Here is a 55,325-nt window from a genome sequence, read left to right as displayed (position 1 = left end):
AGAGCTGAAGGACAAGTACCCCGGGCAGAAGCTGATCGTCATCGACTCCCTGTGTTCCTCCAGCGGCTACGGCCTGCTGGTGGACTACGCCGCCGATATGCGGGACGCGGGTGAGGACATCGACACCGTGGCCCAGTGGGTGCTGGACAACCGGAACAAGGTGCATCACCAGTTCTTTTCCAGCGATATGACCCAGTTCCGGCGGACAGGCCGGGTATCCGGCGCGGCGGCCACGGTAGCCACGGTGCTGAACATCTGCCCCATCATGCGGCTGGACGACAAGGGCGCCATCAAGGCATACAGCAAGGTGCGGGGCAAGAAAAAAGCCGTGGAGACTACGGTAGACACCATGGAGCAGCACGCCCAGGGCGGCCGGGACTATGACGGCAAGTGCTTTATCTGCCACAGCCAGTGCCCGGAGGACGCCCGGCTGGTCATGGACGCCGTGGAGGACCGTTTCCCGAAGCTGAAGGGAAAGGTACGCCTGTGCGACATCGGCACCATCATCGGCAGCCATGCCGGACAGGGCACCGTGGCGGTGTTCTTCATGGGCGACGAACGGCCGGAGATGGAATAAGGGAAGAGGCAGGAATGGTCCTGCCTCTTTTCGTTCTCTTGGGCTTTAATCCGCATAGCCAATAATATCTCTTTCCACCGTATGTATCACCTCTTCGGGTACATCTTTCACGAATAATCTATAAACCCGGTTCAAACGCGGATTATATATCCCAAGGTATTCAATTTTTTCAAACTCCGGATGTACAGAGCGAAGCCCCATCCTCCAGTACATAAGCAACTGCAAGGTGTGTCTCGTCGTTATTGATGCAGAAGTAACCTTAAAGTCCCACAAAGTATCCTCCGTAATGAAATCTCCATCGCCTGCCTGCACTATATCGGTATATCCGCCCTCGAATGTGAATCCCTCCAAAATTATCGGACCATACTCCTCGACAAACTTCAAAGACCGTTCGACCATAATCCGAACATTTCCTATTGTTGACTTATCAACCAATATCCAGTCAACGCTGAGTAAACAGAAAGAGACGCGCTGCGGCGCGTCTCTTTTTTGCTCTTTTCCTTATCTTCCGGTCATGACGGTCATGACCTCGAACTCCTCGTGGTTCAGGGTCTTGGTCATGGCCAGGCCCTCATCAATGTCCACGTTGCTGATCCGGTCGCCCTTGGCGCAGACGATGCGGTTGGTCTTGCCCTCCGCCAGCAGCTGCACCGCCTCGTAGCCCATGCGGGTGGCGGTGACGCGGTCCTTGGCGGTGGGGCTGCCGCCCCGCTGGATGTGGCCCAGAATGGTGACGCGGGGGTCCAGCCCCAGCTCCTTTTTGATCTGCTCGCCCACGGCCATGCCGCTGGCGGCGCCCTCAGCCACCACGATCATAAAGTTGGTTTTGCCGCTGATGCGGGCGCGGCGGATCTTCTCAGCCACGTGCTTTTCAAAGTCGTAGGGGCGCTCGGGCACCAGCACGGCGGTGGCGCCGATGGCCACGCCCACATACAGCGCCAGATAACCGGCGCGGTGGCCCATGACCTCCACCACGGAGCAGCGCTCGTGGGACTGCATGGTGTCGCGGAGCTTGTCCATACACTCCACGGCGGTGTTGGCCGCGGTGTCGAAGCCGATGGTGTAGTCGGTGCAGACGATGTCGTTGTCGATGGTGCCGGGGATACCCACCACGGAAACGCCGAACTTGGACAGGTCCTGCGCGCCGCGGAACGTGCCATCGCCGCCGATGGCCACCAGGCCGTCCAGACCGATGAGCTTGCAGGTGGCGTAGGCCTTCTCCTGCCCCTCCTTGGTGCGGAACTCGTCACAGCGGGCGGAGTACAGGATGGTGCCGCCGCGGTTGATGATGCGGCTGACGCTGGCGTTGTCCATCTCGACGATGTCGCCGGAGATCAGGCCCTGATAGCCGCGGCGGATGCCCACGCACTCGATGCCCCGGGCGTTGGCGCTGCGGACCACGGCGCGGATGCAGGCGTTCATGCCGGGGGCGTCGCCGCCGCTGGTCAGCACGCCGATACGTTTGACTGCGTTTTTCATACGCTATTCCCTCACTTTGTCAAGGGGCGGTGCCCCTGAATATGCAGGCATATTGTACCATACGTTTGGTCTGTTTTCAAGTCCTTCGGCGAGCCGCGGCAAATTTTTGCCTGTACAGTCCGTCGGTTTTGTGGTATCATCCCTATGATAAACGAAAGGAGCGACCGTCATGCACCCACAATTCGCAGAATTGACGCCCAACTGGTTCAATCGGGCGTTCATATACACCGGCTCCATCGGGGAGTTCCGCTACCGCTTCGATGGGGATAAGGACGCGGGAATCCTGCACACCGCTGTATACAGCAATGTGTGCTACGAGCTGGCGCAGGACAAGGAGGAACGGGATTTCACCTGGGACGAGGCGGGCGTGGAGGCGCTGAAGGCCTGGCTCCAGGAAAAATATGAGGCATACTGCACGGCACAGAAATGACAAAAGCACCCCGCGGGGTGCTTTTTTTGCGTCAGTCACGCCAGGTGCTGCCCAGGAACAGCGCCAGCAGGGGCATCAGCTCCAGACGGCCCATGAGCATCTCCAGCGACAGCACCAGCTTGCTCAGGGGCGAGAGGATGGAGAAATTCTCCATGGGGCCGAGGATGCCCAGGCCGGGGCCCACATTGCTGATACAGGTCAGTGACGCGGCGAAGGACTCCTGGAAGCCGTAGTTGTCCCAGCTGACCACCAGTGCGCCCGCCAGCAACACCAGCAGGTATGCCGCGATAAACGCGCCGGCGGAGGAGACGACCCGCTCCTCCACGGCCTGTCCGTCCACCTTCAGCACGCTGACATGGTGGGGGTGCGCCAGCCGCTTCAGCTCCCGCTTCAGGCTCTTGCAGAGAATGGCGACGCGGGATATCTTAATGCCTCCGGAGGTGGAGCCGGCGCAGGCGCCGATGAACATCAGCATCACCAGCGCCATGCGGCAGAAGGTAGGCCACAGGGAGAAATCCACGGTGGCAAAGCCCGTGGTGGTGATGATGGTAACAGTCTGGAAGGCGGCGTCGGTGATGGAATCCCCGAAGGGGATTCCCGCCTGCACCCGCAGATTGATGCACAGTAGCAGCGTGGCCGCCGCCACGATACCGACGTAGATCCGCAGCTCCTCGCTGCGGAGCACCTCCTTCAGCTTGCCGCGAACGGCCAAAAACATCAGGGAGAAATTCACGCCCGCCAGGAAGGAGAACACCGTGACGATCCACATGACCGCCTTGGACGCGCCCGCTAGGGAGGTATCATAAATCGAGAAGCCGCCGGTGGCCATGGTGGTAAAGCTGTGGCAGACGGCGGAGAACCAGCTCTCGCCCGCCAGACGCAGGGCCAGCACCTCGCAGAGGGTCAGCACCACATAGATCAGATAGAGTATCTTGGCGGTGCCGCCCACCTTGGGCACCAGCTTGGACTTGATGGGGCCGGGGCTTTCGGCGCGCATGAGGAACACTGCGCCCTCGCCCATGCGGGGCGTCAGCGCCAGGAACAGCACCAGCACACCCATGCCGCCCATCCACTGGGTCAGCGAGCGCCACAGCAGCACGCTGCGGGGCAGATGGGACACAGCGGTGAAGGTGGACGAGCCGGTGGTGGTCAGGCCGGAGACCGTCTCGAACAGGGCGTCGATATAGCTGTCCAGAACGCCGGTGAACACATAGGGCAGCGCCCCGAACAGGGACAGCAGCACCCAGCTGAGCGCCACGGCCACGAACCCGTCGCGGCTGTGCATCTGTGCCTTTTTCACCGGGATCAGATGCAGCACCGTGCCCGCCGCGGCACAGAGCAGCGCCGTCAGCAGAAACTGCTGCCAGCAGGTCTCGGCATAAATACAGGCCGTCAGTGCCGGCAGCAGCAGGAAGCCTGCCTCGACCCACAGGATGTAGCCCATTGTGTGTGAGAGCAATCGAAAGTTCATAGAAAATACCTCAAAGAAAAGGTGAAAAGCCTTCGGGTATTATATAACCGCGCGGGACGGGTGTCAACCTCAGTCCAGCTTGCCCTCCAGTGCCGAGAACAAGGCGGGCATATCCACGTCCTTGCCGGTGAACATCTTGAAGGCACGGGCCGCCTGGTAGAGCAGCAGGTCGATGCCGGACACGGTGGGCAGGCCGCGCTTTTCGGCCTCGCGCAGCAGCATGGTCTGCCGGGGATTATAGACCAGATCGTAGACGGTGACGCCCGCCGGGGCGTCACGCAGGAAGCCCAGGTCGGAAAACTCCTTCATGCCGGCCATGCCCAGAGAGGTGGCGTTGATGAACAGGTCGCTCTCGGCCATGGCGCGGCGGACGGGGAAAATGCCGAAGTAGATGAACTGCGCCTTATCCGGGTAACGCGCGGCCAGATCCTGGGCCGGATAGACGCTGCGGTTGGTGACAAATATCTTTTTAACACCGGCGCCGACCAGCGCATCACAGATGGCGTCTCCGGCGCCGCCGGTACCCAGCAGCAGCACGGTCTTGCCCTCCGGCTCCAGGCCGCGGGCGCGCAGGCTGTCCACAAATCCCCGGCCGTCAGTGTTATAGCCGATGGCACGGCCGTTTTTGATGCAGACGGTGTTCACCGCACCGCAGGCGGCCGCCGCAGGGCTCAGCTCGTCCAGCAGGGGCAGGATAGCCTCCTTGTGGGGCATGGTGACGTTGAACCCGGCACAGCCGCCGGCCTTGGCCTCGGCCACGAAGTCGGCCAGATCGCGGGGCTGAACGCGGCGGACTTCATAGGTGTAGTGTGCGCCGGTCTGGGCGATCATGGCGCCGTGGAGCAGCGGCGAAAGGCTATGATCCACGGGGTCGCCGATAAGATAGAGCTTTTTGTTGGTCATACAAATGCCTCCCCAGTGCAGCCGCAGGTGGGCGCAGCCGCAGTGTTATTGGTGTGTTGGAGCAGATAGTCCATGGCTTCGAGATAGCCGGCAAGTCCGTGGCCGGTGATGACTCTAACGCAGGCCGGCGCGGTGACGGACACGGCCCGGAAGGGCTCGCGGGCGTTGATATCGGAAATATGCACCTCCACCGCCGGGACGGGGGCGCAGCGCAGAGCATCATAGATGGCGTAGCTGTAATGCGCGTAGGCCCCAGGGTTGATGACGATGCCGCCGAAGCCGGCCCGGGAGGCCTGGATAGCGTCGATAAGCGTGCCCTCATGGTTAGACTGGAACAGCTCCACCTGGCAGCCCACGGCGGCGGCGTGCTCGTAAATCAGTTTACATAAATCGTCATAGCTCTGTCTGCCGTAGATGTCCGGCTCCCGCTGGCCCAACAGGTTCAGGTTGGGGCCGTTGAGGATGAGCAGCTTCATGGCGTATCCCTCCATAGTCGCAGAATAAAGTCCTTCATTTGGTCAACAGTGCCGTCAGGCACCCGATAATGGGCGCAGGCCGCGTACAGCGGGCAGCGGACGGCATACAGGGCCCGCAGGGCCGCCTCTCCCCCGGCGAGCAGCGGACGTCCGGCGGCGTAATCAGTCGACATAATATTATCCACCGTCCGGTCCAGCCAGAACACCGTGCCGCTTCGACGCAGGAGCTCACGGTTCTGCTCCGTCAACACCGCACCACCGCCGGTGGCGATGACGCAGGGTATTTCCGTCTCTGTGCAGAGCGCTTCCAGCGTCCGGCGCTCCAGGGCACGGAAGGCAGCCTCGCCCTCCGCGGCGAAGATCTCAGGGATGGAACGGCCCACCGTCTGCTCCGTCAGTGCGTCCGCGTCGTAAAGGGGCACGGACAGCGCCCGGGACAGGGCGGCGCCGATGGTGGTCTTGCCGCCGGCGGGCATACCGATAAGGATGATCCGCCCCGTCATGCCTGCTCCTCCCGGGAGAGCGCCATCAGCAGGGTCATCAGGCGCTCCGCCTGATCGCGGCGCTCCGGCAGCATATCGCCCCGGGTACGGAGGACTTCCGCCTCCCGGGCCTTATCCCGGACCGGCAGACCGTGGGCGCTCTTATACGCGCCGATGGCGGCAGACAGCCGCTGACGGCGGTCAAACAGTTCCAGGATCGCCGCGTCCGTCTCGTCCAGCCGTTGACGCAGGCCGTTCAGGTCGGAGGGAACGTCCGGCAGCAGCTGGCACACCGCCAGGGCGGCGGCGGACTCTACCGCCGGGGCGGCGCGGAGCGCGATGCAGGCGTCATGGCGACCGGGGACGGAGATAGTCGTCTCCGTCATGGTAGTCAGGTCCACGGTCCGCTGTTCCTTAGCGATAGACGGCGTGGGGCGGAACGTCACATCGAACACCACGTCCATACCGTTGGTAATGCCGGCGTTGACGCCGCCGGAATGATTGCTCACTGTGCGAACAGCGCCATGGACCACCGTAAACGGGTCGTTGGCCGCACTGCCGCGCATCTGGGCGAAGGTCTCCCCCGCGCCGAAGCCGATGGCCTTGACAGCGGGAATGGCAAACACATGGCGGGCGATGGTGCCCTCCACGGTATCCCGCCAGTCAGGGCCGCCCAAACCGGCAGGCAGACCGCTGACGGTGCAGCGGATCACGCCGCCCACACTGTCGCCGTCCGCTTTGGCAGCGGCAGCGCGTGCCCGCAGAGCCTCCTCATCCAGGACCTCCGCGTGAACGGCGATATGGACCGTCTTCAGGTACGTGATCGCCAGCGCGCCGGCCACGGTCAGCGGCGCGGTAAGCCGCCCGGAGGTATGGCCGCCGCCCCGGGGATCGTTGCAGCCCAGGGCGCGGACCGCAGCGGTGTAGTCACCGTGGGAGGGCCGGGGCTTGTGTTTCAGGCTGTCGTAGTCAGTGGAACGGACATCACCGTTGTAAATGACCGCCGCCAGCGGATCGCCGGTGGTGCGGCCCCGATAGACGCCGGATAGGAAGTGCACTTCCTCTTTTTCCTGCCGGGCGGTGGTCAGCCCGCCCTGCCCCATGCGGCGGAGCAGCTGTTCACGGATAAAGGCCTCGTCCACCGGCAGACCCGGCGGCACATCCGTCAGCAGGACACCCACCGCCGGACCGTGGGACTCGCCGAAAAGCGTGTAGTGCATCACGATTCCAGCACCTCCCAGTTTCCGCCCAGGGCGGCAAGCTCACGCCAGAAGGCGGGGTAGGACTTCGCCACAGTCTCGGCGCCGGACAGTGTCACGGGACCGTCGGCCACCATAGCGGCGCAGCCCGCCAGCAGAGCAATACGGTGGTCGCCACAGGCAGAGACCTCCCCGCCGTGCAGCGCGCTCACGCCATGGATGATCAGCCCGTCTGGCTGTTCTTTCACCGAAGCGCCCAGCGCGTTCAGCACAGCGGAGACGGCGGTCAGGCGATCACTCTCCTTCTGCCGCAGGAACGCGGCGTGGGTAAAGCGGGTATCGCGGCCCGGGCGCAGCGCGGCGTACAGGGCCAGCGGCGGCAGGAGGTCCGGGGTGTCGGAGATATCGATCTGCTCCGGCAGCTTGTCCAGATAGCGCAAGATGGCCGCGTCGCCCTGGAGATAGGGCGGCGGCGCCAACGGGATACGAAGAGCCTCTCTTCTCTGTCTGGGAAGCAGGGCACGCAGCACCAGCCAATAGGCCGCAGCGGACCAGTCCGGCTCATCCAACAGCGGCGCGGGGCGACAGAACTGCCCGCCGGGGATATGCCAGCCATCGGTGATTTTCTCCACGGTGACGCCGTGGAGAGCCAGGACCGCCAGAGTCATCTGCACATAGGGCCGGGAGACGGCCTCTCCGGTGACGGTAATGTCCGAGTCCCCCGGCAGCAGCGGCAGCGCCAGCAGCATACCGGAGATCAGCTGGGACGTCTCATCTCCCGGCAGCGACCAGTGGCCCGCTGTCAGCGGGCGGGTCAGGGCAAGGCCCTGCTCCGTGCGCCGCAGGCCCAGATCCCCGGGGATAGGACGGGAGAGCAGCCGGTCGGAGCCGGTGAACACCGCGTCGGTGCGGCCAAGGGCCATGAACAGCGGCAGCAAAAAGCGCAGGGTGCTGCCGCTGTCGCCGCAGTCCACCAGCGGCGCCGGGGCGGTCAGGCAGGCCAGTCCCCGGTAGGTCGCCAGCACATCCTGTGCCGCGTGGGGCGGCAGCTCCGTGACCTGGCCCGCCAGAAACCGGCAGATCAGCTCGCGGTGCAGCAGGCTTTTGGAGGGCGGCACCGTGACGGTGCCCTGCAGAGACGAAGGCGTCAATAACAGCTTCATGCTTTATCCTCCCATAAATCGGACAGGGGCACCGTCACCAGTTCACCCTGTCCCATGCGGCGGACGATGACCAGCTGCACCGTACCGCCGGCGGTTTTTTTATCGTGGCCCACGCAGCGGCGCAGGGCCGCCTCGTCACAGTCGATGGCCGTGGGCAGGCCGTACCGCGTCAGCAGCGGCTCCAGCCGTGCCAGCACATCGGTGCCGCCATAGCCATTGGCTATCTGCCAGCGAAGGGTACGGCACATCCCGGCGGCCACAGCCTCGCCATGGGTCCAGGTGTCATACCCGCCGACAGCCTCATAGCCGTGGCCGAAGGTATGGCCAAAGTTCAGCAGGCGGCGCGCGCCGTGGTCCTCCGCATCACCGGATACCAAGTGCAGCTTGGCCCGTCCGCAGGCGGCGACAAGGGCCGTCAGGGCCTCGCCGCTGTCGCTCCGCAGGCCCTGCTCGGCGGCGGCCAGCAGGGCGGAATCGGCCACCAGCCCGGTCTTGATGACCTCCGCCATGCCGGAGGCAAACTGCCGCTGCGGCAGCGTCGCCAGGCAGGCAGGGTCCGACAGCACCAGAGACGGCTGGTGGAACGCGCCCAGCAGGTTTTTGCCTTCCGGCAAGTCCAGAGCCGTCTTGCCGCCCAGGGCGCTGTCCACCTGGGCAAGCAGCGTGGTGGGGATATGGGCCAACGGCACGCCCCGCAGCAGCGACGCGGCGGCAAAGCCCGCCGCGTCGCCGCAGGCGCCGCCGCCCAGCGTCACCACGCCGCAGGAACGGTCAAAACCGCTGTCCAGTATCCGGCGGCATAGGGACAACCATGCCTCCGGCGTTTTGGCACTCTCGCCCTGGGGCAGCGGGAACAGCCTCGATTCCAGTCCGGCGGCACGGAGGCTGCCCTGCACCCATTCGCCGTAGAAGGCGGAGACGGCCTCATCCGCCGCCAGCGCCCAGCGGCGCACCTGCGGCACATGCTGCCGCAGCAGCGCGCCGGCGCGCCCCAGCACACCGGCGCCGATACACACCGTGCAGGTCGCGTTGTTCAGTTGGACGGTAAACTGTTCCATAGACTTCCTCCGCAGCCGGCCGGCCATTGTATTCAGCAAAGCGACTCCCGCTTGCAATCAAATCCTTGTCAATCGATGGTAATATCAACACCTAATATAATGCAAATTCATCAACAAATCTATCGTATATATTGTATCGCAGCATGGCAGTGTTTGCAATAAAAAAGCGAAAAAAGCCGCCGCACAGCGGCGGCGGAAAAAACAGGCCCGCCGCCGGAGAGCGGTGGGCCGTATGTGTCAGTCGTCCAGATTATTCAGCTTGGAGCAGCGTTCGTATTCCACCTGCATGACGGAGGCCACAGTGTGGCGGCCGTAGTCATCCAGCTTGGCGTACTGGGTCAGCAGCTGCTCGGTATCATCGGTCAGATAGAAGGCGGCGTCATCGGCCATCGCCTTGATGCCCAGCGTCTTGCAGATCTGCATGACGGTATCGAACGAAGAACCGCCGACGCCGTTGTGGAGGGCGCTGTTGATGGTGGACAGGGGCACGCCCACCGCAAAGGCAAACTGCCGCACGCTCCGGTACTGCCGCGAGATCTCGTCACGAACGATGGTAGTCAGATTATCCATAATACGTCCTCCACTCATGTATAATAATGATAAAGTGATTTCCTATAATTTCCATTTATGCTTACAGTATTATAGCATGCTTTTCACGTTTCGACAACCTGAAATGCTTTTTTTAATAAAAATTTCATTTTTCCGGTTTTTTACGAAAAATTGAGCCCGGTCGGGCAGAAACAGCCGTGCCGATAAATTATGCTTTGATTTTACCAACAATCATGGTATACTAAACATCCGAGGTATGTTGATATGAGTGGTAACAAAAAATTCCCCCGCACCCACGCCGGTCGGCTGGCCGCCGACATGGTGCTGCGGTACTATACCCACGACGTAGCCCGGGACAGCGCGGCGCTGACGTATTATCTGCTGTTCGCCATCTTTCCCCTGCTGATCTTCATCAGCACCCTGCTGGGTCTGCTGGAGCTGGACGTGGCGTATATCACCTCCGTACTGGAGCCGCTGCTGCCGGCAGACGTGGTGGATGTGGTGCGCTCATATCTGGAGTACGTCTCCGCTAACCAGAGCCGTCAGCTGCTGTGGTTCAGTCTCATCTTCTCCATCTGGTTCCCCATGCGGGCCTCCGGGTGCCTGATGCACTCGCTCCGCAAGGCCTTTGGCCGCAGCGCGCCGGAGAGCTTGTGGCGCAGCCAGCTGCGGATCCTGCTGTTCACTGTATGGCTGATCGTCGTTATCGCCGTGACGCTGGTGCTGGTGGTGGTGGGACGGTCCGTGCTGGAGTTTGTCGGACGGTTCATCACCATCACCGACTCGTTCATCACCGCGTGGAGTTCCCTGCGCTTCGTGCTGCTGGCGGTGGTCATGGCTATCACGCTGGTAATCTTGTATATGCTCTCCCAGGGCCAGCGCCGGCCGCTGCGGGAGGTGCTGCCCGGCGTGGGCGGTTCACTGGTGGCGTGGATGGTGCTGAGCATGGCGTTTTCGTACTACGTAGAGCACCTGGGGCGCTACTCGGTGCTGTACGGCTCCATCGCCACGGTGATCGTGGTGCTGCTGTGGCTGTATATGTCGGGACAGATACTGATACTGGGCGCGGAGTTTTCCGCCGCCCTGCTGGAAAAGAGACAGACCGCCGCCCCCTCGGGCGGAGAGGAGGACGCATGAAGATCATCATCGTAGGCTGCGGCAAGGTGGGCTATGCCATTGCCCAGCAGCTGACCCAGGAAAAGCACGACATCACGGTGGTGGACGATGAGGCCGCCCACCTGAACCGTGCGGACAGCACGCTGGATGTGCTGTGCATCCACGGCAACGGCGCCTCCATCAGCGTTCTGATGGAGGCCGGAGCGCGGGACGCCGACCTGGTCATCGCCGTCACCGGCGTGGACGAGACGAACCTGGTGTGCGCGCTGATCGCCAAAAGCGTGGGCGCGCAGCACACCATTGCCCGGGTGCGGAACCCGGAATACCGGCGGGACGCGGATATGCTCAAGCGGGAGATCGGCCTGGATATGGTCATCAACCCTGACCTGGCCGCGGCGCAGGAGATCGCGCGGATCCTCAGCTTCCCGGCAGCCATCTCCGTGGAGCCCTTTGCCGGCGGGCGCATCGACATGATCGGCTTTCAGCTGCACCCGGAGGATACCATCCTCGGCCGCAGCCTCAGCGACTTTCACCGGGAGCGCGTGGCAGAGGTACTGATCTGCGCCGCCCAGCGGGGCGATGAGTTCATCATCCCCAACGGCGCCTTCGTGCCCCAGCTGGAGGACCGGCTGTACATGGTGGGCAGCAAGGCCGAGCTGCACAAAATGCTCAAGAGCATGGGCCGCAGCCTCCAGCGGGTAAAGGATGTATCTATCCTGGGAGGCAGCCGAATCAGTATGTACCTGAGCTGGGAGCTGGCACGGGCCGGCACGCGGGTCCATGTGGTGGAGCAGGACCATGATAAGTGCCTGCGGCTGTCTCAGGACCTGCCGGGCGCCATGATCATCGAGGGCGACGGCACGGACATCGACCTCATCAAATCGGAAAACCTGTTCGGTGCGGACGGCTTCGTGGCACTGACGGGCCGTGACGAGGAAAATCTGCTGATGGCCCTGGCCGCCCGCCGTGCCGGTGTGCGGAAGGTGCTGGCGAAAATGACCCGTCCCAACTACATGGAGCTGGTACAGGAGACGGGACTGGGCAGCATCATCAGTCCCAAGGATATCATCGCCAACCAGATCACCCGCTACGTCCGCGCACTGGCCAACTCGCAAGGCATGGCGGTGGAGTCACTGTACAAGCTGCTGGGCGGCAAGGTGGAGGCTCTGGAATTCACTGCCAGCAACGACGGCAACGGCATACTGCACACGCCGCTGATGAAGCTGCCCCTGCGCCACGGCGTCCTGCTGGCCGCCATCGTACGAGAGGGCCGGACGATCATCCCCGGCGGCATGACCACCATTGAGCCGGGAGACCATGTGCTGGTGGTGACCAATGTACCCGGTCTGACGGACCTGAAGAACATTCTGGCATAATGAAAAGCCCCCATGCGGACGCATGGGGGCTTTTCGGATACAAGAGAAGAGGGCGGCCGACGCCGCCCTCTTTCCGCACGCTATTTTTTCTACGCACCCAGCAGCTTGTGCCAGGTATCACGGCCCACCAAGCCGTCAGCGGCAATGCCCCGGGATGCCTGGAAACGCTTGACCGCCGCGGCGGTGTTGGTCCCATAGATACCGTCCGCCCCGCCGGCGTCGTAGCCCAGTCCGGTCAGCGCCGCCTGCACACAGCGCACGGTATCGCCGCGGCTGGCGGTGGTCAGCAATGGCAGCGTCAGCGTCGTGCCGGAGACCACCGGCGCCGGCACCGCAGGCTTTGCAGTCTGCGCGCCCGCCAGGGCATCAAAGGGGAAATTGTCCCCGGGACAGCCGGTGGCGTTCACATCGCTGTGGCGCTGAATGGTGGAAATGCCGTACTTCTGCTTCAGGTATGCCACCAGCTCCTGCCCAGCGCGCAGCTGGGCGTCAGGCATGGTCTCGCGGTCAAAGCTGCCCTCGAAGCAGATGCCCAGGCTGTCGTAGTTATTGTTCCCGGCGTGGGCGCCCACGGTGTCCTCCGGACGGCCGCGATAGACGGTGCCGTCCTTGCGGATGAAAAAGTGATAGCCGATCCCCGTCCACCCGTTGGCCAGGTGCCACTGATGGACCTGCTGCGGCGTACACGTTACCGCCGCGGCGTGGTGCAGGATGATGCGGCGGGTGGCCGTCCGTCGGGCCAACTGACCCGCCCACTTATAGGCAACTTCATTGATCTGCATTTTGGTCCCCCTCCCCTGCTTTTGTTTCTACGGCGACTTTCAGCCGCGTCAGCAGCTTGCGTAAAAAGCCCGGCACCGGGCCGCCCAGCGCCGCCACGTTTTCCAGGATGGAGATCAATTCGTTGATGATGAGCCAGACGATGACCATCGCCGCCATCAGGAACTGAAAGCTGACCTCCACCCCCACCTGGGTCAGGCCGTAACGCACCAACCAGTCCACCACACCGGCTACACCCACCAGCACCAGATAGCCCAACTTTTTCAGGATACCGCGCAGGCCGGTTTTGGAGCAGAGCTTGCCCGCGCTCCAGGCCTTTGCCATACCGCTGGCATAGTCCGCCAGCATTACGGCGATCAGCACCGCCAGCGGCACCACCAGCGCCGAAGCGTAGCTGCACAGCGCACCCAGCGCCGCCGCCAGAATTGCCATAACAGAAGTTTCGTTTTTCATCCTTTGTGTCCTCCCCACACATTATTCAGCGGCACCGTTACAGTGTATGCCGTCCTATTATGCGGGGTGTTTTTCTCCGGTGTTGCACAAAAGTGGACAACAGAAAGGCAGGCATCTTACGATGCCTGCCTTTTGTCCGTGCGTCCCCGGGGTGTGGGCCGCGCGGCCCGGTATCCATTCAAGATATGGCTCAATAGCTGCCCAGGTCGGCGCTGGCGTCGCCCTCGACGCTCTTGCCGAACTCGTAGTCGTTGCCGGGCAGGACGGCGTTCAGGATCACGCCCGCCAGGGCGGCGATGGCCAGGCCGGTCAGTGTGATGTCGGCACTGCCCACGGTGAAGGTGATGCCGCCGGTGGAGGCGAAGCCCAGGCCGCAGACGAAGATGACGGCGGCGATGATCAGGTTGCGGGACTTGGTCAGATCAACGCGGTTCTCCACCACATTGCGCACACCAACGGCGGAGATCATACCGTAGAGGACGAAGCTGACACCGCCCACGATGGCAGTGGGGATGGAATTCACCAGTGCGTCGAACTTGGGGGAGAAGCTCAGGATGATGGCGTACAGGGCGGCCAGACGGATGACCCGGGGGTCGTAGACGCGGCTCAGGGCCAGAACACCGGTGTTCTCGCCGTAGGTGGTATTAGCGGGGCCGCCGAACATACCGGCGAAGGCGGTGGCCAGACCGTCGCCCAGCAGGGTGCGGTGCAGACCGGGATCCTCGATGAAGTTCTTGCCGGTGGTGGAGGAGATGGCGGACATGTCACCGATGTGCTCCATCATGGCGGCGATGGCGATGGGCGCCATGACCAGGATAGAGGTCACATCGAACTTGGCCAGGACGAACTTCTGCAGACCCACGAAGTCAGCGCCGGCCACCTCGGTGAAGTCCACCTTGCCGGCGATCAGCGCCACGATGTACGCGCCCACCACGCCCAGCAGAATGGGGATGATCTTGACCATACCCTTACCCCAGATGTTGGCGACGATGATGATGGCGATAGCCACCAGAGCCAGCCACCAGCAGGTGGAGGCGTTGGCCACGGCGGTGCCGGACAGGTTCAGACCGATGAGGATGATGATGGGACCGGTGACGATGGGGGGGAAGAAGCGCATGACCTTCTTGGCACCCACCAGCTTGAACAGCAGGGCCAGCACCAGATACAGCAGACCCGCGACCACCACGCCGCCCAGCGCGTAGGGCAGCTTCTCCTCGCCGGTCATGGCGGCGAACTTGCCGGTGTTCAGACCAGCCACCGCCTGGAAGCCGCCCAGGAAGGCGAAGGAGGAGCCCAGGAAGGCGGGTACCTTAAACTTGGTGCAGACGTGGAACAGCAGCGTGCCGATACCGGCGAACAGCAGGGTGGTCTGGATGGACAGGGGCAGGCCGTAGCCCGTCACCAGGATGGGCACCAGCACCGTAGCGCCGAACATGGCGAACAGGTGCTGCAGGCCCAACAGGAGCATCCGGGGCACGCCCAGCTCCCGGGCGTCGTAGATGGCATCGTGTCCTAATTTCTTGTTCATGTGACTTGTCCTCTCTTTCTCGTTCATCCGTATATGTTTACTTACTTACAAACTGCCTGAAAAAATGACCGGTGAAAAATCACCGGTCAAATGGAAACAATATCAGAAACAAAAACAGAGGGAGCGCCAGTCCGCTTTTTCACGATCGTCTTGCAGGTCATGGCGTGTCCCTCCTCTCATTTTCTTGCCTATTATACGGGGCACAGCCGCAAAATGCAATACACTTCTGTGCCAATATCCTGTCAAAATTTCAGAAGATGATTTGGCTGTATTGCACAAGGTCATTCGCCACGCTTATCGCTGCCATCCGCCATTCTTAACCGCCGCCGCAAAATGGGGCATACGCCCGCCGCCACGACGATCTTCACGGCGTCTCCCGGCAGATAGGGCAGCATCCCCGCCCACAGCAGCGCGGAAAACGTCATACCCTTGCCCATGTAGGCGTTGAGTATCAAGGCCATGTAGGGCATTCCCACGGCGTACAGAGCGGCCAGTCCCGCCAGCGACGCCAGTGCCATGCGTTTGGGGTCCAGACTCTCCCCTGCCACGGCACCCACCACCCATGCGGCCGGGATCAGCCCCAGCAGGAACCCGAACGTGGGCTGGAACACATAGCCAAAGCCGCCGCCCATGGTGAAGATGGGCAGGCCCACCAGCCCCAGCAGGACGTACACCGCCTGGCTCAAAGCGCCCCACCTCCGACCCAGCAGCAGCCCCGCCATGGCAGTGAACAGGTATTGCAGCGTCACGGAGCTGTACACCATCGGAATACGCAGAAACGCACCCACCGCCGTCAGCGCGGCGAACAGGGCGGTATAGACCAGCTTGCGGGTACGGGTGTTCATAGGCGTCCCTCCTCCAAAAACTGTCCTGATGATACTAAATTCCTTAACACCTGTCAACTATTTACAAACGCGGAATACAGTGCTACAATGTGTTTTCGACCGAAAGGAGATGATGGCCGTGACTTGGGATGTTCTGCGCTATGACACCGTGGACTCCACCAACAACGTATGCAAGGCCCTTGCCGCGCAGGGGCTGGACAGCACCGCCGTCATCGCCCGGGCGCAGACCGCTGGTAAGGGCCGGCTGGGCCGTTCGTTCCAATCACCGGAGGGCGGCCTGTATCTTTCCGCCCTGTGGCAGGACTGCCCGGCCGGGCAGCTGCTCACCGTGACACCGCTGGCCGCGGTGGCTGTGTGCCGCGCTGTTGAGAGCCTCTGCGACACGGACTGCGGCATCAAGTGGTGCAATGATGTGGTGCTGCACGGCAAAAAGCTCTGCGGCATTCTGACCGAGTCCTCCCTGCTCCCTGACGGCAGTGCGGCGTGGCTGGTGGTAGGTATCGGTGTCAATGTGGGACAGGCCTCTTTTCCGCCGGACATCGCGGACATGGCCACATCCCTTGCCCTACAAGAGCTTGACGTGTCGCCGGACGCGCTGGCAGACGCCATACTGGCCCAGCTGACAGCCATGCGGACTGTGCTGACCGACCCAGTGGAATGGCTGGCGGAATACCGGCGGCGGTGCGTGAATTTGGGCAGACCCGTGCGCGTCCTGCGAGGCAATACCGTCCGGCAGGCCACGGCGCTGGCCATAGACGAACAGTTCGGCCTGACGGTGCAGTATGAAAACGGCGAAACGGAGACAGTCCGCAGCGGCGAGGTCTCAGTGCGGGGACTGTACGGATATATAGAATGAGGTGATACGAGCATGAACACAAAACTTCTCGCTCAGTTGTTCCTCACCTTTGCCAAGGTGGGCGTCATGACCTTCGGCGGCGGTATGGCCATGCTGCCCATCCTCCAGCGCGAGGTCGTGGAGGACAAGGGCTGGGCTACAGACGAGGAGCTGGTGGACTATTTTGCCATCGGCCAGTGCACCCCCGGCATCATCGCTGTAAACACCGCCACCTTCATAGGGCAGAAGCAGGCCGGTATTATCGGCGGCATCGTGGCCACGCTGGGCATTGTGTTCCCATCGCTGATCATCATCACTGCACTGGCAGGCGTCATCAACAGCTTCTCCCATCTGGCTTGGGTGCAGCACGCCTTTGCGGGTATCCGCGTATGCGTGTGCGTGCTGATCTTCAACGCGGTGGTCAAGCTGTTCAAGGGCTCTGTGAAGGACTGGGCCGCCGGGCTGATCTTCCTTGCTGTGCTGGCGGCGGCGCTGCTCACCGACCTGTCCCCCGTCATCTTCGTGGCTGCGGCCGCGGCGCTGGGCATCGTCATTCAGAACGTGATAAGGAGGGCGAAATAATGCTGTACCTCCAACTATTCTGGGAATTCTTCAAGACCGGCCTGTTCGCCGTAGGCGGCGGGCTGGCCACTCTGCCCTTCCTGCAGGATATGGCGGAACGCACTGGATGGTTTACCCATGCCCAGTTGGCGGATATGCTGGCGGTGTCGGAGTCCACTCCCGGCCCCATCGGCGTGAACATGGCCACCTACGTGGGCTTCACCACCGGTGGCATCGGCGGCGCGCTGGTGGCCACCATCGGGCTGGTAACCCCCTCTGTTATCGTCATTCTCATCGTGGCGGCGTTCCTGAAGGCCTTTCGCGACAGCAAGTGGGTCAGCGCCGCGTTCTGCGGCCTGCGCCCCGCCTCCACCGCGCTGGTGGCTGCGGCGGGCATCTCCGTAGTACCTATCGCCCTGCTGCACAGTGGTATGACCGGTCTGGCCGTGCTGAACTGGCCGGCTATCGCCCTGGCTGCGGTGCTGCTGGTGTGTACCAACTGGGTGCCAGTGGTAAAGAAGTGGCACCCTATCGTGTTCATCGGCATTTCCGCCCTGGTGGGCGTTCTGCTGAAATTTTGAGAAAAGGGAGACGCTGCGCGTCTCCCTTTTTGTATATATTTCCTCCCGGCAGGGCAGACTATCGCTGCTATACTGTCAGGAGGTTTGTATTCTATGTCTGAAATGTTCTGTTTTCAGTGTCAGCAGACGGCGGGCAACAGCGGCTGCGTCCGCACCGGCGTCTGTGGCAAGCAGCCGAAAACCGCCAATTTGCAGGACTATCTGGTGTGCTCCCTCATCCACCTGGCGGAGATATATGCCGCCAAGGAGGACTATCCTCCGGAAGTCACACACCTGCTGGCGGACGGTCTGTTCGCCACGCTGACCAACGTAAATTTTGACGATGCGGCCCTGCAGGGTTATATCCGCCGCGCCGAAAAACTGACGCCCCAGCGTCTGCCGATACAGGACCCGAGTTGGCTATGGCGCGGCGATACGGACATCGTGTCTCTGCGCGCCACACTGCTGTTCGGCATGAAGGGTATGGCAGCCTATGCCCATCACGCTTTCCGCCTTGGGCAGGAGGATGAGGCGGTCAGCCAGTGGTTCTACAAGGGGCTGTGCGCCCTGCGGCAGGAGCACACCGTTGAGGAGTGGCTGGCCCTCATCACGGAATTTGGTCTGGTAAACTATCAATGCATGGCCCTGCTGGACAAGGCCAACACCGCCGCCTTCGGTGACCCGGCGCCCGCAAAGGTCCACACGGACATCCGTCGGGGGCCGTTCATCGTGGTATCCGGCCATGATCTGGAGGACCTGCACCAGCTGCTGGAGCAGACGACAGGCACCGGTGTCAACGTGTACACCCACAGCGAGATGCTGCCCGCCCACGGGTATCCGGGGCTGCGAAAATACCCGCAGCTGGCCGGAAACTTCGGCACCGCCTGGCAAAACCAGCAAAGCGAGTTCGACAGCCTTCCCGCACCCATTCTGATGACCACCAACTGCATCATGCCGCCCCGTCCCAGCTATGCCGACCGTATCTATACCACGTCGGTGGTGGGCTATCCCGGACTGAAGCACATCCCGGAGGACCGGCAGGGCCGCAAGGATTTCTCCGCCCTCATCGACCAGGCGCTGGCCCTGGGCGGATACAGCACCGACCGGAGCATGAGTGGCATCAACGGCGGACATATCCTGACCACCGGCTTTGCCCACAAGGCGCTGGGCGACAGCGCCCCGGCGGTGATCGACGCCATCAAAAGCGGCGCGGTGAAGCACATCTTTCTGGTAGGCGGCTGCGACGGCGCGCACCCCGGACGCAACTACTACACGGACTTCGTCAAGTCCACGCCTATGGACTCGCTGATCCTGACGCTGGCCTGCGGCAAGTTCCGCTTCAATGACCTGGATCTGGGCGATATCAACGGCATCCCCCGCATACTGGACGTAGGCCAGTGCAACGACGCCTACAGCGCTGTGCAGATCGCGCTGGCCCTGGCCGATGCCTTTGGCTGCGGCGTCAATGACCTGCCGCTGACGCTGGTGCTGTCCTGGTACGAGCAGAAGGCGGTATGCATCCTGCTGACACTGCTGGCTCTGGGCATCAAGCGCATTTACCTGGGGCCCACCCTGCCGGCCTTCCTGTCAGAGACGGTGGTCAAGACGCTGGTGGATACCTATCAGCTGCAGCCCATCACCCATCCCCAACAGGATCTGGACGCCATACTGCACCGCGGATAAAGAAACATCCCCCGGCTCCGCCGGGGGATGTTTCTTTATCCAAGCACCTCTGCCAGGCCGACCAATACCGGCATGGTCAACGCGGAGATCGCCGTCTGGACCGACACCAGGGACGAGGTCAGGGCGGTGTCCTTGCCGAAGCGGGCGGCGAACATACTCAGCAGCGCCGCCGGCGGCGCGCTGGCCGCGATCAGCAGCACCAGCGTCAGGTCATGGGACACGTTCAGCGCCAGGCAGATGCCCAGTGAGGTAAGAGGCAGCACCAGCAGCCGCAGCACCAGCGTCACCCAGGAGCTGATACCCTGCAGCGCCGCCTTGAAATTGGCGTGGCTCAGCTGATAGCCCACCACCAGCATGGGCAGCGGCGTATTCAGGTCCGCCAGATAGTTGATGGGGACCATCAGGGGTTCCGGCACCGTCACCTGCCCGAGATACAGCGCCATAGCCAGCACCACGCTGATAACGCCGGGGTTCAGCAGCAGGGGCTTCAGCAGCAGCTGGCTGCGGTCGCCTGTGATGACATAGACGCCCCATGTCCAGCTGAGTATAGTAAATACGATGACGTAGGCCGAACCATAGAACACGCCGATGCTGCCCAGCAGCGCGGCCATCAGGGGATAGCCCATAAAGCCGCAGTTGGAGAACACTGCGGCGAAGCGCAGGCAGTTCTGCCGTTCGCGGTCCCTGTCGTGGATCAGCAGCATGGCCGCCGCAATAAACACCACATGGAGTACGGCCGAGACACCCGTCACTACGCCGAAGTTGTGCAGTGCCGTATGCTCCAGCGGCCGTTGAAACGCCACCACCATCATACAGGGGGACACCACGTACATGACCAGGCTGCTCAGGGCCACCGAGGCGCGGTCATCCAGCAGCTTGACCTTTCCCAGTACAAAGCCCACCACCAGCAGCAAATACAGTGTGAGTATCTGCTGCCCCACGGTGAGGAATGATTGCAGCACGGCTATCCCTCCTAAGCAAAAAATGCGCACCGCCTCAGTGTATCACAAAAAATCCCGGTGTCAAGTCCCCGTGAAGAAGAAAAGCGGAAGCCGCCGCTTCCGTTTTTCTTACAGATCGTTCTTATCCCGGCCCACGGACTTTTCCGTGGAAAAGCCGTCTGGATACCGGTGCTCCAGCTTCTCCAGGTTGGCCCGGAGGATATCCTTCAGATCAAGGTCCAGCGCCGTGGCCGCCTCGGCCAGATACCAGGCCACGTCCCCCAACTCCTTGGCCAGATGCTCTCGGTCCAGCGGATGGCCCTGGGCCAGCCACTTCTTCACGATGTCGATGGCCTCGCCGGACTCGCCGCACAGGCCCATGACGCTGTTGATAAGCACATCCCGGCCCTTCAATTCGGGATTTAGCGAAGCCATGGCCCGCTGCTGGTATTCGTTGATGGTCATCATGCCGTACCCTCCAACAATGCCGGTATCTGCCGCAGATCCGTCACCTGCCAGGTCACATCCGTACCCTCTGCCGCGCCGGGGCGGCGGTAGTAACAGGTCTTCATGCCATACTGCCGGCCGCCGGCCATGTCGGAGGTCAAGGAGTCCCCAATGATCACACAGTCCTTCGGCGCGATGGCCGCTTCACATCCATCGTTCAGTGCTGCAAACGCCCCATCGAAAAAGGCCCGGGCCGGCTTGGACGCACCCAGTCTCTCCGACACGAAGAACCAATCGAAATACCGCTTCATGCCCGCCAGCTCCAGCCGGTGGAGCTGCTGATCGTATGGTCCGTTGCTGGCCACCGCCAGCGGATACTTGCCGTGGAGCGCCTCCAGCAGTTCCATGGCCCCGTCCACGGGGATAGCGCTGTCGTACAGGGCCGCGCGGAAATACTTTTCGAATACCTGTCCGTCAAAATCGATATTCAGTGCTCGGAACACGTTGTTCCAGCGGATCTCTTCCAGCTCACGGAACGTCAGCGTGCCCTGCTCGATCTGCCGCCAGAGTTTTCCGTTCTCCCGGTGGAACACGGCCTCCATGTACGGCTCGTAGGGCTTCAGTCCAAAGTGCGCGAAGCCCTCCCGCATGGTCTGCCGGATGTAGGCGTCAAAATCCAGCAGGGTGTTGTCGATGTCGATAAAAATCATCTGCATGGGGTACCTCTCAGATAAAGAACTTACGGTGCAGGCTGCGCCGCAGGGGCTTGCACATGGCGATGACCAGCAGCATGGCCCCCAGCACCACCCCCGCCGCCAGCGGGTAGAAGGACCAGAGGAACGTCTCGTGCAGGCCGAAGGTCAGGTTCAGCAGAAACTCCACCAACACCGCCATGCCGCCGGACAGGATCAGCGCCCCGCCGCAGATGTACAGCGCCGCGCCGGGCAGATACCGCAGCAGCGTCACCATGGCGCACACCAGCAGCCCTGCCGCGCCTGTGACCGGCAGCGCAAAGGTCAAAAACCAGTGGCCTCCGGTGGCGTAGTTCACATACAGCAGGAACACGCCGATGGCCGCGAAGTCAATGGACACGAAGATCACCGGGTTGGGCCGCTTAAACCACAGAGGCAGCACCGCCAGGATATACAGCAGCAGCAATCCGCCCACGGCAAAGCCGGACCAGACGATGGTCCCGTTGATGCGCCAGTCGCACAGCACGGTGATGACCGCCGGCAGCAGCATACACACAGAGATGACGAACAGCACGCCGATTCGGCTGACCTCCTCGTGGCGGGGATGGTCAGCCGGCGGGTAGGGCGGCTCACCCTGTCCGCAGGGCAGATCGGGATGAAATACCCGGGTGCCGCACAGGGGACAAACGCGCTCGCTGTCCGCCAGCTCCACGCCACATTTGATGCAATACATAAGAAAGGCTCCTTTCTCCCGTTGTGTCAGCGCATATTGCTCTCGACCTTAACGGGCAGTCCCAGCCGATGCAGCACGCGGTAGAAGTGATACTCCAGCTCCGGCTCCCGGATACTGCGGATACAGTTGATATAGGCTGTATCCCCCCAGGTGACCACGCCGCAGTTGTGGGGTGCCTTGGCCTGCACACCGATGATGAAGTCCATCCGGCGCACATAGGGCACCATCACGTCCGGCAGTTCCACGCGGCCCAGGTTGGACAGGCACAAGCAGGACTTACACTCGCCCACCGTGTCAAACACGGCCTTCATGGCGATATTCTTGATGAACAGCGGCATGACCCGCAGCACGGGCGAACGTTCGCTGGCCACATTGGCGGCAAACTTGGCCCGCATAGTCCAGCGGTTGTTCTCCAGTCCCATCTTGTGGTGCACCAAGGCACACAGCTCCTGAAAGCTGCACGCCCCCAGCCGCGGATCGATCTCCGGGGTAATATAGGACGCAAAGTTCCGCAGCGTTTTGCTGGGAAACAGCTTTCGCAGATTTACCGGCAGCAGCACCTTCACCGGCTTACGGTGGCGGGGGTTGGGCACCTTCTCCGTCTGCAGCTCCAGAATAGCCTGCATCATGGCGGCACACAGCAGCTCCGTCACGGACACGCCGTGGTCTTTGGCGCAGGAACGCAGCTTATCCGCCGGCACCATCAGTGTCACCAGGTCCTTATAGCCATCTGTCTCCGGCGTGCCGGTCAGGTGCCAGGCCGTGGCCTCGGCGCGGCTGGCGGTCACATCCCCAGCATACCGGGCAAAGCTGTCCTCCAGCTCCTCCGGCGACGGCTCCTCTAACCGTCCCAGTACGCCCTTTTCCGCAGGGACGGAGATACCGTACTTCTCACTGAGATATTCCGCCAGCAGTGATTTGACAAACACCAGTGCGCCGGTGCCGTCGGTCAACGCATGGAAAAACTCCACCGCAAAGCGGTCCTTATACACCAGCACCCGGAAGGCGCACTGCCGCACCTGGCGGAACGGCGCATGGGCCAGCGGGCAGCTCTTTTCGTCCTGTATGGGCGGCGTGTGGGGTATCTCCTCCAGATAGTACCAGAACACACCCCGCCGCAGCCGTACGGCAATGGACGGGAAACGCCGCACCGTCACATCCAGCGCCGCTGCCAGCACCGCGCGGTCTACCGGCTCCGCCAGCGTGGCGGAGATGCGGAAAAAATTGTTCCAGTTGCGCCGCTTGGCAGCGGGATATATCTTGGCCGCGTTGTCCAGACGCATCCACCGCAGGCTCCGGGCCGGGGACAGGTTCTGCGTCATAAAGCGGTTGATCTCATAGATATCCTGCTCCATGTTCTCCTGCAGGCAATAGAGCACATAGGCGTGCCAGCGCCCCGGCGCGATGATCAGCCTGCTTTTGCTCCCGGCCTTTTTCAGCCGTTCATGCAATCCCCGGGCGTCATCCAGCAATATCTCATCGCCGCCGGCGAAGATCAGCGTCGGCGGGAAGCCCGTCAGGTCGCCCAGCAGGGGCGAACACAGCGGGTCCGTGGGGTCCTGCGTATAGCACCTGGCGTAGAATTGCAGCAGCTCCTCCGTCAGGGACGGATCGTTGTCCCGGTTGAATTCGTAGGACTTCCCGGAACCGGTCAGGTCCACCCAGGGCGAGATGGCGATGAGCCCGCAGGGCAGCTCCCGGCCCAGCTGCTTCAGCTTCAGACACAGAGCGCAGATCAGCCCGCCGCCGGCGCTCTCGCCGCACAGCAAAATCTGCTGCGGCGCGTAGCCCTTTTTCAGCAAATAGTCGTAGGCAGTCAGTGCATCCTCCAACGCGGCGGGATAGGGGTTCTCCGGCGCCAGGCGGTACGCCCCGCAGAACACGCGCACACCGCACTCGCTGGCCAGCGTAGCCGCAAAGCCCTTGGCATAGTCCAGACTACCACAGGTATAGCCGCCGCCGTGGAGATACAGCACCACGCCGCTGCGGCGCTCGTCCTTAGGCATGACCCACGCGCCCTTGAACTGCTCGAAGTCGTGGTCGCGGAAGATCACCTCCCGCTTGTGCAGGGCGCTCATCAGCTCGCCCAGCTTATCCTGTCCCTTGCGGGTAGTCTCCAGTGAGCAACCCGCCACAAAGGGCTTAAAAAAATTCAATTGTGAACGCACCAGCTTTGCCGATAATTCCATTGTGGTCGTTCCTTTCCTCGTTGCTGATAGATGATTATACCATATTGTGCAAGTCTTGTAAACCAAGCCAAACCGGACGAACGAGCCGCTTTTGTACCGCGTCTCAAACACGAGTCTTTTCTTTACAGCCACAGATTATATCCTATTCCGTTGTTGATATGCACGGACGGAACGGAATACACCTTTGGCTTTTCGTGCTACAAGAAGATTCCTTCCGATTTCAACAGCACTCCTCATTCGATTCGTATCCGTGTCTATACCGGCTATAATTGGCGGCCTTGGGATGCGACTCCTGAAATCGCAGAGCTGGAAGCGGATGGTACGCTGTGTTTTTCACTGCGTGATTCTAACAGAGAGCGGAAAACCAGCCGGGTAATTCTCATTTCGATCGGCGCTGTATTTACCGGCATCTTTGCGCTTAGCGCATACGACATTTTCCTGTCACCGGCTGTGCAGAGGAAACGTCAAGCGAAGGAACGAGCGAAACGGAAAGCACAAAAACGAGATAGAAGCAATCGTGAGTCAACTCCCCAAAGTTATAGACAACCCCGCCTGCTTCGGCTCAGCAAAAAAGGCGGCTGACGCCGCCTTTTTTGTGTTTTACAGATCCAGCTTCAGATCGCCGTCCTTGATCCACCCCCACTTCCGTAGGGGGATGGCGATGAGCCACGTCAGCACGGCGGGCAGCACAAAGGAGATCAGCACCAGGCCCAGCCAGTCCATGCCGGTGACGGCGGCCTTTGCGCCGCTGGCCACATCGTTGACCCAGCCGGTGTAGACGCCGATCTGCCCCACCAGGCCGCAGGTACCCATGCCGGAGGACACCGGCGCGCCATTCATCTCCAAGCGGAACAGGCAGGTGGCGACAGGGCCGGTGATGGCGGCAGCCAGCGTAGGCGGTATCCATATCCGGGGATTGCGGACGATATTGCCCATCTGCAGCATACTGGTGCCCAGGCCCTGGGCGGCCAGGCCACCCCAGCGGTTTTCACGGAAGCTCATAACGGCGAAGCCCACCATCTGGGCGCAGCAGCCCGCCACGGCAGCGCCGCCGGCCAGGCCTGTCAGCCCCAGAGCCGCACAGATGGCGGCGGAGGAGATGGGCAGCGTCAGCGCCACGCCGATGACCACGGAGACGATGATGCCCATGAAGAAGGGCTGCAGCTCCGTTGCCCACATGATGGCCTGTCCCACGGCGGAGGCCGCCGTGCCCACCGGCGCGGCGATCAGCGCGGCGAAGCCCACGCCCACCAGCACGGTGACGATGGGCGTCACCAGAATGTCGATCTTCGTCTCCTTGCTGACGGCCTTGCCCAGCTCCGCGGCAACAATGGCCACGAACAGCACCGCCAGAGGGCCGCCCGCGTCGCCCATGTAGTTGGTGGCAAAACCCACGGGGATCAGTGAGAACAGCACCAGCGGCGGCGCGTTCAGCGCCCGGGCGATGGCCACGGCCATACCGGGGCCTACCATAACCGAGCACAGCCCGCCAATGGTGTAGTGCACCGCGCCGTCACCCTTGCCGATGGTGACGATGACGGCGTTCAGGAACCCGATGTGGAACTGCTGCCCGATGGTGTTAAGGATGGTACCCACCAGCAACGTGCAGAACAGTCCCTGGGCCATGGCCCCCATGGCGTCGATAAAATAGCGCTTGGCGGAGAAAACGATGTCCTTTCGTTTCAGAAAGGCGCGGAGCTTTTCCATAGCGGTATACCTCGCTTGTCGATTTTCTCCATTATAGGCATACTTGACCGCCCTTGTCAACCGCCGCTGTTCTTTTCTGCCTGCCGCCGCAGCCACCAGAACACCGCCGCACCGTCCGCAGCCTCCCCCCGCCGCAGCGCAAATGCCTGGCGCTCCGGGTGCCACTGTACCCCCAGCACCGGCAGGCGGCTGTGACATATCCCTTCGATCACGCCATCCGCCGCCCACTGCCGCACACCCAGCCCCCGCCCCAGGCGGCAGATGGCCTGGTGGTGGTTGCTGTTGACCCGGGGCGCAGTACCCACCAGCTCCGCCAGTTCACCCACCGCCCGTGTGTCATGCAGAATATCGCCCACCTTGACCTGGTGTCCCGGCACACGTGCATACAGTGTCCCGCCGAAAAACACGTTCAGCGCCTGCATTCCCCGGCAGATACCCAAAATCGGCTTCTCCGCTGCCGCATAGGCTCTGATCGTCCGGATCTCATCCTCCGGCAGGCGATCCGCGATATCCCCACCGCCGGGAAGCAGCAGCGCAGCGCACGGGCCGGCCGCCTCGCGCCCTACCACCGGCGTCAGGTCCACTGCTCGCAGCGCTTCCATGTAGTTTACATAATTTAGGCCATCATCCCAGATCAGCACCCGCTTCTCCATAGCCGTCCCCCCTCTCCCATCAGTACATGCGCCGCCGCGTCAAAATATACCCCGCAGAAAAAGAAGTTGCACCCCAGCGGAAAGTATGGTATGATACACCCCGTGACAAGCAGCGGTATCGAAGTGGTCATAACGGGACTGACTCGAAATCATGTGATTAGTCCCCAAAAGTGAATATTTATACACGGAAGCGTATCGAAGTGGTTGTAACGAGCTGCACTCGAAATTTCGGCAGAAGCTGGGAATTTCGTCCCCCTGATTCTCCTTGATATTCCTCAACACAGAAAATCTCAAAATCGAATATTTTTTGCCGTCTCTCCTGTTTTCTCTCCAACGAATTTTTGAGCAAATTTCTGGAAAGAAAACCGGACGAAAATAGACACGGAGAGTTGTCCGAGTGGTCGAAGGTGCAGCACTCGAAATGCTGTAGACCGAAAGGTCTCTAGGGTTCGAATCCCTAACTCTCCGCCACAAAAAGCCTGTAATCACGCCGATTACAGGCTTTTTTATTTTTGCCCAAAGGATAAGCCTGCACGATCTTCGGTTTTCAGGGGAGAAAATCAGAAGTTCTCCCCGGCACCGATCGACCCCCAGCGGCTGCTGAAGTCGCCGCCCTCCGGCAGGGAAAGCCCTGTCTCCATCGCCTGTGCCGAGGTGATCTTGGATTTGTAATCCAAGTGGGCGTAGATATTCGCCGTGGTGGTAAAGTCGCTATGTCCCAGCCACTCCTGAATGTGCTTGAGGGGGACGCCATTGGCCAGCAGCAAACTGGCGCAGCTATGGCGAAGATCATGAAAGCGAATGTGCCGCAGACCGTTCTGCTCCAGCAGCTTGCTGAAATTGGCGGTAACGCTTCTGGGGTTGAAGATATTGCCCATGGCATCCACAAAAACATAGCCGTCATACTTTTTGCTGTAGCAATTTCCGCATACGCGCCTATTCTCCTTTTGCTGCTCCCTCAGCGCCAGCAGCTTTTCCCGGATGTTGCTGACCAGCGGCAGGGAGCGCAGGCTTGATTTCGTCTTGGCGCGGTCGGCGCAGACGATTTCACATTTGCCGTCTATCTTTGCGTTGGTTACAATGTGCTTAATGGTGATGGTGTCCCGCTCAAAGTCGATGGCGTCCCATTTCAGCCCCAGCGCCTCGCTGCGGCGCAGGCCGTAAAAGGCGGTCATCTGAATCAGCAGGGAGTACGGATGATCCTTGGACGCTTCCAGCAGCCTCTCCAGCTCCTCCTGCCGGTAATAGTCCGCAATATACCGCTGCTTCTTGGGGCGCTCCACCTTGTCGGCGGGGTTGAAGGGAATCAGGTCCATTTTGACGGCGTATTTCAGTGCCTTGTGGATATTGGCGTGATAGTGGATCACCGTACCGGGCGACACGCTTTTCAGCTCATGCAGATAAAAGCTCTGAATGTGCTTGGCTTGAATTCCGTCCAGCGTCAGTCCGGTGTTTCGGAAATACGGTGCGATCTTCCTCTTTACCATTTGCGTGTAAGAGGAAAAGGTGGTCTTTTCCACCGAGCTGCGGATAATCTCCAGCCACAGCTCCATGTAGTCGGCAAACAGCATATTAGAGGAGATGTCCTCGTTCTCCTTGCTCACAACCGGCGGGACAAAGCTCTGGCGGGTGTCCAGCAGCAGCTTCTCGGCGCGGCGCTTGTTTCCCTTTGCGGAAAGTCCTGTGGGAATCCACGGCTGCCTGCGCTTGCCGTTGGCATCCGTGTAATTCAGCACCATGTAGTAATTGTCGTTTTTTATTTGCAGGTGTCCCGCTATCATTCATCCATACCTCCTTTTGCTGACAGCGTATGAACGGGCACCCTTTCGGACCGTAACCATTATACGGCCTACTCAGATGCCCGTCCAATGTGTCGTTTCAGTTCAAATCCGTGTCACGCTGCCGGCTGGGGATTGCCCGCCGAGAGAGCGTAGCGGATCACGTTGATTTTCGGAATGCGGTAGGCGTTTCCGATTTTCATGCCGGGGATATACCCGTCGCCAATCAGCTCGTAGGCCAGATGGCGGCTGATTTTCAGCATGGACTGGACCTGGGCAACGTTCACAATGTCGGGGTAATCCGTGAACATCACCTCATACATGGTCTGCAGCTCAGTCTTCGTCACCGAAACCACCTCCTCCGTCGTCGCGCATAAAGCTGTTGAGCCTTCTTTCGACCATGTGAAGCACATAATGGACCTCGCTTTGGCTCAGATTAAAGGACAATACATGTCCTTCTTCGTCAGTGAGATTGATGGTCATTCGTTCGTTGCTGACATCAATATCAGCGTAGTATTTCTTTAGGAATCTGTCGAAGAGGATATCCACCATTTCACAGCCGTCTTTGGAAAACACGTCAATCATATCATCCAGATAGTCCATTCTTCCTTCGTCCAAATCGAATTCAATGATTTCTTTTATGATTTCTTTCATTGTAAAATCTCCTTTCAGCGGGCGTCGCGGTCTCGGTGCTGACGCTCCAAATGTTTGTTGTAAAAGTCCATAGCCTTGACAAGCGTCTCGGTCATCTGTTTCATAGAGGTGTCCGGACGGAAGAAACTGCGGAGCTTGTCCACCGGCACCTTGACATATTCCACCTGATTGCCCTTGACTTCGGACATGAGCTGCATCACTGCACTATCAGTAAACCTCTGCTCCTCGCTCATGCGTCGCAACCGCTGAGCCTGAGACAGCGACGGCGTCACCTCGTCGCAGTCCATAATGGAGAAGAGCGTTTCCTGCTCGGACGGCTGCAGATACGACAGCTCCACCGCCGGAGTCAGGGCAATCCTTCCGTCATCCACCATCTGGAGGATTTCGGGGATCAGGTTGGTAAGGCGGATATAGCGTTTGACTTGAGAGGCACTGTCTCCCTTTGCAATTTCTTCGACTGTCAACTTCGGACCAAGTTGGTCCGAAGTTCGCCCTTGGTGGCGCAGCGCCTCCATTTTCATCTTGTACGCAAAGGCCTTTTCCGACGGCAGAATGTGCTCCCGCTGTAGGTTGCTGTCCACCATGGTAATGACGGCCTCCTCGTCGGTCAGCTTGCGGATAATCACCGGCATGGTGTCCATCCCCAGCGCTTTGCAGGCCGCCAGACGCCGGTGGCCGGAAATCAGCTCGTATCCGCCGCCCTTCTTGGGCCGCGCCATGGCGGGAGACAACACGCCGGCGTCGGCAATGCTTTTCATCAGCTCCGCCATCTCCGCGTCGTTTTTCACCTTGAAGGGGTGGTTCTTGAAGGGCGTCAGCTCCGAAAGCGGTAGTTCCTCCACCTTCGGCTTGCGGGTGTCCGCCCGCTCCTGCTCGGTCATGAACAGCTCATCATAGCCTCTCAGGCCCAAATCAATGGTTTGGTTTTTCAATTTCATCATCTCTCTTTCTACTGTAATCAGCGTTCATAATGGTTTTCCTCTCTCGCCGGAGCGTTCCGCTGCCGCAGAGCACTTTTCTCCCGCTCCGTGAGATAGGGGTCGTTCTCCAGCCGCGCCTCAAATTCGCTTTCCAGAAGCTCCCGGAGCTTCGGATGGTCCTCAATGATGTCGCAGGCTGTTTTCTTTTTCCTTCGCAGATCGGCCAACACCGCGGTGCAGGCGGCGCAGGATTTTTTCAGTTCGACCCTCTCCGCAGGATCGGCGCAGCCTCGCTGCTTATTGCGGATTTTGCTGCGTGCAGCGGATATTGCATCCATCTCCCTGTCCATTCGTGCAAGAAACTTCTGCACATCCTCCGGCGTGTCCAAATGCTCCCGACACACCAGTGTTATCTCGGCGGTGAAGCGATCCAGCCTGCGGCAAGCCTCCCGGCACTCCGCTGACAAGGGCTGCCGATACTCCTTTTCGTACAGCGGCGCAACGCCCAGCACGATTGCCACACAGCGGAAGAAGCTCAAATACCCGGTGACGCGGGGCAAATGCAGATAGAAATCCCGCTGCCGGTAATATTCTTCCGTTGGCGGATTTTTCCTGGCATATTCCCGTGTGTAGGGCCTCATGAATTCAAAATAGCGCCGGGTCACACGGATGTCCCGCTGGTTCTCCAGCAGCCTGTCCTGCAGCGCCTTCTTGTCATATTCGGCTCCCAGCCGGAAGGTACGCATACACTTTTTGGCGCTTAGAGAGCGGATGGTTGCGTACCTGCGGTAGGGATCGCACACGAACACATAGCCCTTCTTCCGCAGCACGGCGCTCAGCTCCGTCCAGCTGCTTGACATCGTCAGCGCCTCGTCCAGCGCCCGCCGCATGAGGTTGTAGCGGGTAGGCTCGCCGTTCTTTTCGGCAAAGTAGACCGACCGCGCCGTTTTATGCCGTTGGGGATTTTTCACCACCGACAGGCCATGCTCCTTGCAGATACGGTCGGACATATCCCGCAGCTTGTAGTAGACCTCGTATTTTGCCTCCAGCTTTTTGCCCGTCCACATATTCACCGGATTCACAACAAAGTGGTTGTGATAAGTGCCGGTGTTGAAGTGGGTGGCAACAAGCACCTGCCGGTCGTTCCCCCAAAGCCGCCGCGCCGTCTCCACGCCGATGCGATGGCATTCCTCCGCCGTGACCTCACCGGTCTTAAAGGACTGGTAGGCGTGGTAGGCCACATTGCCGCCGGCTTTGCCGAAGCGCCTCTGCACGGCAGCCATCTCCCTTGCGGCGGACTCCGCCCTGCAGTCAATTCCGGTGACGGCGTATTGCTGCTCCCCCTCATCCAGGGTTTTTTCTTTGTCGGCAGCATACAGCAGCACCTGCTCCAGGTCGCTTAGCTTGGTCTTGCTGGGGTTGGTGCAGTAGTCCACCACACGGCTGACGCTGTCATGGATCGCCCAGATCTTCGTCACTGCCATCGGCATCCTCCTTCCCGTGATAGGCGCGCAGAAGCAGGCTCTCGATCTCGGTCAGTGTCTCGTCAAAGTCCCTCATGGCAAGCTCGTAGCGGACGGTATCGTGGAGCGTCGTCAGCTTCTGATACGCCAGCATCAGCTCCCGGCGCGGAGCTTCCCTCACCGCTGCGCCGGTTCCCAAGGTTCGGAGGTATTCCGACATATTCATGCCGCATTTCTTTGCCTTTCTGCGAATGGTATTCTTTTCGGTTTTATAGACTCGCACATTGATTTCCTCTGTTCGATTCCGCATAGATATCACATCCTTTCAGCGGGGTTACAGGGGCGCGCCCCTTTCGTATCGGCAGATACGGGGGAATTGGGTACCGCATAGCTACACAAATCCCATGCTCGTTATCCTTACGGATAAAAAAGCGGTGTATAGCCCCGCACCCCTTAAAGCGGCAATTCCTCATCGCCCTCCGCCTCCTCCCATGACGCAGATGACGCTTGTGACGATGCTTGGGGAAGCCTGGCGATGTCGTCATTCTGTTTCCGCAGTGACGCAAGTCTCTCGCTCCCGGAGGAACCGTCATGACCGTCAGCACCGTCATGCAGCTCCAAAAGCACCAGCCGGGCAGCCGCCGTTTTACGGTATTCGTATGTGATTCCCAAGGGCAGCAGCACATCGCTGTAATGACGGGTCAGATGCTTACTGGCGAGGTTGGGCTTCAGCTCCGTATTACCTACGGCGGCAAGCAGCTGGGACACCGTGCCCCGAAACCGCCCGTGCGCCAAGAGAAAATCCGCCACCTGAAAAACAAAGTCCGGGATGCGTTCCTTTCGCAAATCCTTGGCGCTGAGCGCCTCGGTAATCTCCCATCGGACGCCCCGCATCTGCATTTTCAGCTTCTTCTCCTCCACATCCCGGCCCGTAATGCAGAGGGTGGCGCAATCGCCGAAGCGGTCATCCTTGCGGAGAATCATCCCCGTATCCGCCACGCCCAAAATGCCTGTGGAGCCGGTCATATCATTGAAAATATTGCTGCTGTCCCGCTCCTTTCGGGTGTGATGGACAACGAAGATGCAAATGCCGTGGTCATCGGCAAGCTTTTTCAGGCCGGACAGATCCTTGTAGTCCTGGGCGTAGGCATTGACCTTTGCGGAAGCATTGTCCCGCACCATTTGGAGGGTATCGAGGAATATCAGGCCCGTGGAGGGAAATTCCCGCAGAGCCTCCTCGATCTGCCCCTCCAGCTCCGCACCCAACTGCCCGCAGGAAAAGCCGAAGCGGAGATTCTCCGGTGGAGAATCCGTCAGCTCCTGCATACGCTGCTGAACGCGCCATTCCCGGTCCTCCAAGGCCAGATATACCACATCGGTTTTTCTGGTGGGCAGCCCCCACACCGCCTCGCCGCGGCTGATTTGCAGGCACAGCCACAGCACCATCCAGCTCTTGCCGATCTTGGAGTCACCCGCTAAAATGGCGAGCCCGTCGGAGAGAACACCGTCGATGAGCATTTTGGGGTGGGCAAGAGGCTTGTAATACAGGGTATCGGCATCGATCAGCTGTAGCTTGTTCATGTGTTTCACCTTCTTTCTTTCGCTGGTAATTGTGTTTTTTGGTTTGGCGCCGTACTTCCGATATCGTTTTTATATACCTGCCCCGGGGGCTCCGCGGCGTTGCTATGCTCGCTCTTTCGAGGTCGCCGCACAGTCATATCTGTCTCGGTAACGGCTATTCCGTTGTCAAGGTCCACGGGGGAAGCTTAGAAGCTCCTCTCACTTTCCCTTTGCCGAATTTTTTTCAGATTTTCCCGCTGCTTTTCAAAATTTTTTCTTTTGAGCTGGTAAATTATAAAAAGCCGAGCTTGTGCAGAGCTTTTTCAAAGTTCCCCTCACTTGGTAGGCAGCGAGAAGGCCAAAAAATTAACCCCCTTGAAAAATTCTTTTGTTTTGGCTCCAAATTGGAGCCATTTTCCTATGCAGGACTGCTCGTGGCTCCGAAATGGAGCCATTTTTCGTCTATGGCATCAAAATTGATGCCATGTCCATTCCGGATTTCATCGGTGTGGCTGCAAAATTGATGCCATAAAAATAAGCGCCTGCCTCTTTTCAGAAGCAGACGCTCATTTCTCGTATTCAGTTTTTACCGTAGCAGCCGGATCAGCAGCTCATTGATATCCTCGGGGGGCTTGCCGCTTGCTACCAGCTTGTTCCGAAAGGACAACAGGGCCGTTGTCAGCAGCCGTCGCTCGCCGGCGCAAAGTGCTAACACCCGATTTCTTCTATGCTTGAACATCACCACACCTCAGCAATAAACCAGCTCAGAAAGGATAATCTCTTCCGCTCGGCTGCGGATGCTGTTCATCCGTCCCACCCATTCCATTTGATTCTCAGCCTTCAGCCGCTCAGTGACACCCTCGGCTTCCTTCATCTGCGCGACCAGCCGACCAAACATCTCTTGGGCTGTGTCACCGATTTCCTTGAGATGCTCGTCCAGCTTGCCGGTCAGCAGCATCCCCGTGTAGATGCCGTCTCTGTACTCGCGCAGATACCGCCTGCGCTTTTCTGCGAATCTGTTGTACATACTCTTCCTCCTTCACGCCCGCCGTATGGGTTTTATCATCATCCACATAATAGCGCAACCCGAAGGAAAAGCCCAATGTGTGAAAAACAGATTTGCAGATTTGACCATTTTACAATTCTGTTTGCAAGCCAAATTCGCTCCATTCACTCCGAGCGGGTGAATGGAGCGAATTTTCAGCGAATATTTCCCCCATCTGATAAGGCCTTGTGATAAAAAAGCAAGAAGTTCATTCTTGAAAGCATGGGATTATCCTCTGCTTTCCTCGTAAATCCGCAATAATCCTTGATAAATCCGCCTTGTTGTGATATACTTAAATTGTATAGTTATAGCTATCGGAAACTGCCTGAAAGTGAGGACATTTTAATGGAACCGACCATCGAACGCTGGTACTCAATGAAAGAGATTTGCGAATACCTCGGCGTCAGCCGTGATACGGTACTCGCCTGGATAGAGAAAAGAAATATGCCCGCTGCGAAAATAGGCCGCCTTTGGAAATTCAAGGTCAGCGAAGTAGACGCCTGGATGAAGTCCGGCGTGGCGGCGGATAAGTAATTATTTTGGAGGTGCACTATGGCATAGGAAGGGCATCGACCAAAGCTATTATTACGAGGGGTGCACGACCTTCAAGGCGGAAGATTTGAGCAAGGAATGAGGTGCAGATATGCCGGATCAGAATTGGCAATTTGAACTGGAAGAATATATCAAGCAGGGTGAACCCGACCGAGCTGAAAAAAGCGAGGCGTGGCAGACCGCCATCGGCTTGCAGGCGGTGGACGGGCTGAACACCTCTGCCTATCTGCTGGATACGGCCAAGGATCACATCGAGGGTAAAATCACCATCGATGAAGCCCAGCAGCGCATTCATAGCTATTATGAGCAGCGCACCACCCGCACCGAAATAGAGAACGAAACCAAAGAAGCGGACATTGTTTCCGCCAGAATCGCAAAACTGTTGGGGGAAAAAGCCTTCCAATTCTCCCCCGCTGAGTGGCTCTCCATCCATCGTAGGCTGTTTGAGGGCGTGTTCAGTCACGCCGGACAGATTCGGCAGTACAACATCACCAAGAAAGAGTGGGTGCTGAACGGCGATACCGTGACCTATGCGGATTGGAACAGTATCAAGGATACGCTGGATTACGATTTTGCCACCGAAAAACAGTTCTCTTATGAGGGCTTGTCCGTAGATGCGGCGGTGAAGCATCTGGCGAAATTCGCCTCCGACATTTGGCAGATCCATCCCTTCGGCGAGGGAAATACTCGTGCCACCGCCGTCTTTATGATCAAATATATGAAAACTTTCGGCTTTCGTGTAAACAACGACGCCTTTGAAAAGAATTCGTGGTACTTCCGCAACGCCTTGGTCCGAGCGAACTACACAAATCTGCAAAAGGGTGTTCACTCCACCACAAAGTTCTTGGAGATGTTCTTCGGCAATCTCCTTTTGGGCACGGATTACGAGCTGAAGAACCGCTATATGCACATTGATTATGTGGAGGAAAGCAATTCCCAAAGTGCCAAACAGCAAATTCCAAAGTGCCAATTTGGCACTTTGGACTGCACTTTAGAAGAATTGGCTGTGTTGGATTTAATAAAGGAAAATCCAACCATCAAGCAGCAGGAGCTTGCAGACATCACCGACAAATCAATCAGAAGTGTAAAGCGAATTATGAAGTCGCTGCAAGATAAAAACTATATCCGCCGAGAAAACGGCAAGAGATACGGAAAATGGGAAGTGGTGGTTTGATATGAGCCATCGCTTGCGGCGGCTCGATATTCTATCTACGCCTTGCGGCTGAAGAAATGGTAGCACTCACAGAGAAATTCGCAACAATATCCTGATTTGCGCGCAACAAATTATAGTGGCGGTGAGGAATGCTCCTCGCCGCCACTTACTATGCACGGAAGCTTAGCCAAGCGTATTTTACCTTGTTTCAATAGCAGCTATATTCAGGTCAACAATCTCTTTAAGCACTAAGTATGCATTTTTGAAAATGACTTGCCATTCTTCATCCAATGGATCAATGATTTCGTGGAATAGTGCATTACGAAGACGATATACAAAGTCGAGGAACCAAAGGACGCTGTTTTGCCTACGAGATTCATGCAGTTTGCGAAACCACTCCTTTTCCGATGCAGATAAATCGCGCTGAGGCGTCAAATTCACATCGAAATGGTATTGAAAATAGTTTAACGGGCGTTGTTGAATCAGCTCATATGTGTTTCGCGAACGTCCCATTTCATCAGGAGTTTTAAATGTTTCGTCTTTGGCGTTGAGATCAAAAATCTGCCATATAAGAGAGATAATTCGCTTCTCAAGGTTCCCTATTTTAACCAGAAGGCGTTTCCCATAGGCGTTGTTTTCATAATGCAGTTTAAACGCTTCCACAATACTATGCGTTAGCGCGACATTTATTTCGCGTAATAACCATGAAAGATAGTCCTGCTCACTCTCAGTCGGATTCTCTTTGACATGTTCTGTTGACGATTCAAGAATCCCTGAGATATTGCACTGAAATTGAACATTTCCATTATACTCCTCATAGTATTTACCGAAGAACCGCGCAAATCCCGATATAACAAATTGCCACTTAGTGCCGCGATTTCGGCTTATTTTTAGGCCGATGATAAGGCAATCGCTTTTATCCGGCGGAATGTCTTTGAAAGTATATTCAAAGTCCTCGTTTACATGATAAAAGTCCCAAAGGTAGTATTCAGGATATTGCTCCATTATGACTTTACGACCTTCGCGGTAGACTTGTTCCATAGACGCCATTATCTGATCATCAACGATAAGTTTCTTGCTCCCGCTTGTTCTGTAGTAATCTTTATATGCATTCAGATACTTGCCGTCACCTCTTCTGTTTGTTGCCTCTGGAAACATAGTTCTAAGAGTAGAAATATAGGCAAACCATGTCTTAATAAACAGTGATACAAAATCAGCTTCGGTTACTGCTTTCCAGTTTTTGTATATCTTCTCCTGAGGCATATTTACACCTCCACCGGAATTTTGTCTTTCAGCCATGCCAATGCCACATCTTCGCCTTGCTCAATAGCCATTTCGACAGCCTGCTTTGCATATTCAAGCAGTTGTTTGGATTGCTTACGAAGGGCAAAGGATTCCTGAACTTTGGCTGCGATTTCTTCTTGAATGTCATCATCAATCATCGGTAACGGCATGGAAAGAAGTTCATCTTTGCTAATTGCAGTAAGAATTGTCCCTGAACAACGTTGCTTCATAAGAGCCTGTATCGGCTCAGATTTGAAAAGGACAAGCAAAGTTTCAGAGTTAATACAATCAGAATCGAGCACATAAAACCCGGTTGAACACAGTACACCATCATATTCGTCGGTAATTAGGGCACAGCTTTGTAATGAGCCTTCAACAGAAGGCACTATCACCTGTCCTGATTTTACAATTCGGCGTGCTCTCGTGGGTAGAGCACTGCCGTATTGAATATCAACATCAGAAATATCACCTGATTGCCCCACATCTGCAAGTTCTATGTATTGATATGTTTGTTTTGCATCTGGGTTATAGTTTTTATCATGCAGATTGCACAACGATAGTACCGTCTCTCTTGTATTGAGCTTCTTTACAATTGCCTCATATTTCGGCTGATAGTATTCTGCATCAAGACGGCCAAAAGTCTTAAAGCTTGCCGACAACAGTTTTATTGCATTAGAATCATCCTTCAGTTTGAAATAATCCATGTCCATTTTTCGTGCAAAGAAAGCCTCTGCTTCATCATACTTTTTTGAAGCATCCTTGCGTAACTGATGAGCTTTTTCATAACATCTTCTGGCGTTTTCTTGAAACTCTCTTTTTAACAACGGTATTTCAATAGCTTTTACTTCTTCGGGATTAACATTTGTTTGGTTAATCGATTGCCTCGCTCTCCTCCTGATTTCTTGAATGCCATATTGTGTATTCAGAAACGCCGCTAAATACTCGGAATAAATGTGGATATTATCAGGAATAAGTCGCACAAGATAAGAGGCAAATGTCTGGGGTATGCCACAGCTGTAATAAACACCTGTTCTTCCAACCTTCTCGAAGGAATTAGTTCTGTTAAATAAAACATCACGGTCATTTAGTTTAACAGCATAGAATTCCTCGTTTGATAATTCAACGAATTTTTCTGTAGTTAAGTCGCAAAGAGAATGGTGGATTTCGTTCATCCTGAAAATCGGATATCCATAGCCTTCGGTATTCATATCCTTTGAAACACCATACTGCGAAGAAATCAAGTATTTACCGATAGGACAATATTCAAGATTACCATTATGCTTTATTTTTGCGGTGAAGAATTGACTATCAATACGACAGTCTTTGTTCTCTTTTGCGAAGCTGTACAATACTTCGCTGCATTCCAGCCCATCCATCAAAGCCTTATATTTGGCTTCATTGAAAGGTTCAACGGATGGGCTTACCGAAAAAAACTTAAACCTTCCTTTTTTGCAAATTCTGCAAAGGCTTCTGCTATGCCCGGCTCAAGCAAAGCCTCTGTCCCGTCCCGCTTCATGTAAGAAAGCTGGAACAGGTCGTGATCGACAATCAGGTGATTGTGTTTATCCAACGCGGGCAGTCCTGTTTCAGGATCAAACAGATAAATCTTATCACCGGAGTTATCCTTGCTGGGCTTTTGCATCGTCGCAAAGAAGATCGGGTAGTCTTCCTTCTTTGGACATAATTCATCGTCCCACTTCTGCACAAACAGAACTGAGGTTTTTGTTCCGGTATGCGGTTTGAAAACATTTCCGTGTAAACCGACAACGGCGAGAATGCGGCAGCGTTCTGCGATATATTCACGGATTGACTTATCACTGCTGTTGTTAAAGCGCCCTTGCGGAAGAACGATAGCCATACGTCCGCCGGGCTTCAGAAAGTTCAAGTTGCGCTCGATAAAGAGAATGTCTCTGCCAACCTTATTCTGCCATTTTCCGTTAGATTTTTTACCAAGCTCGTAACGGGAAATAATCGTATTCTCTTTAATATCTCCGGCAAATGGAGGATTTGCCATGACCAGATCAAACTGGAACTGGCTATAATCGCTGCTGCCTTTGGGTTGCAACTTCTTTAATTTTTTGAAACCTTCATTATAGGTATCATTCCAATCTTCCTGTTTGATTATCTCGTTCCAGCGGGCATAGTCCAATGTATTCAGGTGCAGCACATTGGTCTGACCGTCACCAGCGATCAGATTAAGGGTGCGGGCAACCCGAACTGTTTTTTCATCGAAGTCAATAGCAAATACATTATCGCGCACAAAATTTGTTTCTTCCGGTATGCGCTGAGCAGCCGTAAATCCTTCGTCTTCCGGAAGCCCTTTTTCGCGGCGAATATCTTTCCATACTTTGAAAATACTATGCACGGTAAATCCTGAGCTGCCGCAGGCGGTGTCGATTATTTTGTCATTGACGGTGGGATTCATCATCTTTACACACATATCAATAACATAGCGCGGTGTAAAGTATTGCCCCTTTTCTCCCTTTTGCGCCTTGCTCATCAGGTATTCAAAGGCATCGTCTACAACATCCAGATTGTTGTTGAACAGTTTAATATCCTGGAGCGTAGCAACGCAGACGGCAAGGTGAGAAGGCGAGAGCAGAATTTTGCTTTCGTCTGTAAAAATACCCTCCCATTTTTTCTTGGCGTCATCAAATAACCCCTGGATTTTCTCTTTCAGCTCAAAGTCTGTTTCACCGGCATTGCGGAACTTTAAGTATGCGCCGGCATCTCGCTCACAAACAAGCTCATCATACAGCTTGGCAAAAATCAACTTAAAAATCTCTTCAAAAGAATCCACCCCTGCACTGGCAAGCACTTCATCTTCCATTTCCTGAATAAGAGAGCGAAGAGAACGCTTTTGCTGGCTGATTCTATCAATCTTTTTCAGATCTTCATAAGTAAACTTCTCGTTGATAATATCAGCGAGCTTTTCGGAAACTTTTGGGATATTTGTAATCGGCTCAAAATAGTTAGGGTCTTTCCTGTTGTAGTAAGAAATCTGCTCGCCATTCGTCCACACACCGATAGGTGCGCCAGTGGCGTTGCAGTAAGACTTCAGTTGTTCCTTGCCATCTGTCAGTTTGGGCTTTTTGAGCTCAACAATGATGTAGGGAACCATCAGACGATCCTTATCCATAATGGCAATATCAGCGCGCTTAACTTCGCGACCAAAATGAATCGGGAATTCAACTTCAATACGGCTTGTAGGATAACCGTACTCGTGGATAAGCTTGTAGAGGTAGAGTTGACGCACTGCTTCTTCAGGTTTAAGCGCGATTTCTTTATCACGTTTCAGACATTTAATAAAGAGAGATTCCTTGCCTCTGATAGTTTTGACAACGATAGCATCTTCAACATATTTGCGTGCTTCCTCAGAAAAGAGTGAAACATCATAATTTGTATTTTTTAACACTTCATTCAAAGTCATTTTATTTTCCTCCCGAAATTGTTGCTAACATTTCTGCCCAGCATTTGTCGTTTATGTTGTTTTCCAATCCAAAATTGATGAGATCAATTAACTTTCTATGCTTCATCAAATAATCCATTTGCTCAATCGGCAAGCGTCCTCGATCTGCGGAAGCTTTTTCTTTGAAAAGGTTTGCTTCGTCATTGGAAAGCCCAAGTCTTCTTATGAGAGCTTCTATATCCGAGGGGTTGGGAGGAGCGTTGTTCTTTCCTTTTTCGATGTTACTGATATATTGTCCTGACTTATTGATTGCAGAGGCCAACTCATCTTGTGTTAGCTGAGCGTTTTTTCGCTTTTCTTTCAAAAACAAGCCAAAATCAGAAGGTTCAATCAAGGTCACTCCTCCTTTATAAATAAATAAATTTGTTTATTTATTATAGCGCAACAAGATAGCATTGTCAATCCCCAGGCTTATAGGCATCGCCGTTGGGTTGTTCCCAAAGAGGATTGTGACACACGAGTAAAATCCTTATGGCCCGGTTTTATAACATCATTCTGGTTTTACATTGACATAGTTCCGATAATGCAATGACATTATTCCGTGGATTTTTGATATTGTTCCGAGGATTGTTCTTTTTCACCCGTCAAAGGTGCGTGATGCTCTCGCCCGGGCTCACGAATCAATCAACAAACTGGCGCTTGTACCGGAAAGTTTCTGAATCCTTGCTCTGTTCTTATTTGGGCCATAAAGTCGTGCATGCTGGAGCTTTAATAGCTGAAAACAGCGGGAGAAATCGCAGAAATCTGCGTTTTCTCCCGCCATATCATTCAGTTGATTTGCAAAATAATTTTTGGCAGTCCCTATCCATACCTCCACAGTATACCGGCTCAAAAAGGATTCCTTCCCTGTAAGGCTATTCCGAGATCAGCGTTTTTCGCCCTCTTTTGCCGCCTTCTCAATGCTGCGAATGGTCTGCAAATATTCCTCCTCCACGGGAGAAAGATTCTGCGCCTGATATTTCTTGTATTCCGCCTTTGCCTTCTCCATCGCCTGCGTGTGGCTGACGGTTCCCCCGTCGGTGAGCAGGGCCTCTCCAGTGGAGGCAAGGATGCGGTCCAGGTTCTCTACATAATCGCTCATGTACATGGGCCGGCGGCGCATCGCCTGAATCTCCGCAAAGTCAAAGTATCCGGAAACGAGATTGTTCAGTATCTTCAGTTCGTCCGCGGAGAGATAGTTCTTTGCGACGGCAATATCCTTCGCCGTGGGAAAATCCCCGGAAAATGCGGTAAGCCCCATAAATGGCTTTTCGGCATCGGCTCGCTCAAAAATCACCTCTGCGGCGGTATGGCCATGGGCGGCATAGTGCAGCTTGTTCTGCACCATTTTGAAAAAAGCCACCGACTCGGCGCTTTTGGGGTCATAGTCCACGCTAGTAGCGTAGAGGTCGAGGACCTGACGGTACATCACCTTTTCGGAGGAACGGATGTCCCGGATGCGGTCAAGAAGCTCCTTCCAATAGCTGCCGCCGCCGAGATTCTTCAGGCGCTCATCGTCCATGGCGAAGCCCTTGACCATATACTCCTTCAAGCGCTCGGTAGCCCAGCGGCGGAACTGCGTTGCAATGGAGGACTTGATGCGATAGCCCAGGGAGATGATCATGTCGAGGTTATAGTGATTTACGGCATAGGTTTTCCCGTCTGCGGCAGTTGTTCGGATTTTCCGAACAACTTCGCTTTGCTCTAACTCGCCTTCCTCAAAAATGTTTTTTATATGCTCACTGACATTGGCCTTACTGCTCTGATACAGCTCACAAAGCTGCGCCTGTGTCAGCCAGACAGTTTCATCCTGAAACCGGACATCAATTTTTGTCTCGCCGCTTTCAGACTGGTAAATGATGATATCGCCCTTGTTTTCATCGTTGAGGAAATTACTGCTCATTTTTGTTCCCTCCCGGCTTTTCGGTGGCTTCAGCAAATGCTCGGCTTATTGCTATTATAGTATCACAAAATCGGCGTTTTTTCAACAGACGCCAAGGGAATGATGCCGCTGTGCCTCTTTTTGAGAGAATAAGGGAAAATGTCCGCATCAATTTCTCCATTTCTGTGCCTCCCAAAGCATATCGATATGCCGGCGAGATTTGCGGTTGGTGTTGTTGTAATCGTCCGAGCAGAGCCAGTCGATGAGATAGCATTTGGGGATCATGTACTTCTGCAGCAGCGTCAGCGCCTTCAGCTTCCCCACGCGAATCCATTGGCAGACGGTGCGGCGGTTATATCCTGTGAAATCCACGGCGGCGGCCACATCCATCACATCCGGCAGCGCGGCCAGCTTGCTCTCATAGTAGCGCCGAAGCTTCTTCTCGTCTTTGGCGCACGGCGGATGGATGCGGATTTTATAGGGCCGAACCATTTCGCTTCCGTATTTGTACCAGTTCTTCGGCGCTATGTACTTTTCCGGGTTGACCTCACGGTCGTTCATAAAAGCGATCACATCGCTCTTTTTAATGGCGTAGCAGCGGGTTTTCTTGCCGGTGCAGGTGTGCGGAATCAGGTTGAATTGGAGAAGATAGAGCGCCGTCTGCTTGCTGATGTGGCAGGCGATCTGCATCTGCTCCTTGTTCATAATCTCCGGGTATTTTTTGAATTCCTTGGCGTCGTATTTCATAACGAAGACTCCTTTCTGTGTTTCGGTCCGAAAGGGTGCTTCGTATAATCTGTTTTGAGCCGGTTTTTCTTGCATTTAATCCGGGGGGCTGTCCGCAAAGCCATACCGGACAAGGGTTTTCTTCTTGCGTGTTTTCTTGCCAGCACGCAAAAAAATCGATCGTTTTGGGGCATTTCTCATTTCAATTTGAACTCTGGTTTTTTCTGATATGGAGCTGGTCAATACCGGTCGGCGCGTCCGAAACCCGTTGCAGCACAAGGGTTTTCGCCGTTTCCAAAACTGCCGCCACCGACCACAGCAGACACGAAAGTACCAAGTGCGAACAAGACTCGAAATGCGGTAGGTCGGCTCAAACCGACGCGAGAGTTCGAATCTCTCCATCTCCGCCACCGAAAAAGCCTGTAATCAAGCCGATTACAGGCTCTTTCCTTTTTCCGAAACGGGCAATTCCGTGCTCTTTCACTTTTTCGGAGAGAAAATCATCCGTTCTCCCCAACATCAATCGATCCCCACCGGCTTCCGAAGTCGCCGCCCTCCGATAGAGCAAGCCCTGTCTCCATCGCCTGCGCCGAGGTGATCTTGGACTTGTAATCCAGGTGGGCGTAGATGTTCGCCGTGGTGGTAAAGTCGCTGTGTCCCAGCCACTCCTGAATGTGCTTGAGGGGAACGCCGTTGGCCAGCAGCAAGCTGGCACAGCTGTGACGAAAATCGTGAAAGCGCATCCGGCGCAGGCCGTGGCTCTCCAAGAATTTTGGGAATGCCGAAGTCAAATAATTGGCCCGCTTCCGCTCGCCCAGCTCGTCCACAAACACAAAGCCGTCGTATTCATAGTTGTAGCAGTTGCCGCAGACCTGCTTGTTCAGCTCCTGCGCCCCAGCAAGTAATTTTGACTGTTCGGGCAAGGGACCTGAACAGCGCAAAATCCGCAAGCGGGTACTCGCTTGCTGTGCTTGCTGACTACTTCGTACCCCCGTATTTCCCCCTCTACCCATACTACAATCCGAGTGGGGTGTTTTGGCCAGTTTCGGAGGACTTTTTCAAAAAATGTCGCTCCTATCCGTAACTTTTCGCTGCTCACTTCGCCGGACGCCTTGTGTTTCTTCGGATATTCGTATATAATGTATCGTGTTGAGTATTGTCCATGCGGAGGTGCGGTATGAACGGGATCAAGGGCTATATCTCCATTCGGGAGGCTTCCTATCGCTGGGGCGTGTCGGAGCGGCGGGTCAACCAGTATTGCGCCGAGGGGCGGATCCCTGGCGCGTCCCGGTTCGGGCGTTCATGGGCGATCCCGGAAAACGCGGAAAAGCCGTCCGACCCGCGCTTTCAGGGACAGCACCGCGATTCCGGCAGGACAAGCACCTGACAGACACCTGGCTACATTGGAAACATCCGCAAAAGGGAAGTGAACGCTATGACCTGCGACGAGAGCTTATACCGCCAATATCTGAGCGGTGACGACGAAGGGCTCAATGCCCTGATGAAGAAATACGGCGACCCCCTGACCTTGTATATCGACGGCTATCTGCACGACGTTCACGAGGCTGAGGAGCTGATGCTGGATGTTTTCGCCTATCTGTTCACGAAAAAGCCCCGCATCCGGGACGGCGGCTTCAAGGCGTATCTCTATAAGGCGGCGCGGCACATGGCGCTGCGCCATAAGAGCAAGCGGAAGCCCCTGTTCAGCCTCGATGCGCTGACCGGCGAGCCGGACGGACGGCTGCTGGCGGAGGAGGTCATCCGGTCGGAGGAGCGAAACCGCGTCTTGCACTTCTGCATGGATGAAATGAACCCGGACTACCGGGAGGTTTTGTATCTCACCTATTTTGAAGGCATGAGCTACGCACAGGCGGCGGAGGTCACGGGAAAAACGGTGAAGCAGATCACCAACATGGTATATCGCGGAAAAGAGAGCCTGCGAAGGCTGCTGGAACGGGAGGGAATCACAAATGCGGAGTCATGAAGAGCGCGTCGCGGAGACGAAGCGGCGCATCGCCAAAATTGAGCGGGAGAAACGGCTGCGGCGCAGTACGATCACCATGGCTTCCGCCGTGGCGGCGTGCCTTGCGCTGCTTGTAGGCGCGTCCCTCGCCATGCCCGACATTGCCGCAAGCATCCAGACAGGCGACTACTCCGGCTTTGAAACGGCGGCAAGCATCTTTCACGGCGGCGCTGCCTTGGGATACATCATCATCGGGCTGCTGGCGTTTTTGCTCGGCGTGTGCGTGACCGTTCTGTGCTTCCGGCTGCGTCAGATGAGCCGTGAGGACGATCAGAACAAAGAAAGCGAGGGGATTCATGGAGCTGATTGAGAACCTGCTGCAACTGCTGTTCACGTTCGTGGGCGCGCTGCTTTCGGGCATATCCTACCGGAAAAGTCGCAGGCAGGCGTATTTTCTGCTGCTGTGCTTCTACGGCTGCTTTGCCCTCGGCGCGCTCTACTGGACGCTGTATCTGCTGCTGTTCGATACCACACCCCGGGTCTTTTATGTGTCGGAGTTCGGCTGGGTGGCCAGCCTCATCTTCCTGCGCATTTTGCAAGCAACGCTCGCCACTCAGGACGAGCGCAGCTTCCGCTGCCGCAGGGCGTGGCTCGCGCCTGCGTTCGGCGTGCCGCTGCTGGCGTTCTACTGCACCTTCGGGGACATTCTCTCCAACCTGATCTGGTGCGGCATGATGATATGGCTCTCCTTCTGCGCCATCCGGGGGCTGGTCTACGCCAACGGGCAGACGGATACGGCGCGGAATATGCGGTACTTCCACATCGGCGTGCTGTGCTTTGCGTTCTCGGAGTACCTGCTTTGGACGGTGGGCTGCTTCTGGCCGAACACCTCTCCGGCCAGCCCAACCTTCTGGTGCGATATGCTGCTGACGCTTGCGATTCTGTGGCTGCTGCCCGCCACGAGAAAGGCGGTGGAAGCATGACCTATATTGAAAATATCTTCCTCTGCATGGTATCTCCGCTGCTGGTGGCCGCCCTGTGCATGGGCAGGCGGCAGCTCCGCTTCTTCCTGTTCTGCATGGCCGGGATGGGAGTGTGCCTGCTCTCGGCCTATATCAACACCTTCCTCGCGGCGGTGTGTCAGGCGGACGCCCTTGCCGCCACGGCGGAGATCGCACCGGTGGTGGAGGAGATGATGAAGCTGCTGCCACTGGTGTTCTATCTGCTGGTGTTTGAGCCGGAGGGGGATAAAATCAAGGCTGCCGCCATCACGGTTGCCCTGAGCTTCGCCACCTTTGAAAACGTGTGCTATCTCATTCAGAACGGCGCGGACCGCTTCTCCTTTATCTTCTTCCGGGGCTTCGGCACGGGAGCCATGCACGTCCTCTGCGGCCTGATCGTGGGCGGCGGGCTTGCATACACATGGCGGCGGACGTGGCTGAAGATCGCGGGCACCTGCGGGCTGCTGGGCGCGGCCATCACCCTCCACGCCACCTACAATTTGCTCATCGCCCACGGCGGCGCGGCGCAGTACATCGCCTACGCCCTGCCGGTGCTGCTGGTGGCGGCGGGAAGATGGTCCGTTTTCCGCTTATCGCAGAGGAAATAACCGAACATTTACTCCCTGAGAGCTGCTTTTTGGCGGCTCTCAAATTTTTTTGAAAAATTTTGCGTTTTGGGTGAGAGTTTTTTCGTTTTTTTGTACCTATATAAGTGAAAGGGTTTTTATCACAGTTTCAGACAAACCGGAGAGGAGGTTCGAACGAAATGTACGATACCGCAAGACGGGTCGCACTCGTCAAGCAGCGGGTGCGGGAAAACACCCGCCGAAGGCAGCGGCGCGAGGCAATAAGCCTCTCCGCAGCGTGTATGCTGCTGTTCGCGGTGCTGACGCAGGCGGCGGGCACGGTCGCCGGGCCGGGGCAACCGGAAGCATGGGGCGTGTTCGGCGCGATGCTGCTGCGGGAGGACGCGGGCGGCTATGTGCTGGTAGCCGTCGTCTCCTTTGCCGCGGCGGTGGCGATCACCGCGCTGTGTTTCCGGCTCAGAATCAGAGAAAACCGGAAAAAAGGCGGGGCGGACAAACCGAACCGACACGAACAGGAGGAGAAAAGCCAATGAAGAAACGAATACTTAGCATCCTGCTGCTGTGCTGCATGGTGCTGACGCTGCTGCCGACAGCGGCCTTTGCTGCGGGTGAGCTACCGGATGTCAAGCTTTCCGTCCCAACGACGTTTGACAAGACCGTGGACCTTACAGGCCAGAACAAAGAATTGAAAATCACGGACAGCAAAACCTATCTGATCAAGGGCTCCGCAGATCCGAACTGGTATTTTCAATACCGGATCAAAATCGATGGCAAGGGCAAGAACATTACGCCGCACATCTTTCTGGACGGCGTCCGCCTTCAGGCACCCAAGGACGGCCCTGCCATCGAGCTTTACGGCGGCGCCTCCGCCTGCCTGTACTTTATCGGCGGGGACAGCGAGCTGATCGGCGCGGAGAACTTCGCTGCGCTGCAGAAAAACAAAACCGATGGCTATCTCCGGGTTCTGGTGCAGACGGGGACAAAGCTCACGTGTGAAGGCGGCAGGTATGGCGCTGGCATCGGAGGCTCAAAGGTCGGAATCAAGAACTTCTCGCAGGGACACGGCATGAACCTTCATTTCGGCTCTCTGGCGACGGGTATCTATGGCGGTGAGATTCTTGCGACCAGCGGCGTATACGGTGCGGGTATCGGCGGCGGTCAGGGCGGCGTCGGCGAGCAGATTTATGTGTATTCCGGCAAGCTGACGGTGCGGTCCGTTTCGGAAGGCGCAGGGATCGGTGGCGGTCAGGGCGGCCCCGGACGCTTTATTTATATCAAGGGCGGCACGGTGAATGCCGGCAGCGAGTCAGGCGGAGCAGGAATAGGCAGCGGCGATCAAGACGGACAGAACAAGTCGGAAGATGCGCATCATATCGAGATTTCCGGTGGAACGGTCGAAGCTTGGAGTAACTATGCCGGCGCAGGAATCGGTGGCGGAAGAGGCGGTTCGGGCTATGACATTTCCATCACTGGCGGCGTGGTGAGGGCGCAGGGCTACTTGGGCGCGGGCATCGGCGGCGGCATGAACGGCAACAGCGGGAACATTCTGATCAAGGACACAACGCTGACTGCGCTGGCCTTTCCGCTTTATCAGGACTACGGTTATACAGAGCTGTCTGCATCCGCGGTCGGAAGAGGCTCGAACCGGGCGTACTACATGGCAGTGATGCAAGATCAGGAATTTGCAATGATTATAGAAGAGAACATCAAAATCGGAGCCTCGGACGGGAAGTCCGTGTGGCTGAGCGCGACAGGGTGGCAGTGGCGCCACAACCAGGAACCGTATAAGAAGTACTGGGGCACCACAACGGAGCTTCTTATCCCCAACGAAAATGGGCGCGTGGACCTGCAGCGGTTGAGCCTGCCATATGCCTACAATTACGGCAGAGTGATCAGCAAGCTGGAGCTGCGCTGCGAGGAAAGCACATGCAGCCATGAACTGGGTTGGACGGACCGGGACGGCTGCCACATCTGGGCCTGTGTGAAATGCGGCGCGCGAGACCCCGCTGCGGAAATGTCCAAACAAAACGCCAAACACATTCCCGGCGACTGGAGCAAGCAGAAGCAGCTCTGCACTGTGTGCGGCTATGTGATGGGAACGGACACGAAGGCGCCGGTGCTGGAGGGTTTGAAGAACGGTGAGAGCTACACCATCGAGGATGTCATCGATGGAAATCCCGGCGCGTACACCTTCACCGTGAGCGACCCTGCTGAATCGGGAGAGACATCCTCCGGCATCAAGTCGGTGACCATCAACGGCGAGCCGCAAGCCGGCCCCACCTATCGTCTCCCCGCGCCGGATGGCGGCAACAATGACGCGGGAAATGAATATACCGTGGTCGCGACTGACAACGCGGGAAACGAAACTACTGCGACAGTCAGAACATACAGGCGGCACCACGTGAAGGTCATCAGCCAAGACGGCAAGAAGACCTACGCCGATCTGATGCTCCCGCACAATGAATATCTGGTGCTCCAGATCAGGCTGCCGGCGGGCGTGTCGGCAACGCTGACCGATCAGGCAGACGGGACGGAAATCCCATATGACAAGGAAAACGGAGAGTTCCGGGCAGGTCTGATCACCAAAAGCCGGACGCTCGTGCTGAATTATTCGACGGAATATCCGAGGGTAGAGCTTCGTTTGGGGACGGGGCAGTACTTCACGGGATATAACGCGGATTCGGACGAACCGTATTATCTCAAAGGCGCGTCCATGGATGAGAATTCCTATCAGATAGGCATGTGGGTCGACACGGACGCGAAGCCAGGCTATTACCTCAGCTCTCCGGAGCGCTACACGCAGGAAGAGCTGGCAGCGCTTGACGGGTCCCTCTGGAAGGAATACAAGATAGCGGAAGCCACGCCGGGATCGATCGTGCTGCCATTTATCTTAATCACAATAGACGCTGCGGCGTATGAAGAAAACGGCGGTTGGTATGTCTACGCCAAAGCCACGAACCCGACGGGAACGACCTATGTCTCTACGCCGAAGATGATCATTGACGTCGAGAACCCGAAAGCCATTGATTTTTCGACCGGCAAGGAACTGGTAAGCAACGGAAAATACTGGGGAGACCTGCGGTTCACGGTAGAGGACTCATCGCCCGTCACGGTTCGTCACTATACATCCCCGGGTGGGACCGCTGAACTTTTGACGCCGGATGAAAAGGGCGTTTATACGATCTCGGCAGAGTATGACGGCAGCACCCAACACATGCTTGTCATCGAAGACGCCTGCGGAAATACGACCTCCTACAAGTCGTTCAAGGTTTGCTGGAACTACCTGATCAATGTGCGGGAGAAGGACCATTGGGATGCGCCGCCTGCGCAGCCGATTCGTATTTCCAAGGGACAGAATCTGCAAGAGGCGCTCTCCAATATCAATATCGGGGTTTTTGCAGCTGACACCAACGATTGGATACCTGTCGATGTTTCGTGGAAGATCCCGGACGATTATGATCCGCAGTCCCGTCGGGAGCAGACCTTTACCGTCCTCGGCACGGTGGTTCTGGAAGGCACCGGAGCACGCTGCCCATCAGGACTCGATGTTGTCCCGCGTCCGGGAGAGGAGTGGAAGAAGAACATCTCGGTGCAGGTGACCGTGGAGGGCGAGCCGCAGTATAAGGTGACGGTGCAGGATTGCAAAAACGGCAGAGTCAAGGTGGTGAATGCCGCGGGAACCGCCGAGGACGGCACGCCTCTGTTCTGCAAGGACGAGCTTGTCATGCTCTCCATTGCACCCGATGAGGGCTATATGCTAAGCACGCTGTCCGTCAACGGTATCCCCGCCACCGTTGCGGCTGGGGAGGATACCTATACCTTCGTCCAGCCGGAGGGAGATGTTACCATCACCGCAGCGTTTGAAAAGCGCAACGAGCATACCGTCACTTTTGAGGCAGGCGGCGGCTCCGAGCCTGAGGAGCTGCCAGATGAGGTCCCCACCGCAATGCCCGCCAAGAAGGTATTGCACGGCAGCGAGTATTCTCTGCCGGAGTGCGAGTTTGTTGCGCCCGAAGGAAAGCAGTTCAAGGCATGGGAGATCGGCGGCACGGAGTATCCGGTGAACGCCCCTGTGACCGTCACCGCTGACATCACAGTCAAGGCGCTGTGGGAGGATGCGCCTCCCGCCCATGAGCACAGCTACGGTGACTGGAGCAAGGACGGCACGAGCCACTGGCACGAATGCACCGATGATGACTGCCCGAAGAAGCCCGAGAGCATCAAGGACAAGGCTGCGCACGTCTACACCGATGACGCGGATACGACCTGCAATGTTTGCGACTATGACCGCTCCGTCACGCCGCCTGCACCCACCGAGTTTATCGTCACCTTTGACGCGGGCGATGGTACGTCCTCTGTCGGCAGCATGACCACCACCAATCAGAAGCTAAGTTCGCTGCCCAGTGCCTCCCGGAGCAAGCACAGCTTCAACGGCTGGTACACCGAAAAGAACGGCGGTACGAAGGTTACGACGGATACCGTATTCCATGCCAAAACCACCGTCTACGCCCACTGGACGTATACCGGCGGCGGCTACTACTATCCGCCCGTCACCTACTACACGCTGCGCTTTGAAACAGGCGGCGGCAGTGATATTTCCAGTGTGCAGGGAACGTACAATGCCTACATTGACCTGACCCAATATGTCCCCACCTGGCGCGGCCACACCTTTACCGGCTGGTACAGCGAACGCAGCCTGAAAAACAAGGTTTCCGGTGTTTATCTGGCGAAGGATATGACCGTGTATGCAGGCTGGCGCGTGACCACAGTCCCGCAGACCGGCGACAGCAGCGTGTTAGGCTTGTGGGGGTTCTCCCTCTGTACATCTCTTGCCGGATTCCTTGCACTGACCACATGGCAGATCAGGCGGCGGCGTCAGGAAAAATCACTGCAAATCATCGAAAAGTAAACAGGCTCACCTTTAGGGGCGCGGGGCAAATAGCCCCGCGCCCCTTTTCGATTTCATTCGTCAGGAAAGGCGGTTGCTCTTTTGAACAACCGCCTTTCGCCATATCTATCCGATTTGAACAGAAAGGAAATCAGTCTATGGCAAAAGAGTACGGGAGGTGCCGCTAATGCTGCGGCAACGAGCCGCGCCGGGAGCAACATAGCCGGACGATACCCGGACAACATAGGATACCTATGCCCTCCGGCAGGCACCGACAATTTCCATGCTGAACCGCACCGAAGCGCCCATGCAGGCTTTTATGCCTGTGTGGGCGCTTTTTGTCATCCACGGCACTTCTTCGCCGTGGGCTGCCGCTCCCCGCCGCCCTTCGTTCTGGAAGGAACATCCACCCGAACAGGACGAAAGGAGCGCAGCATGAGCCGCGAAAAAAATGTTTTTGAGAAGTTTCCGAAAAAATGGCCAAAAGGGCCATTTGGAAAACCAGTAAGGGGTGAAAGGGGAAACCACGACCTGCCTTCCGGCGCGAAGGGAGGTGAGACATTACCGGCATAAGCAGCACACCTTCGATGCGTTCCGAGCAGTGAGCCTAGAAGCGTGTTTTACCTGCACCGGAACCGCCGCATACAAGTACATTCAGATTTCTACGGTGCTTTCTTCCGTCCAGGCCGATGGCGACATTTTGCGTCAGCAGCTTGTTTTCCGTCTTATCCTTGTTGGCATATTTCTTGTTGACCGAACCAGCCGTGCCCCATTTAGCTGATCCGTGCTCTTCTCGCCGTCTGTAATTGTGCTCCGTGGAGAGATAGACGCCGATGGCGATCCCGTACACCAAAAGCAAAGTGAGGACAGTTTTTACACTGTCCTCACAAAGCTGTATCTGGAATGGGTTTTGCATCACCGATCCGAACTGCTGAACCAGTCCGGGCAATCCATCCTTTAAGCAAGGAGCAATCAACAGGCCGAGCCACACAACCGGAATTATGCCGCAAAGATAAAGGATCACATTCTGCTTGGAGAGCTTATCTTGCCTCACGGTCGGCTCTCCGTTTCTCTTTCTTTGTTGGGGCATCAATGACCTTCAGGATCAAATCGTTAATGTCTTCTGTGGGCTTTTCGTCCCGGAGAAGATCGTTCCGAAAATCCATCAGGCTGCTGACCATCAGACGCTGCTCAAAATCGTCCAGCGTGACGACTTTCTTTTCCTCAGCCATATTGGGGTACCTCCTTATGGAGCTTATAAATAATACAACAAAAACTCTTAAGGACGATTTGTCCGTTGAAATCAAGCAAGGCAGCAAACTGTCCATTGCGGCGGCTTGCTTCTCTATCTATGCCTTTCAAGAATTGAAGGCGCAGCTCTCTCAAATTGATGAGTTGCGCTTTATTTTCACTTCGCCTATCGCTGCCATTTATCGCGGTAACATACCATGAATCAGCCGCTGCATCCCAATCAACTTTTTCATACAGATAGTAGGCACCATAAGAACTCCGCAGGATTCTGGGAAAAAGCTCGATATCCTTCAGCGCGTCTTCTGCCGAAAAAGTGCATGGTTTATTCTGCTCATCGTTTACAACCTCAATCATCTGTGCTTCTTCAGCAGTCAAGAAGGCGGCATCTTCCTGAATCGTTTCACGGGAAAATGCGCTGAAGCCACTGCTGCACACGACCTCTGCACGGCGATTTTCGTTTGCCTGCTGCTGCAACGTCCCGATAGTCAAATCGATTGTCGGCAGGCAGTTCTGCCGTGGCCCAATCCTCCTCACTCCAAGCGATGGCCTCACCTGAGGAAGTCCCACAGTCGCATAGTAAAAACAACAAAAGAACAGGCAGGCAGCGGCTCACGCCACTGCCTGCCTGTTCAAAAAAATCAATTACTTAGCGCATCTGTGAGAGAGAAGCCGGGGGTGCTGCTTGTTTTTTCCCCTTTTCCCGTTACAGAATAGCATAATTCACGATCAATCCAGCAAACACGATGGACACCATGCTCAGCAGCTTGATGAGGATGTTGATGGCCGGACCCGCAGTGTCCTTGAAGGGATCGCCCACGGTGTCGCCCACCACGCCGGCCTTGTGGCAATCACTGCCCTTGCCGCCGAAGTTGCCTGCCTCGATGTACTTCTTGGCGTTATCCCAGGCACCGCCGGCATTGGCCATGTAGATAGCCATCAGGAAACCAGTAACGGTGGCACCGGCCAGCAGACCGACCACACCCTTGAAACCCAGGATCATACCTACCACAATGGGCGTCACCACCGCGATAACGGTGGGCAGCACCATCTCCTTCAGGCTGGCCTTGGTGCACAGATCCACGCAGCGCGCGTAGTCGGGATCTGCCTTGCCCTCCATCAGGCCAGTGATCTCGCGGAACTGGCGGCGTACCTCCAGCACCACGCTCTGGGCCGCGCGGCCCACGGAGTTCATGGTAAGCGCTGCGAACACGAAGGGCAGGCACGCGCCGATAAACAGGCCCACCAGCACCACGGGGTTCATCAGGGAGAAGTCCTCAAAGGTGACATTCGCGCCCACTTCCTTGACCTTTTCGATATAGGAAGCCATCAGTGCCAGAGCCGTCAGCGCGGCGGAGCCGATGGCAAAGCCCTTGCCGGTAGCTGCCGTGGTGTTGCCCAAAGAGTCCAGCGCGTCTGTGCGCTTGCGAACCTCCGGCTCCAAGCCAGCCATCTCAGCGATACCGCCGGCATTGTCGGCCACAGGGCCGTAGGCGTCAGTGGCCAGGGTGATGCCCAGCGTGGACAGCATACCCACTGCCGCCAAAGCAATGCCGTACAGGCCCATACCTGTGCTGGCTGCGCCGCCGGAGAGGAAGAACGCCAACAGGATGCACACCGCCACGATCACGATGGGCACCGCCGTGGAGAGCATACCCAGGCCAAGACCGCCGATGATGATGGTAGCGGAGCCGGTCTGGCTCTTGCTGCTCAGCTCCTGGGTCGGCTTGTAGGTATCAGAAGTGTAATACTCCGTGGCCTTGCCGATCAGCACGCCGGCCACCAGACCGGAGAGAATGGCCACATACAGTCCCCAGTGCTCGATGCCCAGCAGGGCCCACACCAGAAAGAAGGAGATAATAGCAATCAGAATAGCCGCCAGGTTGGTGCCGCGGGACAGTGCTTTCAGCAACGTGCGCTGGTCGGCGTTCTCCTCGGTCTTGACGAAGAAAGAGCCAATGATGGAGCAGATGATGCCCACCGCCGCCATGACCATGGGAATAGCCATGGCCTTGAAGGCCTGATCGCTGAATGCCGCCACGCCCAAGGCGGAGGCAGAGACGATGGAGCCAACATAGCTCTCATACAGGTCCGCACCCATACCGGCCACGTCACCCACGTTGTCACCTACGTTATCGGCGATAACAGCGGGGTTGCGGGGATCGTCCTCGGGAATACCTGCCTCAACCTTGCCCACCAGGTCGGCGCCCACATCGGCCGCCTTGGTGAAGATGCCGCCGCCCACGCGGGCAAACAGCGCCATGGAGCTGGCGCCCATGCCGAAGGT

At 57.1% G+C, this 55,325-nt stretch carries 59 protein-coding genes, 1 tRNA gene and 1 pseudogene (2 of these 61 running past the window's edge); 19 read left to right on the top strand and 42 right to left on the bottom strand.

Annotated elements, in window-relative coordinates:
- Positions 1-577, top strand: the 3' portion of a protein-coding gene (locus ACOMDU_RS11650; protein WP_421130467.1) for a DegV family protein. The gene continues 323 nt to the left of window position 1, outside the view; 577 of the gene's 900 nt are visible here — the last part of the coding sequence; its start codon lies beyond the left edge, outside the window; it ends in the stop codon at positions 575-577.
- A 45-nt stretch (positions 578-622) separates the two neighbouring features.
- Here the strand turns inward: ACOMDU_RS11650 and ACOMDU_RS11645 are convergent, their stop codons facing one another.
- On the bottom strand, positions 623-976 hold the full coding sequence (locus ACOMDU_RS11645) for a hypothetical protein (protein WP_421130466.1): 354 nt from the start codon (positions 974-976) through the stop codon (positions 623-625).
- Between the two features lie 102 nt (positions 977-1,078).
- Positions 1,079-2,056: a 6-phosphofructokinase gene (gene pfkA / locus ACOMDU_RS11640; RefSeq protein WP_421130465.1), complete on the bottom strand. Its 978-nt coding sequence runs from the start codon at positions 2,054-2,056 to the stop codon at positions 1,079-1,081.
- Positions 2,057-2,225: 169 nt separating this feature from the next.
- On the opposite strand from pfkA, the gene ACOMDU_RS11635 reads away from it, so the two are divergent.
- On the top strand, positions 2,226-2,486 hold the full coding sequence (locus tag ACOMDU_RS11635) for a hypothetical protein (protein ID WP_421130464.1): 261 nt from the start codon (positions 2,226-2,228) through the stop codon (positions 2,484-2,486).
- A 31-nt stretch (positions 2,487-2,517) separates the two neighbouring features.
- Here the strand turns inward: ACOMDU_RS11635 and ACOMDU_RS11630 are convergent, their stop codons facing one another.
- From ACOMDU_RS11630 to ACOMDU_RS11595, 8 genes are all read right to left on the bottom strand, one after another.
- Positions 2,518-3,957, bottom strand: a complete 1,440-nt coding sequence (locus ACOMDU_RS11630; protein WP_421130463.1) for a TrkH family potassium uptake protein — start codon at positions 3,955-3,957, stop codon at positions 2,518-2,520.
- A gap of 69 nt (positions 3,958-4,026) precedes the next feature.
- The gene (gene aroE / locus ACOMDU_RS11625) at positions 4,027-4,860 is read right to left on the bottom strand and encodes a shikimate dehydrogenase (RefSeq protein ID WP_421130462.1); all 834 of its coding nucleotides are present in this window, start codon (positions 4,858-4,860) and stop codon (positions 4,027-4,029) included.
- Positions 4,857-5,336, bottom strand: a complete 480-nt coding sequence (gene aroQ, locus ACOMDU_RS11620; RefSeq protein ID WP_421130461.1) for a type II 3-dehydroquinate dehydratase — start codon at positions 5,334-5,336, stop codon at positions 4,857-4,859. The genes aroE and aroQ overlap by 4 nt, the downstream gene beginning before the upstream one ends.
- A complete protein-coding gene (locus ACOMDU_RS11615; RefSeq protein ID WP_421130460.1) occupies positions 5,333-5,839 on the bottom strand; it encodes a shikimate kinase in 507 nt (168 codons plus the stop codon). The genes aroQ and ACOMDU_RS11615 overlap by 4 nt, the downstream gene beginning before the upstream one ends.
- Positions 5,836-7,038 carry a chorismate synthase gene (locus ACOMDU_RS11610; RefSeq protein ID WP_421130483.1) on the bottom strand — a complete coding sequence of 401 codons (1,203 nt, stop codon included), beginning with the start codon at positions 7,036-7,038 and terminating at the stop codon, positions 5,836-5,838. The genes ACOMDU_RS11615 and ACOMDU_RS11610 overlap by 4 nt, the downstream gene beginning before the upstream one ends.
- Entirely contained in the window at positions 7,038-8,180 is a 1,143-nt protein-coding gene (locus ACOMDU_RS11605; RefSeq protein WP_421130459.1) for a 3-phosphoshikimate 1-carboxyvinyltransferase, read from the bottom strand. Before ACOMDU_RS11605 ends, ACOMDU_RS11610 begins: the two co-directional genes overlap by 1 nt.
- Complete coding sequence (locus ACOMDU_RS11600; RefSeq protein WP_421130458.1) at positions 8,177-9,238, bottom strand: 3-dehydroquinate synthase; 1,062 nt, start codon at positions 9,236-9,238, stop codon at positions 8,177-8,179. Before ACOMDU_RS11600 ends, ACOMDU_RS11605 begins: the two co-directional genes overlap by 4 nt.
- Positions 9,239-9,475: 237 nt before the next feature.
- Complete coding sequence (locus ACOMDU_RS11595) at positions 9,476-9,808, bottom strand: helix-turn-helix domain-containing protein (RefSeq protein WP_022135379.1); 333 nt, start codon at positions 9,806-9,808, stop codon at positions 9,476-9,478.
- A 243-nt stretch (positions 9,809-10,051) separates the two neighbouring features.
- Between ACOMDU_RS11595 and ACOMDU_RS11590 the strand changes: the two genes are divergently transcribed.
- Both ACOMDU_RS11590 and trkA read left to right on the top strand, forming a co-directional pair.
- Positions 10,052-10,924: a YihY/virulence factor BrkB family protein gene (locus tag ACOMDU_RS11590; RefSeq protein ID WP_421130457.1), complete on the top strand. Its 873-nt coding sequence runs from the start codon at positions 10,052-10,054 to the stop codon at positions 10,922-10,924.
- Positions 10,921-12,279 (top strand): Trk system potassium transporter TrkA, encoded by a 1,359-nt coding sequence (gene trkA, locus ACOMDU_RS11585; RefSeq protein WP_022135377.1) that lies wholly within the window; start codon positions 10,921-10,923, stop codon positions 12,277-12,279. The genes ACOMDU_RS11590 and trkA overlap by 4 nt, the downstream gene beginning before the upstream one ends.
- An 89-nt stretch (positions 12,280-12,368) precedes the next feature.
- On the opposite strand, the gene ACOMDU_RS11580 is transcribed toward trkA, so the two are convergent.
- From ACOMDU_RS11580 to ACOMDU_RS11565, 4 genes are all read right to left on the bottom strand, one after another.
- Entirely contained in the window at positions 12,369-13,061 is a 693-nt protein-coding gene (locus ACOMDU_RS11580; protein ID WP_421130456.1) for a peptidoglycan recognition protein family protein, read from the bottom strand.
- Complete coding sequence (locus ACOMDU_RS11575; RefSeq protein ID WP_421130455.1) at positions 13,048-13,512, bottom strand: phage holin family protein; 465 nt, start codon at positions 13,510-13,512, stop codon at positions 13,048-13,050. Before ACOMDU_RS11575 ends, ACOMDU_RS11580 begins: the two co-directional genes overlap by 14 nt.
- 190 nt (positions 13,513-13,702) lie before the next feature.
- On the bottom strand, positions 13,703-15,040 hold the full coding sequence (locus tag ACOMDU_RS11570; RefSeq protein ID WP_421130454.1) for a uracil-xanthine permease family protein: 1,338 nt from the start codon (positions 15,038-15,040) through the stop codon (positions 13,703-13,705).
- 281 nt (positions 15,041-15,321) lie between these two features.
- The gene (locus ACOMDU_RS11565; RefSeq protein WP_421130453.1) at positions 15,322-15,885 is read right to left on the bottom strand and encodes a biotin transporter BioY; all 564 of its coding nucleotides are present in this window, start codon (positions 15,883-15,885) and stop codon (positions 15,322-15,324) included.
- 118 nt (positions 15,886-16,003) lie between these two features.
- Here ACOMDU_RS11565 and ACOMDU_RS11560 point away from each other — a divergent pair, with 118 nt between their 5' ends.
- The 4 genes from ACOMDU_RS11560 to hcp all read left to right on the top strand — a co-directional run bounded on the left by ACOMDU_RS11560 (position 16,004) and on the right by hcp (position 19,524).
- Positions 16,004-16,741 (top strand): biotin--[acetyl-CoA-carboxylase] ligase, encoded by a 738-nt coding sequence (locus ACOMDU_RS11560; protein ID WP_421130452.1) that lies wholly within the window; start codon positions 16,004-16,006, stop codon positions 16,739-16,741.
- Positions 16,742-16,753: 12 nt separating this feature from the next.
- Entirely contained in the window at positions 16,754-17,302 is a 549-nt protein-coding gene (locus ACOMDU_RS11555) for a chromate transporter (RefSeq protein WP_421130451.1), read from the top strand.
- Positions 17,302-17,862, top strand: coding sequence for a chromate transporter (locus tag ACOMDU_RS11550; protein WP_421130450.1), 561 nt, complete (start codon positions 17,302-17,304; stop codon positions 17,860-17,862). Before ACOMDU_RS11555 ends, ACOMDU_RS11550 begins: the two co-directional genes overlap by 1 nt.
- Positions 17,863-17,955: 93 nt before the next feature.
- Positions 17,956-19,524, top strand: coding sequence for a hydroxylamine reductase (hcp, locus tag ACOMDU_RS11545; RefSeq protein WP_421130449.1), 1,569 nt, complete (start codon positions 17,956-17,958; stop codon positions 19,522-19,524).
- 35 nt (positions 19,525-19,559) lie between these two features.
- Here the strand turns inward: hcp and ACOMDU_RS11540 are convergent, their stop codons facing one another.
- The 7 genes from ACOMDU_RS11540 to ACOMDU_RS11510 all read right to left on the bottom strand — a co-directional run bounded on the left by ACOMDU_RS11540 (position 19,560) and on the right by ACOMDU_RS11510 (position 26,886).
- The gene (locus tag ACOMDU_RS11540) at positions 19,560-20,486 is read right to left on the bottom strand and encodes an AEC family transporter (protein ID WP_421130448.1); all 927 of its coding nucleotides are present in this window, start codon (positions 20,484-20,486) and stop codon (positions 19,560-19,562) included.
- Positions 20,487-20,594: 108 nt separating this feature from the next.
- Positions 20,595-20,933 carry a nucleoside triphosphate pyrophosphohydrolase family protein gene (locus ACOMDU_RS11535; protein ID WP_421130447.1) on the bottom strand — a complete coding sequence of 113 codons (339 nt, stop codon included), beginning with the start codon at positions 20,931-20,933 and terminating at the stop codon, positions 20,595-20,597.
- Positions 20,930-21,628 carry an HAD family hydrolase gene (locus tag ACOMDU_RS11530; RefSeq protein WP_421130446.1) on the bottom strand — a complete coding sequence of 233 codons (699 nt, stop codon included), beginning with the start codon at positions 21,626-21,628 and terminating at the stop codon, positions 20,930-20,932. The genes ACOMDU_RS11535 and ACOMDU_RS11530 overlap by 4 nt, the downstream gene beginning before the upstream one ends.
- 10 nt (positions 21,629-21,638) lie before the next feature.
- The gene (locus ACOMDU_RS11525; protein WP_421130445.1) at positions 21,639-22,337 is read right to left on the bottom strand and encodes a DUF6320 domain-containing protein; all 699 of its coding nucleotides are present in this window, start codon (positions 22,335-22,337) and stop codon (positions 21,639-21,641) included.
- 26 nt (positions 22,338-22,363) lie between these two features.
- Entirely contained in the window at positions 22,364-24,493 is a 2,130-nt protein-coding gene (locus ACOMDU_RS11520) for an alpha/beta hydrolase fold domain-containing protein (protein ID WP_421130444.1), read from the bottom strand.
- 633 nt (positions 24,494-25,126) lie between these two features.
- Complete coding sequence (locus tag ACOMDU_RS11515) at positions 25,127-26,233, bottom strand: PTS sugar transporter subunit IIC (protein ID WP_421130443.1); 1,107 nt, start codon at positions 26,231-26,233, stop codon at positions 25,127-25,129.
- A 56-nt stretch (positions 26,234-26,289) separates the two neighbouring features.
- Positions 26,290-26,886 carry a gamma-glutamyl-gamma-aminobutyrate hydrolase family protein gene (locus ACOMDU_RS11510; protein ID WP_421130442.1) on the bottom strand — a complete coding sequence of 199 codons (597 nt, stop codon included), beginning with the start codon at positions 26,884-26,886 and terminating at the stop codon, positions 26,290-26,292.
- 383 nt (positions 26,887-27,269) lie between these two features.
- On the opposite strand from ACOMDU_RS11510, the gene ACOMDU_RS11505 reads away from it, so the two are divergent.
- Positions 27,270-27,357 (top strand) — tRNA-Ser (locus tag ACOMDU_RS11505).
- An 89-nt stretch (positions 27,358-27,446) separates the two neighbouring features.
- On the opposite strand, the gene ACOMDU_RS11500 is transcribed toward ACOMDU_RS11505, so the two are convergent.
- The 9 genes from ACOMDU_RS11500 to ACOMDU_RS11460 all read right to left on the bottom strand — a co-directional run bounded on the left by ACOMDU_RS11500 (position 27,447) and on the right by ACOMDU_RS11460 (position 34,288).
- A complete protein-coding gene (locus ACOMDU_RS11500) occupies positions 27,447-28,667 on the bottom strand; it encodes a tyrosine-type recombinase/integrase (protein ID WP_421130441.1) in 1,221 nt (406 codons plus the stop codon).
- 113 nt (positions 28,668-28,780) lie between these two features.
- Entirely contained in the window at positions 28,781-29,011 is a 231-nt protein-coding gene (locus ACOMDU_RS11495) for a helix-turn-helix domain-containing protein (RefSeq protein WP_421130440.1), read from the bottom strand.
- Entirely contained in the window at positions 28,998-29,318 is a 321-nt protein-coding gene (locus tag ACOMDU_RS11490; protein WP_418568376.1) for a hypothetical protein, read from the bottom strand. Before ACOMDU_RS11490 ends, ACOMDU_RS11495 begins: the two co-directional genes overlap by 14 nt.
- Positions 29,319-29,332: 14 nt before the next feature.
- Positions 29,333-30,259 carry a ParB/RepB/Spo0J family partition protein gene (locus tag ACOMDU_RS11485; protein WP_421130439.1) on the bottom strand — a complete coding sequence of 309 codons (927 nt, stop codon included), beginning with the start codon at positions 30,257-30,259 and terminating at the stop codon, positions 29,333-29,335.
- A 17-nt stretch (positions 30,260-30,276) separates the two neighbouring features.
- On the bottom strand, positions 30,277-31,722 hold the full coding sequence (locus ACOMDU_RS11480) for a relaxase/mobilization nuclease domain-containing protein (RefSeq protein ID WP_421130438.1): 1,446 nt from the start codon (positions 31,720-31,722) through the stop codon (positions 30,277-30,279).
- Positions 31,691-32,011, bottom strand: coding sequence for a plasmid mobilization protein (locus ACOMDU_RS11475; RefSeq protein ID WP_421130437.1), 321 nt, complete (start codon positions 32,009-32,011; stop codon positions 31,691-31,693). The genes ACOMDU_RS11480 and ACOMDU_RS11475 overlap by 32 nt, the downstream gene beginning before the upstream one ends.
- A 143-nt stretch (positions 32,012-32,154) precedes the next feature.
- Positions 32,155-33,282, bottom strand: a complete 1,128-nt coding sequence (locus ACOMDU_RS11470; protein ID WP_421130436.1) for an AAA family ATPase — start codon at positions 33,280-33,282, stop codon at positions 32,155-32,157.
- 565 nt (positions 33,283-33,847) lie between these two features.
- Positions 33,848-33,976 (bottom strand): hypothetical protein, encoded by a 129-nt coding sequence (locus ACOMDU_RS11465; RefSeq protein WP_421130435.1) that lies wholly within the window; start codon positions 33,974-33,976, stop codon positions 33,848-33,850.
- Positions 33,977-34,009: 33 nt separating this feature from the next.
- Positions 34,010-34,288, bottom strand: coding sequence for a TnpV protein (locus ACOMDU_RS11460; protein WP_421130434.1), 279 nt, complete (start codon positions 34,286-34,288; stop codon positions 34,010-34,012).
- 363 nt (positions 34,289-34,651) lie between these two features.
- On the opposite strand from ACOMDU_RS11460, the gene ACOMDU_RS11455 reads away from it, so the two are divergent.
- Both ACOMDU_RS11455 and ACOMDU_RS11450 read left to right on the top strand, forming a co-directional pair.
- A complete protein-coding gene (locus ACOMDU_RS11455; protein WP_177465015.1) occupies positions 34,652-34,840 on the top strand; it encodes a helix-turn-helix domain-containing protein in 189 nt (62 codons plus the stop codon).
- Positions 34,841-34,949: 109 nt separating this feature from the next.
- Positions 34,950-36,032 (top strand): Fic family protein, encoded by a 1,083-nt coding sequence (locus ACOMDU_RS11450; RefSeq protein ID WP_421130433.1) that lies wholly within the window; start codon positions 34,950-34,952, stop codon positions 36,030-36,032.
- A 177-nt stretch (positions 36,033-36,209) separates the two neighbouring features.
- On the opposite strand, the gene ACOMDU_RS11445 is transcribed toward ACOMDU_RS11450, so the two are convergent.
- The 8 genes from ACOMDU_RS11445 to ACOMDU_RS11410 form a co-directional block, all read right to left on the bottom strand.
- A complete protein-coding gene (locus ACOMDU_RS11445) occupies positions 36,210-37,310 on the bottom strand; it encodes a hypothetical protein (RefSeq protein ID WP_178265003.1) in 1,101 nt (366 codons plus the stop codon).
- On the bottom strand, positions 37,277-38,671 hold the full coding sequence (locus ACOMDU_RS11440; RefSeq protein WP_178265004.1) for a restriction endonuclease subunit S: 1,395 nt from the start codon (positions 38,669-38,671) through the stop codon (positions 37,277-37,279). The genes ACOMDU_RS11445 and ACOMDU_RS11440 overlap by 34 nt, the downstream gene beginning before the upstream one ends.
- Before the next feature lie 44 nt (positions 38,672-38,715).
- Positions 38,716-40,725 (bottom strand): N-6 DNA methylase, encoded by a 2,010-nt coding sequence (locus tag ACOMDU_RS11435; RefSeq protein WP_178265005.1) that lies wholly within the window; start codon positions 40,723-40,725, stop codon positions 38,716-38,718.
- Position 40,726: 1 nt separating this feature from the next.
- Positions 40,727-41,098 carry a helix-turn-helix domain-containing protein gene (locus ACOMDU_RS11430; protein ID WP_421130432.1) on the bottom strand — a complete coding sequence of 124 codons (372 nt, stop codon included), beginning with the start codon at positions 41,096-41,098 and terminating at the stop codon, positions 40,727-40,729.
- A 531-nt stretch (positions 41,099-41,629) separates the two neighbouring features.
- Positions 41,630-42,646, bottom strand: coding sequence for a virulence RhuM family protein (locus ACOMDU_RS11425; RefSeq protein WP_421130431.1), 1,017 nt, complete (start codon positions 42,644-42,646; stop codon positions 41,630-41,632).
- The gene (locus ACOMDU_RS11420; protein ID WP_421130430.1) at positions 42,636-42,806 is read right to left on the bottom strand and encodes a hypothetical protein; all 171 of its coding nucleotides are present in this window, start codon (positions 42,804-42,806) and stop codon (positions 42,636-42,638) included. The genes ACOMDU_RS11425 and ACOMDU_RS11420 overlap by 11 nt, the downstream gene beginning before the upstream one ends.
- The gene (locus tag ACOMDU_RS11415; protein WP_421130429.1) at positions 42,794-43,372 is read right to left on the bottom strand and encodes a hypothetical protein; all 579 of its coding nucleotides are present in this window, start codon (positions 43,370-43,372) and stop codon (positions 42,794-42,796) included. The genes ACOMDU_RS11420 and ACOMDU_RS11415 overlap by 13 nt, the downstream gene beginning before the upstream one ends.
- A gap of 479 nt (positions 43,373-43,851) precedes the next feature.
- Positions 43,852-44,274 (bottom strand): site-specific integrase, encoded by a 423-nt coding sequence (locus ACOMDU_RS11410; protein WP_421130428.1) that lies wholly within the window; start codon positions 44,272-44,274, stop codon positions 43,852-43,854.
- Between the two features lie 254 nt (positions 44,275-44,528).
- On the opposite strand from ACOMDU_RS11410, the gene ACOMDU_RS11405 reads away from it, so the two are divergent.
- From ACOMDU_RS11405 to ACOMDU_RS11370, 8 genes are all read left to right on the top strand, one after another.
- Positions 44,529-44,738, top strand: a complete 210-nt coding sequence (locus ACOMDU_RS11405) for a helix-turn-helix domain-containing protein (protein WP_158707401.1) — start codon at positions 44,529-44,531, stop codon at positions 44,736-44,738.
- Between the two features lie 48 nt (positions 44,739-44,786).
- On the top strand, positions 44,787-45,335 hold the full coding sequence (locus ACOMDU_RS11400; RefSeq protein WP_421130427.1) for an RNA polymerase sigma factor: 549 nt from the start codon (positions 44,787-44,789) through the stop codon (positions 45,333-45,335).
- On the top strand, positions 45,322-45,684 hold the full coding sequence (locus ACOMDU_RS11395) for a DUF4179 domain-containing protein (protein WP_421130426.1): 363 nt from the start codon (positions 45,322-45,324) through the stop codon (positions 45,682-45,684). The genes ACOMDU_RS11400 and ACOMDU_RS11395 overlap by 14 nt, the downstream gene beginning before the upstream one ends.
- Complete coding sequence (locus tag ACOMDU_RS11390) at positions 45,671-46,297, top strand: histidine kinase (RefSeq protein WP_421130424.1); 627 nt, start codon at positions 45,671-45,673, stop codon at positions 46,295-46,297. Before ACOMDU_RS11395 ends, ACOMDU_RS11390 begins: the two co-directional genes overlap by 14 nt.
- A complete protein-coding gene (locus ACOMDU_RS11385) occupies positions 46,294-46,923 on the top strand; it encodes a PrsW family glutamic-type intramembrane protease (RefSeq protein ID WP_421130423.1) in 630 nt (209 codons plus the stop codon). The genes ACOMDU_RS11390 and ACOMDU_RS11385 overlap by 4 nt, the downstream gene beginning before the upstream one ends.
- A 158-nt stretch (positions 46,924-47,081) precedes the next feature.
- Positions 47,082-47,435, top strand: a complete 354-nt coding sequence (locus ACOMDU_RS11380) for a glycosyltransferase (RefSeq protein WP_421130422.1) — start codon at positions 47,082-47,084, stop codon at positions 47,433-47,435.
- Entirely contained in the window at positions 47,432-51,811 is a 4,380-nt protein-coding gene (locus ACOMDU_RS11375) for an InlB B-repeat-containing protein (protein ID WP_421130421.1), read from the top strand. Before ACOMDU_RS11380 ends, ACOMDU_RS11375 begins: the two co-directional genes overlap by 4 nt.
- 414 nt (positions 51,812-52,225) lie before the next feature.
- Positions 52,226-52,363 (top strand): hypothetical protein, encoded by a 138-nt coding sequence (locus tag ACOMDU_RS11370; RefSeq protein WP_421130420.1) that lies wholly within the window; start codon positions 52,226-52,228, stop codon positions 52,361-52,363.
- A gap of 37 nt (positions 52,364-52,400) precedes the next feature.
- Here ACOMDU_RS11370 and ACOMDU_RS11365 read toward each other — a convergent pair.
- The 4 genes and pseudogenes from ACOMDU_RS11365 to ACOMDU_RS11350 all read right to left on the bottom strand — a co-directional run.
- Positions 52,401-52,844 (bottom strand): annotated as a pseudogene (locus tag ACOMDU_RS11365) (VirD4-like conjugal transfer protein, CD1115 family); the annotation flags it as partial.
- Positions 52,831-53,022 carry a hypothetical protein gene (locus tag ACOMDU_RS11360; protein WP_421130419.1) on the bottom strand — a complete coding sequence of 64 codons (192 nt, stop codon included), beginning with the start codon at positions 53,020-53,022 and terminating at the stop codon, positions 52,831-52,833. The gene ACOMDU_RS11360 and the pseudogene ACOMDU_RS11365, both read right to left, overlap by 14 nt.
- Positions 53,015-53,530, bottom strand: coding sequence for a hypothetical protein (locus ACOMDU_RS11355; RefSeq protein WP_421130418.1), 516 nt, complete (start codon positions 53,528-53,530; stop codon positions 53,015-53,017). Before ACOMDU_RS11355 ends, ACOMDU_RS11360 begins: the two co-directional genes overlap by 8 nt.
- Before the next feature lie 214 nt (positions 53,531-53,744).
- A protein-coding gene (locus ACOMDU_RS11350; protein WP_421130417.1) for a sodium-translocating pyrophosphatase crosses the window boundary here: on the bottom strand, positions 53,745-55,325 show its 3' portion. Its footprint extends 507 nt past the window's final position; only the last 1,581 of its 2,088 coding nucleotides appear in the window; the start codon falls outside the window, past its right edge; its stop codon occupies positions 53,745-53,747.

It is taken from the genome of Vescimonas sanitatis, assembly GCF_049060325.1.
In the GTDB taxonomy this organism is placed as follows: domain Bacteria; phylum Bacillota; class Clostridia; order Oscillospirales; family Oscillospiraceae; genus Vescimonas; species Vescimonas sanitatis.
This window is presented reverse-complemented; position numbering and strand designations above follow the sequence as displayed.

Coding starts and splice junctions, on each gene's coding strand:
- ACOMDU_RS11425 (WP_421130431.1), bottom strand. CDS start 42,646: ATGAGCAGTAATTTCCTCAACGATGAAAACAAGGGCGATATCATCATT.
- ACOMDU_RS11565 (WP_421130453.1), bottom strand. CDS start 15,885: ATGAACACCCGTACCCGCAAGCTGGTCTATACCGCCCTGTTCGCCGCG.
- ACOMDU_RS11605 (WP_421130459.1), bottom strand. CDS start 8,180: ATGAAGCTGTTATTGACGCCTTCGTCTCTGCAGGGCACCGTCACGGTG.
- ACOMDU_RS11550 (WP_421130450.1), top strand. CDS start 17,302: ATGCTGTACCTCCAACTATTCTGGGAATTCTTCAAGACCGGCCTGTTC.
- ACOMDU_RS11610 (WP_421130483.1), bottom strand. CDS start 7,038: ATGCACTACACGCTTTTCGGCGAGTCCCACGGTCCGGCGGTGGGTGTC.
- ACOMDU_RS11390 (WP_421130424.1), top strand. CDS start 45,671: ATGGAGCTGATTGAGAACCTGCTGCAACTGCTGTTCACGTTCGTGGGC.
- pfkA (WP_421130465.1), bottom strand. CDS start 2,056: ATGAAAAACGCAGTCAAACGTATCGGCGTGCTGACCAGCGGCGGCGAC.
- ACOMDU_RS11440 (WP_178265004.1), bottom strand. CDS start 38,671: ATGGATGGGCTGGAATGCAGCGAAGTATTGTACAGCTTCGCAAAAGAG.
- ACOMDU_RS11470 (WP_421130436.1), bottom strand. CDS start 33,282: ATGAACAAGCTACAGCTGATCGATGCCGATACCCTGTATTACAAGCCT.
- ACOMDU_RS11645 (WP_421130466.1), bottom strand. CDS start 976: ATGGTCGAACGGTCTTTGAAGTTTGTCGAGGAGTATGGTCCGATAATT.
- ACOMDU_RS11420 (WP_421130430.1), bottom strand. CDS start 42,806: ATGGAGAAATTGATGCGGACATTTTCCCTTATTCTCTCAAAAAGAGGC.
- ACOMDU_RS11360 (WP_421130419.1), bottom strand. CDS start 53,022: ATGGCTGAGGAAAAGAAAGTCGTCACGCTGGACGATTTTGAGCAGCGT.
- ACOMDU_RS11460 (WP_421130434.1), bottom strand. CDS start 34,288: ATGTACAACAGATTCGCAGAAAAGCGCAGGCGGTATCTGCGCGAGTAC.
- ACOMDU_RS11515 (WP_421130443.1), bottom strand. CDS start 26,233: ATGGAAAAGCTCCGCGCCTTTCTGAAACGAAAGGACATCGTTTTCTCC.
- ACOMDU_RS11370 (WP_421130420.1), top strand. CDS start 52,226: ATGAGCCGCGAAAAAAATGTTTTTGAGAAGTTTCCGAAAAAATGGCCA.
- ACOMDU_RS11595 (WP_022135379.1), bottom strand. CDS start 9,808: ATGGATAATCTGACTACCATCGTTCGTGACGAGATCTCGCGGCAGTAC.
- ACOMDU_RS11535 (WP_421130447.1), bottom strand. CDS start 20,933: ATGATGACCATCAACGAATACCAGCAGCGGGCCATGGCTTCGCTAAAT.
- trkA (WP_022135377.1), top strand. CDS start 10,921: ATGAAGATCATCATCGTAGGCTGCGGCAAGGTGGGCTATGCCATTGCC.
- ACOMDU_RS11510 (WP_421130442.1), bottom strand. CDS start 26,886: ATGGAGAAGCGGGTGCTGATCTGGGATGATGGCCTAAATTATGTAAAC.
- ACOMDU_RS11475 (WP_421130437.1), bottom strand. CDS start 32,011: ATGCGGAATCGAACAGAGGAAATCAATGTGCGAGTCTATAAAACCGAA.
- ACOMDU_RS11630 (WP_421130463.1), bottom strand. CDS start 3,957: ATGAACTTTCGATTGCTCTCACACACAATGGGCTACATCCTGTGGGTC.
- aroE (WP_421130462.1), bottom strand. CDS start 4,860: ATGACCAACAAAAAGCTCTATCTTATCGGCGACCCCGTGGATCATAGC.
- ACOMDU_RS11600 (WP_421130458.1), bottom strand. CDS start 9,238: ATGGAACAGTTTACCGTCCAACTGAACAACGCGACCTGCACGGTGTGT.
- ACOMDU_RS11395 (WP_421130426.1), top strand. CDS start 45,322: ATGCGGAGTCATGAAGAGCGCGTCGCGGAGACGAAGCGGCGCATCGCC.
- ACOMDU_RS11380 (WP_421130422.1), top strand. CDS start 47,082: ATGTACGATACCGCAAGACGGGTCGCACTCGTCAAGCAGCGGGTGCGG.
- ACOMDU_RS11575 (WP_421130455.1), bottom strand. CDS start 13,512: ATGAAAAACGAAACTTCTGTTATGGCAATTCTGGCGGCGGCGCTGGGT.
- ACOMDU_RS11525 (WP_421130445.1), bottom strand. CDS start 22,337: ATGTATTGCATCAAATGTGGCGTGGAGCTGGCGGACAGCGAGCGCGTT.
- ACOMDU_RS11450 (WP_421130433.1), top strand. CDS start 34,950: ATGCCGGATCAGAATTGGCAATTTGAACTGGAAGAATATATCAAGCAG.
- ACOMDU_RS11580 (WP_421130456.1), bottom strand. CDS start 13,061: ATGCAGATCAATGAAGTTGCCTATAAGTGGGCGGGTCAGTTGGCCCGA.
- ACOMDU_RS11635 (WP_421130464.1), top strand. CDS start 2,226: ATGCACCCACAATTCGCAGAATTGACGCCCAACTGGTTCAATCGGGCG.
- ACOMDU_RS11480 (WP_421130438.1), bottom strand. CDS start 31,722: ATGGCAGTGACGAAGATCTGGGCGATCCATGACAGCGTCAGCCGTGTG.
- ACOMDU_RS11385 (WP_421130423.1), top strand. CDS start 46,294: ATGACCTATATTGAAAATATCTTCCTCTGCATGGTATCTCCGCTGCTG.
- ACOMDU_RS11615 (WP_421130460.1), bottom strand. CDS start 5,839: ATGACGGGGCGGATCATCCTTATCGGTATGCCCGCCGGCGGCAAGACC.
- aroQ (WP_421130461.1), bottom strand. CDS start 5,336: ATGAAGCTGCTCATCCTCAACGGCCCCAACCTGAACCTGTTGGGCCAG.
- ACOMDU_RS11570 (WP_421130454.1), bottom strand. CDS start 15,040: ATGAACAAGAAATTAGGACACGATGCCATCTACGACGCCCGGGAGCTG.
- ACOMDU_RS11400 (WP_421130427.1), top strand. CDS start 44,787: ATGACCTGCGACGAGAGCTTATACCGCCAATATCTGAGCGGTGACGAC.
- ACOMDU_RS11415 (WP_421130429.1), bottom strand. CDS start 43,372: ATGAAATACGACGCCAAGGAATTCAAAAAATACCCGGAGATTATGAAC.
- ACOMDU_RS11485 (WP_421130439.1), bottom strand. CDS start 30,259: ATGATGAAATTGAAAAACCAAACCATTGATTTGGGCCTGAGAGGCTAT.
- ACOMDU_RS11555 (WP_421130451.1), top strand. CDS start 16,754: ATGAACACAAAACTTCTCGCTCAGTTGTTCCTCACCTTTGCCAAGGTG.
- ACOMDU_RS11590 (WP_421130457.1), top strand. CDS start 10,052: ATGAGTGGTAACAAAAAATTCCCCCGCACCCACGCCGGTCGGCTGGCC.
- ACOMDU_RS11455 (WP_177465015.1), top strand. CDS start 34,652: ATGGAACCGACCATCGAACGCTGGTACTCAATGAAAGAGATTTGCGAA.
- hcp (WP_421130449.1), top strand. CDS start 17,956: ATGTCTGAAATGTTCTGTTTTCAGTGTCAGCAGACGGCGGGCAACAGC.
- ACOMDU_RS11445 (WP_178265003.1), bottom strand. CDS start 37,310: ATGGCTGAAAGACAAAATTCCGGTGGAGGTGTAAATATGCCTCAGGAG.
- ACOMDU_RS11500 (WP_421130441.1), bottom strand. CDS start 28,667: ATGATAGCGGGACACCTGCAAATAAAAAACGACAATTACTACATGGTG.
- ACOMDU_RS11490 (WP_418568376.1), bottom strand. CDS start 29,318: ATGAAAGAAATCATAAAAGAAATCATTGAATTCGATTTGGACGAAGGA.
- ACOMDU_RS11435 (WP_178265005.1), bottom strand. CDS start 40,725: ATGACTTTGAATGAAGTGTTAAAAAATACAAATTATGATGTTTCACTC.
- ACOMDU_RS11375 (WP_421130421.1), top strand. CDS start 47,432: ATGAAGAAACGAATACTTAGCATCCTGCTGCTGTGCTGCATGGTGCTG.
- ACOMDU_RS11530 (WP_421130446.1), bottom strand. CDS start 21,628: ATGCAGATGATTTTTATCGACATCGACAACACCCTGCTGGATTTTGAC.
- ACOMDU_RS11405 (WP_158707401.1), top strand. CDS start 44,529: ATGAACGGGATCAAGGGCTATATCTCCATTCGGGAGGCTTCCTATCGC.